Origin of the sequence: Vibrio sp. SCSIO 43137, from assembly GCF_028201475.1 — a bacterium.
Classification (GTDB): domain Bacteria; phylum Pseudomonadota; class Gammaproteobacteria; order Enterobacterales; family Vibrionaceae; genus Vibrio.
Genome location: NZ_CP116383.1, coordinates 1,614,800 through 1,672,470, shown reverse-complemented (window position 1 = coordinate 1,672,470; position 57,671 = coordinate 1,614,800). Strand labels below are relative to the sequence as shown.

General features: G+C 42.7%; 52 protein-coding genes and 1 pseudogene (2 of these 53 running past the window's edge). 26 read left to right on the top strand and 27 right to left on the bottom strand.

All coding sequences use genetic code 11. The annotated features are described in order from the left end of the window. From acnD to PK654_RS07820, 5 genes are all read left to right on the top strand, one after another. Positions 1-1,539, top strand: the 3' portion of a protein-coding gene (gene acnD, locus PK654_RS07840) for a Fe/S-dependent 2-methylisocitrate dehydratase AcnD (RefSeq protein WP_271698718.1). The gene continues 1,053 nt to the left of window position 1, outside the view; only the last 1,539 of its 2,592 coding nucleotides appear in the window; the start codon falls outside the window, past its left edge; the stop codon is at positions 1,537-1,539. A 9-nt stretch (positions 1,540-1,548) separates the two neighbouring features. Further along, a complete protein-coding gene (gene prpF, locus PK654_RS07835) occupies positions 1,549-2,748 on the top strand; it encodes a 2-methylaconitate cis-trans isomerase PrpF (protein WP_271698717.1) in 1,200 nt (399 codons plus the stop codon). Positions 2,749-2,765: 17 nt separating this feature from the next. After that, positions 2,766-4,643, top strand: a complete 1,878-nt coding sequence (locus tag PK654_RS07830; protein WP_271698715.1) for a propionyl-CoA synthetase — start codon at positions 2,766-2,768, stop codon at positions 4,641-4,643. A 149-nt stretch (positions 4,644-4,792) separates the two neighbouring features. Next, complete coding sequence (locus PK654_RS07825; protein ID WP_443088731.1) at positions 4,793-5,275, top strand: GNAT family N-acetyltransferase; 483 nt, start codon at positions 4,793-4,795, stop codon at positions 5,273-5,275. Beyond that, on the top strand, positions 5,272-6,705 hold the full coding sequence (locus tag PK654_RS07820) for an NUDIX domain-containing protein (protein ID WP_271698713.1): 1,434 nt from the start codon (positions 5,272-5,274) through the stop codon (positions 6,703-6,705). Before PK654_RS07825 ends, PK654_RS07820 begins: the two co-directional genes overlap by 4 nt. Here the strand turns inward: PK654_RS07820 and PK654_RS07815 are convergent. Continuing rightward, on the bottom strand, positions 6,680-7,486 hold the full coding sequence (locus tag PK654_RS07815; protein ID WP_271698711.1) for a Cof-type HAD-IIB family hydrolase: 807 nt from the start codon (positions 7,484-7,486) through the stop codon (positions 6,680-6,682). The genes PK654_RS07820 and PK654_RS07815 overlap by 26 nt on opposite strands. Positions 7,487-7,621: 135 nt before the next feature. Here PK654_RS07815 and queC point away from each other — a divergent pair, with 135 nt between their 5' ends. Next, positions 7,622-8,299 (top strand): 7-cyano-7-deazaguanine synthase QueC, encoded by a 678-nt coding sequence (gene queC, locus PK654_RS07810; protein ID WP_271698710.1) that lies wholly within the window; start codon positions 7,622-7,624, stop codon positions 8,297-8,299. Positions 8,300-8,380: 81 nt separating this feature from the next. Here the strand turns inward: queC and PK654_RS07805 are convergent, their stop codons facing one another. Continuing rightward, positions 8,381-8,734 (bottom strand): DUF2750 domain-containing protein, encoded by a 354-nt coding sequence (locus tag PK654_RS07805; RefSeq protein WP_271698709.1) that lies wholly within the window; start codon positions 8,732-8,734, stop codon positions 8,381-8,383. A 286-nt stretch (positions 8,735-9,020) separates the two neighbouring features. Here PK654_RS07805 and PK654_RS07800 point away from each other — a divergent pair, with 286 nt between their 5' ends. Together PK654_RS07800 and PK654_RS07795 are read left to right on the top strand one after the other, a co-directional pair. Continuing rightward, positions 9,021-9,611 (top strand): DUF6036 family nucleotidyltransferase, encoded by a 591-nt coding sequence (locus PK654_RS07800; protein WP_271698708.1) that lies wholly within the window; start codon positions 9,021-9,023, stop codon positions 9,609-9,611. Positions 9,612-9,632: 21 nt separating this feature from the next. Next, positions 9,633-10,010 (top strand): hypothetical protein, encoded by a 378-nt coding sequence (locus PK654_RS07795; protein ID WP_271698706.1) that lies wholly within the window; start codon positions 9,633-9,635, stop codon positions 10,008-10,010. Positions 10,011-10,083: 73 nt separating this feature from the next. Here the strand turns inward: PK654_RS07795 and PK654_RS07790 are convergent, their stop codons facing one another. Beyond that, positions 10,084-10,866, bottom strand: coding sequence for a sterol desaturase family protein (locus tag PK654_RS07790; RefSeq protein ID WP_271698704.1), 783 nt, complete (start codon positions 10,864-10,866; stop codon positions 10,084-10,086). A gap of 88 nt (positions 10,867-10,954) precedes the next feature. Between PK654_RS07790 and PK654_RS07785 the strand changes: the two genes are divergently transcribed. Both PK654_RS07785 and nagK read left to right on the top strand, forming a co-directional pair. After that, the gene (locus PK654_RS07785) at positions 10,955-11,692 is read left to right on the top strand and encodes a tRNA-uridine aminocarboxypropyltransferase (RefSeq protein ID WP_271698703.1); all 738 of its coding nucleotides are present in this window, start codon (positions 10,955-10,957) and stop codon (positions 11,690-11,692) included. Between the two features lie 117 nt (positions 11,693-11,809). Further along, a complete protein-coding gene (gene nagK, locus PK654_RS07780) occupies positions 11,810-12,718 on the top strand; it encodes an N-acetylglucosamine kinase (protein WP_271698702.1) in 909 nt (302 codons plus the stop codon). A gap of 78 nt (positions 12,719-12,796) precedes the next feature. On the opposite strand, the gene PK654_RS07775 is transcribed toward nagK, so the two are convergent. The 3 genes and pseudogenes from PK654_RS07775 to mobA form a co-directional block, all read right to left on the bottom strand. Then, entirely contained in the window at positions 12,797-13,057 is a 261-nt protein-coding gene (locus PK654_RS07775; protein ID WP_271698700.1) for a DUF2960 family protein, read from the bottom strand. A 16-nt stretch (positions 13,058-13,073) separates the two neighbouring features. Continuing rightward, a pseudogene (mobB, locus tag PK654_RS07770) lies at positions 13,074-13,589 on the bottom strand (molybdopterin-guanine dinucleotide biosynthesis protein B); the annotation flags it as partial. After that, on the bottom strand, positions 13,582-14,172 hold the full coding sequence (gene mobA, locus PK654_RS07765) for a molybdenum cofactor guanylyltransferase MobA (protein ID WP_271698698.1): 591 nt from the start codon (positions 14,170-14,172) through the stop codon (positions 13,582-13,584). The pseudogene mobB and the gene mobA, both read right to left, overlap by 8 nt. A gap of 192 nt (positions 14,173-14,364) precedes the next feature. Between mobA and PK654_RS07760 the strand changes: the two genes are divergently transcribed. The 4 genes from PK654_RS07760 (at position 14,365) to cobB (ending at position 20,184) form a co-directional block, all read left to right on the top strand. Then, on the top strand, positions 14,365-15,819 hold the full coding sequence (locus PK654_RS07760) for a sigma-54-dependent transcriptional regulator (RefSeq protein WP_271698697.1): 1,455 nt from the start codon (positions 14,365-14,367) through the stop codon (positions 15,817-15,819). Beyond that, complete coding sequence (locus PK654_RS07755) at positions 15,816-17,837, top strand: cache domain-containing protein (RefSeq protein WP_271698695.1); 2,022 nt, start codon at positions 15,816-15,818, stop codon at positions 17,835-17,837. The genes PK654_RS07760 and PK654_RS07755 overlap by 4 nt, the downstream gene beginning before the upstream one ends. Positions 17,838-18,099: 262 nt before the next feature. Continuing rightward, positions 18,100-19,320, top strand: coding sequence for an ammonium transporter (locus PK654_RS07750; RefSeq protein WP_271698693.1), 1,221 nt, complete (start codon positions 18,100-18,102; stop codon positions 19,318-19,320). Between the two features lie 132 nt (positions 19,321-19,452). After that, on the top strand, positions 19,453-20,184 hold the full coding sequence (gene cobB, locus PK654_RS07745; protein ID WP_271698691.1) for a Sir2 family NAD+-dependent deacetylase: 732 nt from the start codon (positions 19,453-19,455) through the stop codon (positions 20,182-20,184). Positions 20,185-20,253: 69 nt separating this feature from the next. Here cobB and PK654_RS07740 read toward each other — a convergent pair whose 3' ends face one another. The 4 genes from PK654_RS07740 to potA form a co-directional block, all read right to left on the bottom strand. Further along, positions 20,254-21,294, bottom strand: coding sequence for an extracellular solute-binding protein (locus tag PK654_RS07740; protein WP_271698690.1), 1,041 nt, complete (start codon positions 21,292-21,294; stop codon positions 20,254-20,256). 116 nt (positions 21,295-21,410) lie between these two features. Next, positions 21,411-22,181: a spermidine/putrescine ABC transporter permease PotC gene (potC, locus tag PK654_RS07735; RefSeq protein WP_271698689.1), complete on the bottom strand. Its 771-nt coding sequence runs from the start codon at positions 22,179-22,181 to the stop codon at positions 21,411-21,413. Further along, positions 22,178-23,038 carry a spermidine/putrescine ABC transporter permease PotB gene (gene potB, locus PK654_RS07730; protein ID WP_271698688.1) on the bottom strand — a complete coding sequence of 287 codons (861 nt, stop codon included), beginning with the start codon at positions 23,036-23,038 and terminating at the stop codon, positions 22,178-22,180. Before potB ends, potC begins: the two co-directional genes overlap by 4 nt. Further along, positions 23,022-24,137 (bottom strand): spermidine/putrescine ABC transporter ATP-binding protein PotA, encoded by a 1,116-nt coding sequence (gene potA / locus PK654_RS07725; protein WP_271698686.1) that lies wholly within the window; start codon positions 24,135-24,137, stop codon positions 23,022-23,024. The genes potB and potA overlap by 17 nt, the downstream gene beginning before the upstream one ends. A gap of 261 nt (positions 24,138-24,398) precedes the next feature. Between potA and PK654_RS07720 the strand changes: the two genes are divergently transcribed. From PK654_RS07720 to PK654_RS07710, 3 genes are read left to right on the top strand one after another with little or no spacing between them, the layout of a single operon-like run. Continuing rightward, on the top strand, positions 24,399-25,250 hold the full coding sequence (locus PK654_RS07720; RefSeq protein ID WP_271698685.1) for a hypothetical protein: 852 nt from the start codon (positions 24,399-24,401) through the stop codon (positions 25,248-25,250). Beyond that, on the top strand, positions 25,243-26,037 hold the full coding sequence (locus PK654_RS07715; RefSeq protein WP_271698683.1) for a glucosaminidase domain-containing protein: 795 nt from the start codon (positions 25,243-25,245) through the stop codon (positions 26,035-26,037). Before PK654_RS07720 ends, PK654_RS07715 begins: the two co-directional genes overlap by 8 nt. Positions 26,038-26,042: 5 nt before the next feature. Then, positions 26,043-26,705 (top strand): DUF2987 domain-containing protein, encoded by a 663-nt coding sequence (locus PK654_RS07710; RefSeq protein WP_271698682.1) that lies wholly within the window; start codon positions 26,043-26,045, stop codon positions 26,703-26,705. A 48-nt stretch (positions 26,706-26,753) separates the two neighbouring features. On the opposite strand, the gene ttcA is transcribed toward PK654_RS07710, so the two are convergent. The 11 genes from ttcA to ccoN form a co-directional block, all read right to left on the bottom strand. Then, positions 26,754-27,680: a tRNA 2-thiocytidine(32) synthetase TtcA gene (gene ttcA, locus PK654_RS07705; RefSeq protein ID WP_271698681.1), complete on the bottom strand. Its 927-nt coding sequence runs from the start codon at positions 27,678-27,680 to the stop codon at positions 26,754-26,756. Positions 27,681-27,809: 129 nt separating this feature from the next. Next, a complete protein-coding gene (gene uspE / locus PK654_RS07700; protein WP_271698680.1) occupies positions 27,810-28,757 on the bottom strand; it encodes a universal stress protein UspE in 948 nt (315 codons plus the stop codon). A 138-nt stretch (positions 28,758-28,895) separates the two neighbouring features. Then, the gene (locus PK654_RS07695) at positions 28,896-29,645 is read right to left on the bottom strand and encodes an FNR family transcription factor (RefSeq protein ID WP_271698679.1); all 750 of its coding nucleotides are present in this window, start codon (positions 29,643-29,645) and stop codon (positions 28,896-28,898) included. A 100-nt stretch (positions 29,646-29,745) separates the two neighbouring features. Further along, positions 29,746-30,417 (bottom strand): sulfite exporter TauE/SafE family protein, encoded by a 672-nt coding sequence (locus PK654_RS07690; RefSeq protein ID WP_271698678.1) that lies wholly within the window; start codon positions 30,415-30,417, stop codon positions 29,746-29,748. Beyond that, positions 30,407-30,577 carry a cbb3-type cytochrome oxidase assembly protein CcoS gene (gene ccoS, locus PK654_RS07685; protein ID WP_271698677.1) on the bottom strand — a complete coding sequence of 57 codons (171 nt, stop codon included), beginning with the start codon at positions 30,575-30,577 and terminating at the stop codon, positions 30,407-30,409. Before ccoS ends, PK654_RS07690 begins: the two co-directional genes overlap by 11 nt. Beyond that, positions 30,570-32,939, bottom strand: coding sequence for a heavy metal translocating P-type ATPase (locus PK654_RS07680; protein WP_271698676.1), 2,370 nt, complete (start codon positions 32,937-32,939; stop codon positions 30,570-30,572). Before PK654_RS07680 ends, ccoS begins: the two co-directional genes overlap by 8 nt. Before the next feature lie 9 nt (positions 32,940-32,948). After that, positions 32,949-33,428: a FixH family protein gene (locus PK654_RS07675; RefSeq protein WP_271698675.1), complete on the bottom strand. Its 480-nt coding sequence runs from the start codon at positions 33,426-33,428 to the stop codon at positions 32,949-32,951. 81 nt (positions 33,429-33,509) lie between these two features. After that, positions 33,510-34,487, bottom strand: a complete 978-nt coding sequence (ccoP, locus tag PK654_RS07670; RefSeq protein WP_271698673.1) for a cytochrome-c oxidase, cbb3-type subunit III — start codon at positions 34,485-34,487, stop codon at positions 33,510-33,512. Continuing rightward, positions 34,487-34,663: a cbb3-type cytochrome oxidase subunit 3 gene (locus PK654_RS07665; protein WP_271698672.1), complete on the bottom strand. Its 177-nt coding sequence runs from the start codon at positions 34,661-34,663 to the stop codon at positions 34,487-34,489. The genes ccoP and PK654_RS07665 overlap by 1 nt, the downstream gene beginning before the upstream one ends. Before the next feature lie 11 nt (positions 34,664-34,674). Beyond that, entirely contained in the window at positions 34,675-35,295 is a 621-nt protein-coding gene (gene ccoO, locus PK654_RS07660; protein WP_271698669.1) for a cytochrome-c oxidase, cbb3-type subunit II, read from the bottom strand. Positions 35,296-35,306: 11 nt separating this feature from the next. Continuing rightward, complete coding sequence (gene ccoN / locus PK654_RS07655; protein WP_271698668.1) at positions 35,307-36,734, bottom strand: cytochrome-c oxidase, cbb3-type subunit I; 1,428 nt, start codon at positions 36,732-36,734, stop codon at positions 35,307-35,309. Positions 36,735-36,989: 255 nt separating this feature from the next. Here ccoN and PK654_RS07650 point away from each other — a divergent pair, with 255 nt between their 5' ends. The 3 genes from PK654_RS07650 (at position 36,990) to PK654_RS07640 (ending at position 40,099) form a co-directional block, all read left to right on the top strand. After that, positions 36,990-37,358 carry a hypothetical protein gene (locus PK654_RS07650; protein ID WP_271698907.1) on the top strand — a complete coding sequence of 123 codons (369 nt, stop codon included), beginning with the start codon at positions 36,990-36,992 and terminating at the stop codon, positions 37,356-37,358. Between the two features lie 127 nt (positions 37,359-37,485). Next, positions 37,486-39,105 carry a methyl-accepting chemotaxis protein gene (locus tag PK654_RS07645; protein WP_271698665.1) on the top strand — a complete coding sequence of 540 codons (1,620 nt, stop codon included), beginning with the start codon at positions 37,486-37,488 and terminating at the stop codon, positions 39,103-39,105. Positions 39,106-39,199: 94 nt separating this feature from the next. Then, positions 39,200-40,099 (top strand): LysR family transcriptional regulator, encoded by a 900-nt coding sequence (locus PK654_RS07640; protein WP_271698663.1) that lies wholly within the window; start codon positions 39,200-39,202, stop codon positions 40,097-40,099. A gap of 834 nt (positions 40,100-40,933) precedes the next feature. Here the strand turns inward: PK654_RS07640 and PK654_RS07635 are convergent. Beyond that, entirely contained in the window at positions 40,934-41,758 is an 825-nt protein-coding gene (locus PK654_RS07635) for a hypothetical protein (protein ID WP_271698662.1), read from the bottom strand. A 536-nt stretch (positions 41,759-42,294) separates the two neighbouring features. Between PK654_RS07635 and PK654_RS07630 the strand changes: the two genes are divergently transcribed. The 5 genes from PK654_RS07630 (at position 42,295) to PK654_RS07610 (ending at position 50,432) form a co-directional block, all read left to right on the top strand. Next, on the top strand, positions 42,295-46,404 hold the full coding sequence (locus PK654_RS07630) for an esterase/lipase family protein (RefSeq protein WP_271698661.1): 4,110 nt from the start codon (positions 42,295-42,297) through the stop codon (positions 46,402-46,404). Positions 46,405-46,545: 141 nt separating this feature from the next. Then, positions 46,546-47,160 carry a hypothetical protein gene (locus PK654_RS07625; RefSeq protein ID WP_271698659.1) on the top strand — a complete coding sequence of 205 codons (615 nt, stop codon included), beginning with the start codon at positions 46,546-46,548 and terminating at the stop codon, positions 47,158-47,160. A 90-nt stretch (positions 47,161-47,250) separates the two neighbouring features. Continuing rightward, on the top strand, positions 47,251-47,826 hold the full coding sequence (locus PK654_RS07620) for a hypothetical protein (RefSeq protein ID WP_271698658.1): 576 nt from the start codon (positions 47,251-47,253) through the stop codon (positions 47,824-47,826). Between the two features lie 616 nt (positions 47,827-48,442). Then, a complete protein-coding gene (locus tag PK654_RS07615; RefSeq protein WP_271698656.1) occupies positions 48,443-49,009 on the top strand; it encodes a hypothetical protein in 567 nt (188 codons plus the stop codon). Between the two features lie 106 nt (positions 49,010-49,115). Then, entirely contained in the window at positions 49,116-50,432 is a 1,317-nt protein-coding gene (locus tag PK654_RS07610; RefSeq protein WP_271698654.1) for a hypothetical protein, read from the top strand. Positions 50,433-50,571: 139 nt separating this feature from the next. On the opposite strand, the gene PK654_RS07605 is transcribed toward PK654_RS07610, so the two are convergent. From PK654_RS07605 to PK654_RS07590, 4 genes are read right to left on the bottom strand one after another with little or no spacing between them, the layout of a single operon-like run. Then, positions 50,572-51,003 carry a hypothetical protein gene (locus PK654_RS07605; protein WP_271698653.1) on the bottom strand — a complete coding sequence of 144 codons (432 nt, stop codon included), beginning with the start codon at positions 51,001-51,003 and terminating at the stop codon, positions 50,572-50,574. A 34-nt stretch (positions 51,004-51,037) separates the two neighbouring features. Continuing rightward, complete coding sequence (locus PK654_RS07600; RefSeq protein WP_271698652.1) at positions 51,038-53,500, bottom strand: hypothetical protein; 2,463 nt, start codon at positions 53,498-53,500, stop codon at positions 51,038-51,040. Then, positions 53,497-55,038, bottom strand: a complete 1,542-nt coding sequence (locus PK654_RS07595; protein ID WP_271698651.1) for a hypothetical protein — start codon at positions 55,036-55,038, stop codon at positions 53,497-53,499. The genes PK654_RS07600 and PK654_RS07595 overlap by 4 nt, the downstream gene beginning before the upstream one ends. Beyond that, on the bottom strand, positions 55,025-56,380 hold the full coding sequence (locus PK654_RS07590; protein ID WP_271698650.1) for a site-specific integrase: 1,356 nt from the start codon (positions 56,378-56,380) through the stop codon (positions 55,025-55,027). The genes PK654_RS07595 and PK654_RS07590 overlap by 14 nt, the downstream gene beginning before the upstream one ends. A 398-nt stretch (positions 56,381-56,778) precedes the next feature. On the opposite strand from PK654_RS07590, the gene PK654_RS07585 reads away from it, so the two are divergent. Beyond that, positions 56,779-57,231 carry a phage protein gene (locus tag PK654_RS07585; protein ID WP_271698649.1) on the top strand — a complete coding sequence of 151 codons (453 nt, stop codon included), beginning with the start codon at positions 56,779-56,781 and terminating at the stop codon, positions 57,229-57,231. Positions 57,232-57,667: 436 nt separating this feature from the next. On the opposite strand, the gene PK654_RS07580 is transcribed toward PK654_RS07585, so the two are convergent. Continuing rightward, positions 57,668-57,671: the final stretch of a hypothetical protein gene (locus PK654_RS07580; protein ID WP_271698647.1), read on the bottom strand. 188 nt of this gene lie beyond the right edge of the window; 4 of the gene's 192 nt are visible here — the last part of the coding sequence; its start codon lies off the right edge, out of view; its stop codon occupies positions 57,668-57,670.

Sequence of the window (57,671 nt, the reverse complement as noted above, 5' to 3'; positions counted from 1 at the left end):
TATGAAAGAGTACTGGAGTTCGATCTTTCGCTGGTTGGCCGCAATATGGCAGGCCCTTCCAATCCGCACCGACGTCTTCCTACGGATCAACTTTCACAGCGCGGCATTGCGGCAGCATGGCAGCAGGAAGGAAGTGAGCTACCTGATGGCGCAGTAATAATCGCTGCAATCACTTCTTGCACCAACACCAGTAACCCGCGAAATGTAGTTGCAGCTGGCTTGCTGGCCAAGAAAGCCAATGAACTGGGCTTAATCCGCAAGCCATGGGTTAAAAGCTCATTCGCTCCCGGTTCTAAAGTAGCCAAACTCTACCTTGAAGAAGCAGGCTTACTGGAAGAGCTGGAAAAACTTGGCTTCGGTATTGTGGCGTATGCCTGTACTACCTGTAACGGTATGAGCGGAGCGTTAGATCCGAAAATTCAGCAGGAAATTATTGAGCGTGACCTCTATACCACCGCTGTACTGTCAGGAAACAGAAACTTTGACGGACGCATTCATCCATACGCGAAACAGGCATTTCTTGCCTCACCGCCGCTGGTTGTCGCGTATGCTCTGGCCGGAACCATGCGCTTTGATATCGAAAGCGACGCCCTGGGAACGGACTCAAAAGGAAATCCAATCTATCTCAATGATCTCTGGCCGACAGATGAAGAGATTGATCAGGTGGTCAGCAGTTGCGTTAAGCCTGAGCAGTTCAATCAAGTTTATATTCAGATGTTTAAGCTGGATGATGAGAAAACTAACAGTGATCCTCTGTACGACTGGCGGGAAATGAGTACCTATATCCGTCGGCCGCCTTACTGGGAAGGCGCTCTTGCTAAAGAACGTACCTTATCAGGTATGCGTCCTTTAGCTGTGTTACCTGACAATATCACTACGGATCATCTGTCTCCTTCAAACGCCATTCTGGCATCAAGTGCTGCCGGTGAATACCTGGCGAAAATGGGAGTTCCGGAAGAGGATTTTAACTCCTACGCCACCCACAGGGGCGATCACCTGACAGCCCAACGGGCAACCTTCGCCAACCCTAAACTGTTTAACGAGATGGTTAAAGAGAACGGCGAAGTTAAACAGGGTTCTTACGCCAGAGTAGAGCCGGAAGGCAAGGTTATGCGTATGTGGGAAGCCATAGAAACCTATATGGATCGCGGTCAGCCACTAATCATTGTAGCCGGTGCCGATTATGGTCAGGGCTCTTCGCGGGACTGGGCAGCCAAAGGGGTGCGTTTAGCCGGAGTGGAGACCATTGTCGCAGAAGGGTTTGAACGAATTCACAGAACAAACCTTGTAGGAATGGGCGTGCTTCCGCTGCAGTTTAAATCCGGCGATACCCGCCACTCACTCAATATCGATGGTACGGAAGTGTTTGACGTAATTGGTGAGATAAAACCACGCGAAGATTTAACACTGGTCATCAGACGTGCAAGCGGGGAAGAGAGCAGGGTTACGGTCACTTGTCGTCTGGATACTGCCGATGAAGTGGAAGTATACAAAGCCGGTGGCGTGTTGCAGCGTTTTGCTCAGGATTTTCTTGCTTAGGAGTCAATTATGAAAGAGAGCAATGGAAATACTCCGTCGCAAATAAAAATCCCCGCAACCTATATGCGGGGAGGCACCAGCAAAGGGGTTTTCTTTAGCCTGAAAGATCTGCCGGAGCAGGCTCAGGTTGCAGGTGAAGCACGGGATAAACTATTGATGCGTGTTATCGGCAGCCCTGATGCGTACGAAAAACAGATTGATGGTATGGGGGGCGCAACATCCAGTACCAGCAAAACAGTCATAGTGTCAGAGAGCAGCAGTCCGGATCACGATGTTGATTATCTGTTTGGACAAGTATCCATAGATAAGCCTTTTGTCGACTGGAGCGGAAACTGCGGTAATTTGTCTGCTGCTGTCGGTCCTTTTGCTATTCATGCCGGGCTGGTTGCACCGGAGAGGCTGGTTGAGAACGGAATCGTTACGGTCAGGGTATGGCAGGCCAATATTCAGAAAACCATTCTGATACATGTCCCTATGAAAAACGGATATGTTCAGGAAACCGGTGACTTTGAACTGGATGGCGTTACCTTTCCGGCAGCGGAAATTCAGGTCGATTTCGTTGACCCTGCCGATGGCGAGGGCTCTATGTTCCCTACGGGTAATCTGGTTGATGTACTCGAAGTTCCCGGTATCGGTTCCCTCAGGGCAACCCTGATCAACGCCGGTATACCAACCATTTTTGTTGATGCGGAGTCAGTTGGTTATCAGGGCACGGAGTTACAGGGTGACATAAATAGCGATGCCGAGGCACTGGAAAGGTTTGAAAAAATCCGTGCCTATGGCGCGTTAAAGATGGGCTTGATTACTGAGCTTGAACAAGCGGCAGGCAGGCAGCATACGCCTAAAGTGGCATTTGTCTCAGGAGCAAAACGGTATACAACATCAAGTGGAAAAACCGTTACTGAAAATGATGTTGATTTGCTTGTCCGGGCTCTTTCAATGGGCAAACTGCACCACGCAATGATGGGAACCGCAGCAGTGGCCATAGCATCGGCTGCCTGTGTACCTGAAACACTGGTCAATATGGCGGCCGGAGGCGGGGAGAGAAACTCCGTCACTTTTGGTCACCCGTCGGGTAGCTTAAAGGTCGGTGCCAGTGCGGTACAGCTGCAGGGGCAATGGTTGGTTGAAAAAGCCACTATGAGCCGCAGTGCAAGGATAATAATGGAAGGATGGGTACGTGTACCTGTCTCTACAATGGATGAATAAAACACTGGAGTGTGCAAATGTCTGGCTACGAAAAAGAGTACTTATTCGCGAAAGAACAGCCTGAGGAGTTTTGGAAACAGCAGGCAGAGCAGCTGTCATGGCATAAATTTCCCTCTTCCATATTACAGCAGGATTCGAATGGTATAGAGAGATGGTTCGCTGATGGTGAACTGAATACCGCATGGCTGGCTCTGGATTACCATGTAGAGCAGGGACGGGGAGACAAGGTCGCATTGATTTACGATTCACCTGTTACCCTGAGTAAAAAACAGTACACCTATGTTCAGCTAAGGGATCAGGTTGCTAAAGTTGCCGGTATGCTGGCCGCTCAGGGCGTCACTAAGGGCGACAGAGTTGTTATCTATATGCCGATGATTCCTGAAGCGGCAATGGCCATGCTTGCCTGTGCCCGCCTTGGTGCGATTCACTCAGTGGTATTTGGCGGTTTTGCCCCAAATGAATTAGCAGTGCGTATCGAGGATGCAGAACCTAAAGTGATTATGACCGCCTCATGTGGCATTGAGATCAGTAAGGTGATTCCGTATAAGCCATTAGTCGATAAAGCGATTATGGACAGCCGCTGGAAGCCGGAAAAAGTACTGGTTTTGCAGCGTAAGCAGGAGCTGGCAGAGCTGAATAATGAACGGGATCTGGACTGGCAGCAGGAGGTTGAAAAAGCGACGCCTCACGAGTGTGTGCCGGTGAAATCAACCGACCCTCTCTATATTCTCTATACATCAGGTACAACCGGTAAGCCAAAAGGTGTTGTGCGTGATAACGGCGGCCATGCTGTAGCAATGAAATACAGTATGAGCACCATCTACAATATCAGTCAGGATGATGTTTTCTGGGCGGCATCTGACGTGGGCTGGGTAGTAGGGCACTCCTATATTGTCTACGCTCCCCTGATTCATGGCTGCACCTCAATACTATTCGAAGGAAAACCAGTACGGACACCTGATCCCGGTGCCTTCTGGCGCGTTTGTCATGAGTATAAGGTGACTGCCTTGTTCTCAGCACCTACTGCCTTCAGGGCAATCAAGAAAGAAGATCCAGAAGCTACTCAATTAGAGAAGTACGATCTCTCTTCATTGCAAACCATCTTTATGGCCGGTGAACGTCTTGACCCGCCAACCCTTGAATGGGTGCAGGAGAAAACCGGTAAACCGGTTATCGACCACTGGTGGCAAACGGAAACCGGCTGGGCAATTGCCGGTAATCCGACAGGCATTGAAATGATGGAAGTGAAAGCAGGATCGTCAACCAAGCCTATTCCGGGTTATCAGGTCGAAGTACTGGATGAAACCGGAGAGAGTGTTGCGCCAAACCAGCAGGGCTTTGTGGCACTGAAACGGCCATTACCACCAGGTACATTGCCGACCGTATGGCGTAACCATGACAGATTTGAGACAGGTTATCTGAGCCAGTTCCCGGGTTACTACGTTTCCGGAGACGGCGGCTACTTCGACCAAGATGGCTACCTGTTTATTATGGGACGTATCGATGATGTGATTAACGTAGCCGGTCACAGGCTCTCAACCGGTGAAATGGAAGAGATAGTTGGCGGGCACCCCGCGGTAGCAGAATGTGCAGTTGTCGGTATTCACGACGACCTTAAAGGGCAGCTACCGTTAGGATTGGTAGTACTGAAAGACGGTGTCAAAGTGGATGAACTAGCACTGGAAGGCGAGCTGGTAGGTAAGGTGCGTACTGAAATAGGTGCGGTGGCTTGCTTTAAACATGCCCTTGTAGTGGACCGTCTGCCTAAGACCCGTTCAGGTAAAATTTTGCGTCGGGTAATTCGTCAGATTGCCGATGGCGAGTCTTATACTGTGCCGTCAACAATTGATGATCCATCCAGCCTCAACGAGATTGAGAGGGTACTACACAACTAATATCAATCGGAAACGCTTAGCTACAAGCGCCGTTATTTAAAGTGCCTGAGTTTTCCCCGGACACTTGATTTAGCGGCGCTTTTCTTTTTCTCTGTTTCTAATATTCGGTCATTAACCTTATACTTGAATACAAATCAATTAATTAGGTAATGACTTTGTCTTCAGTTCAAATCCGTATGGCCGGCTATGATGATCTTGAATTTCTCAACCGCCTTATGTATCAGCTTCATGAACATCACCATATTGCTCAGCCAGACCATATTAAGACGGCGGCTGAAATAGAAGAAGAAAAAAGCATCACCCGTTATCTGGATAACCCCGACTGCTTTGTCTACGTTGCTGTAGAGCAAGGCGTCATAGTCGGTTTTATTACCGGCCAGTTTTGTGAGTTGATCTCTCAGATAAGTAAGCCTGTTCCCATGGGAACGGTAGATGAACTTTACGTTATTGAAAGCCATAGAAACAACAAAGTAGCTGGCAAATTGATTGAGAAACTGGAACAGATGTTTAGCGACTTAGGCGTGAAGAGAATGTTTGTTGAAGTATGGAATTTCAACCAGCCGGCAATCGCACTGTATAAGAAGCAGGGCTTTTCTCATCATATCCACTGGCTCTGTAAGGAGCTTGGATGAAGCTGTTGGCTACGCTGTTTCTGTTGCTTGTTCTCTCTTTACCAAACGTGCACGCCGGCGATAAACCCGTCAGAGGCGCTTTGTGTCTGATACGTGCTGATCATCAGCTGCTTCTGGTACAAGAAGTGATGACCAATAAGCTCTCTCTTCCCGGTGGAACTATAGAGAAGGGTGAGCCGCCGGAGTTGGCAGCCGAACGGGAAACCTGGGAAGAGACAGGTTTAAAAGTCTCGGCCGACAGGCTACTGGGAATGACAGATAGTGCTTATGTGTTTAACTGTGCGCTGCAAGAGCAACTCACCGCTTATCAATATCAGGATGCATCCCATTACAGAACCGTTCCTTTATGGGCATTTCCTCACTATGGCGTCGAGGTTCGCAGGGTACTTCTGGTCGCGCCGGAGTTTGTTCAGGCCGCACAGTACCGCTATCCGCAGCAGTGGAATGGGATAGTTAAGGATTTCTTTAAGGCAACAGAGCAAACAGCCAGATATATCGAAAACCTGACACATCAGGCTTCAACTATTGAACAAAAGCAGCTCTATTTTTTAGCTCAGTTACAGTCGCTGATTGATAAAAGCTTTACAGATAACCAGATACTTTGGCTGCAAATAGCTGACTCTCTATCCGGCATTGCTGTTTTCAGTCTGATTATAGCCATCACGTTACAGTTTTTTGGCTTTGCTTTTACACTCAGGCTTATGTTGATCTGCTCTGTTTCCGTCGGGTTTGTCGTAGTTAGCCGAAGTTACTTCGCACTCGCAAGACCGTTTGAGTATCTGCCTTCAGTACGCCTTGGTAATAGTTTCGGCTTTTCAGTTCCGGATTTAACCGTTGTTATCGCGGTTGTGATTAGTTTGCTGGTGCTAAAAAGAGTGTCACCAAACAAAGGCTCAGGGCAGGGGATGGTTGCGGCCAGAAGTTGTAAATTTCTGCTGTTTGCTGTTTTTGCTACTTATGGGGTGTTGCAGTTCAGTCTGGGTAATCAGTTTATTAGCGGAATGCTGATTAGCCTGCTGGTTGGCTACCTGATAGTAACCATTTTCAGTTTTGCCGGGCAAAGGTTGCTGAAAGGCAGTGAGTACCAGAGCAATCCTCTGCTATGGGTATTTATAGCCTCGTTCTCTGCGGCCTTCACTTATCACTCTTACAACGTAGAGATGGCTTATATATGCTTGTCTGCATTAACTCTCGCCATCTTACTTTATGCGACAAAATCGCCCCGTGTAGTGCACTTTTCTCTGTCCCGGGCGTTTACTGCTTCAGTTTTGATAATTGCTCTCCATCTGGCAGTAAATAGTGTCACAAAGATGGTTTCATACAGTGGTTTTTATAGCTCATTAGCAGAGTTGAGCTATGCACCTCTGCTAACTTACCTGATTTGGTTAATCCTTGTCAGAAAACCTAGCTCAGAACAAACTTCTCGATGATCTGAGCTACGCCTGAATTATCGTTAGTGTCTGTAATAATATCGGCTCTGCGCTTTGTCTCCTCACAGGCATTACCCATAGCGACACCTAGCCCGGCAAATTCGATCATATGATGATCGTTTTGTGCATCACCCATACAGATAACCTGTTCAGAACTAATACCCATATGCTTAGCAATACTCTCAACGGCCAATCCTTTATTACTCTGCTTGTGCAGAAACTCGACAAAGATAGAGGCACTTCTTACTAGTGTGTATTTTTCACTAAATTCCTGAGGAATTTTAGCTATTACTTTATCCAGTACCTGCTCAGAGTCAGCAAACATAGTTTTAATAATCACTTCATCGTCTTCAAGCTGGGTGAAATCATACTCATTGATTTCCACCCCATTCACCGTCGCTTCATGGCCGGTATAAGGGTTATTTTCCGGGGTGATTAAACCTTTAGTTTTACTGAAGGCGTGGTGGTGAACGTTAAGACGTTTTGCCAGCTGAGAAGTCTTTTTCGCGTCTCTTCCGCGGATAAGATTTTCACGAATTATCTTGTCGTCTGAGGCACGAAAAACCATAGAACCGTTGTAGCAGACAATAAAGTCATTCTCTGAGGTCATATTAAGCTGCTGTGCTATCGGTTTCATTCCTTGTGGCGGACGCCCGGAGGCCAAAACCACGGTTACCCCTTTAGCTTGTGCTGAAGCAATGGCTTCTCTATTTCTCCGGGAAATAGTTTTATCGCTGCTTAACAGCGTGCCGTCCATATCCAGAGCAATTAACTTGTACATTGTTAAACCTAACCCGCTGAATAAATTTAATAAAATGAGGGTATGCCTTTTTTGCGGACTCTGCCAGAGAAACTTGCCGTTGACCTGCAATTAATAACCCTTTACTGTTGCGCCAAATAGTTAAAGGTAAGCGATATGAAAAAAGCAGTTGTTGTATTTAGTGGTGGTCAGGATTCTACAACTTGTCTGGTAAAGGCAATCAAAGAGTATGATGAGGTACACGCTATTACATTCGATTATGGGCAGAGGCATAAGCAGGAGATAGAAGTGGCCAGAGAGCTGGCTGAATCCCTGAAAATTAAAGCACATAAGGTAATGGATGTAGGCTTGCTGAATGAGCTGGCCATTAGCTCGTTAACCCGTGATGATATTGCCGTTTCTCATGAGCTTAATGAAAAAGGGCTGCCGAATTCTTTTGTACCGGGACGAAATATCCTGTTTCTGACGCTGGCGGGGATCTACGCTTATCAGGTCGGGGCTGAAACTCTGATCACTGGTGTATGTGAAACTGACTTTTCTGGTTACCCAGATTGCCGTGATGAGTTTGTAAAGTCGATGAACGACGCCCTTGCGAAGGGGATGGATTACAAACTAAGTATAGAGACGCCGCTAATGTGGCTTAACAAAGCTCAGACATGGGCATTGGCGGATAAGTATCAGGCTCTGGAGTTAGTAAGAGATAACACTCTTACTTGCTACAACGGAATAATTGGTGACGGATGTGGAGATTGTCCTTCGTGCCTGCTGAGAAAGAACGGACTGGATGAGTATCTGGCCGATAAACAAGCCATTATGGAATCCATTTCAGGCTAAGCCAGCGACTTAAGCTATATCGGGGCATTAAAAAAGCAGCCTTAAATGGCTGCTTTTTCATGTCTGTTTAGGAAAGAAACCTTATAGATATAGCTTGGCCAGATCGGTCGGCTCAATTTCTTTTCCTTCAAGCTCGGCATTCCAGTTAGTACCCACCAGTACACCGTCTTCAGACAGGGTAATCAGCCAGTCTTCAACAAAAACATCCAGAGGGATTTCGCATACCTCAAACTCCTGCCACTCTTCAACGTTGTGTATTTCAGCGTCTTCACGGCTGGACCAGAATGGCATAACTTCACTGTTTTCAAACTCAGAAGAGTCACAGGCCAGCCAGTCTTCTTCTTCATTTCTTAGCCCCCAGACAACCTGAGTCTCTTTAGTCTGGCTGATAAATAGTTCCAAATTCTGTTCAATATCGGAAGTTAACTTGCTCATTTTGTTTAGCCTCGTAGTGATGATGCGACAAGGGTACAGATTTTTGCCTGTTTTTAGTAGTTATTTGTTAAATATGAACAATATTGGTGGTTTGTTGTGCTTATCAGTCTAAAGTTAGCACTATAAATTGGTGGAACTAGTTATTGTTACTTAGTCGTAGCAAACTGATAATTTTAGAGTCTAGGGCTAATGGTATAGAGCTGAACCAATTTCAGGCGAATAGTTTTTTTGTTTATTCAATCAGTAACACGAAAACTATTAAAATACTCGTACTCAGGAGTAAGTAATGCAGCCACTTTATACAAAAACGCCACTGGCCGAGGCCATTTTTGAGCTGTTTGCCGATTTAGAACAGCTTATCCGGGAAAAGGATGAGTCATTAACAGCAGGTTCGGTGAAAGCCTATGTCTTTGGTGGTTGTGCTATCCATATCTATACTAATGCCCGCGGAAGTAATGACTTGGATGCAGAGCTGGAAGCTACGAAAAAGCTCGATATTCAAAGCTTGATTATGGATTTAGACCCTATCTATTTTGAAGATCCTGAAACAGGGGAGTCTACACTGGATTGGGATCCAAACTTTAACGTTGGGCTGCCTTCACTTGCACCGGAATATAAAGAGAACAGTATTCCACTGCTCACTGGCGAGAGTATTTTGCATGTGTATCTGGTCAGCGCTGTTGATATTGCGGTTTCAAAGTTATCCCGTCTTGCTAAAGATGATATGAAAGATATCCTATCACTGTATAAGGCTGGGCGTTTCAGCTTAGAAGAGTTTAAGGCTACTGCTCAAGATGCTGTAGACTACAGTGCAACCCCGGAAAGTTTACAAAATCAGGTAGATTTTGCTATAAAGACTTTAGAAGCCGCAGACTAAGGCATAGCTCATTAAGGAATTATGAAAGACGTACAACAAGCATTCAACTCACTGGTCACAAATGACTTCAGCAATGCATCTTTTGATGATGTAAAAGCTGTTGCGCTGGCTATGTGGCATGAAGAGTTTGTTCCAAGTGTTGATGGCCTTTCAGAACAGTCTGCCCGTTCAGCTGGTTATCTGGTGGATAAACTGATGCGGTATAACTGTGTTAATGATGAGGTAAAAGCCCTTTTACGCATACAGGTTATGAAGCTGAAAAGTACCGCGACGGTTGTTCCGACTGAAGATAGAAAATGCGAGAAACTCGCCCGTAGCTGGGGACTGCATCAAGATTTGAAACTTCAGGTACGGCAACTATTGGAGTACCAGACACGGCATTACGTCCATTATCACTAGTATTGTTTACCCCTCTTAATGTAAAAAAGCACCGCTAATGGTGCTTTTTTGCTCCCACTATACCCAAATATAACTACCTGAACGGCTGACTTAGCATCTTATCCAGATACTGTTCCCTCGGTTGGCGGAACTGCTCTATACCAATAGTGCAGCCGTCATGGCCTTTTTCTGGCTGTGCTCGATAGGTGCCAAACATTTGATCCCAGATGGAGAGGAAAAAGCCAAAATTCGAATGGGTCTCACGCAAAATAATAGAGTGATGAACGCGGTGCATATCTGGGGTGACCACAAGCTTACGCAGTAAATTATCCAGACTAAGTGACATCCTGCCGTTGCTGTGATTAAACATGGCGCTGACGTTAAGCACAACTTCAAATATTAATACCGCCATTGCAGGTACACCTAACGCGAAAATCACAGCTATCTTAATCCATAGGGAAAGAATAATTTCTATGGGGTGGAAGCGTGCTGCAGTGGTGACATCAATATCCTGATCAGCATGGTGAACCTTGTGTAACCGCCAAAGTAACGGAAGGCGATGGAACACAAGGTGTTGAAGATAAATGGCAAGATCCAGCAAGATCACGCAAGTAATAACGATTAGTTCGTAAGGAAGATTGATTTGATTAAATAAGCCTAACTGCTGTTCGGTTGCTATTCCAGCCGCCTGAAAGGCAATAATAGGCATTAGCAAAGTAGCACAAACACTATTTAATCCAATTAAGCCTAGATTGTTCACCCACCTTACCATGCGGCTTTGAGTCAGTCGCTTTCTCGGCCAGCGGGTTTCCCAAAAGGCAAACAGGCAAAAACCAGCAATAAAAAAGCTGAAACGAATTAAGGTGGGATCGTCCATCAGGTATCTCGGTCAGTGATTGATATTAGCCTCACTCTAAGTACAATCGGGTAGTTTTTCCAGTAGCAGAGTCATTTATTTAAACCCGATGCGTATACACTCAGTACATAAACTAATTCATCAGCGCTTACAGCAGGCAACCAAACCGTTTAACGCCAGAGGGGCAAAGGTAAAACGCTGCCGTTATTGTCAGGTGGCACAGCAGTACTGCATCTGCCCATACCAGCCACAAATAGACAGTAACCTTGCTGTTATTCTGCTGATGTCAGACGCCGAGATTTTAAAACCGAGCAATACGGGAAGGTTGATAGCTGATGTGGTTGAAGAGACCTATACCTTTCAGTGGAGCAGGACCGAGCCATCGGCTGAGCTACTGGCTCTGCTGTCGGATGAGCAGTATTTCCCGGTGGTTATCTTCCCTGAAGAATATGTTGAAATAAAACAGCGTGTTATTAGCAGCGTATCCCAACAACGTGAAGGTAAAAAGCTGCTGTTGATATTTATTGATGCAAGCTGGCGTGAGGCAAGGAAGATTTTCAGAAAATCCCCTTATCTGGATAGTCTGCCGGTGATGTCCGTTTCGCCTTCCGCGTTATCTGAATATCAAATGAGAAGCTCAGATAATGAAAACCATCTTTCAACGGCAGAGGTGGCTCAACTAGTACTTGAGCAGGCAGGGGAACACGATGCAGCCGGACAACTCAACGACTGGTTTAAAGTATTCAGGGAGAGCTACCTGCTCAGTAAAACACGACTGAAATCGGATCTTAGCCGACCAGAATTGCAGCGTTACGTAAGTCGTTATGCCAAAAAGGAATGTGACTAACTGGCATGATAAAGCAAGCAAACCTGCTTTAGGTCACGGAACATAAGTCAGTCAATATGGATAATGCCAAGGTTTTATTTGTTTCCCGCCGTTGGGAAATGTTTTTAGGAGAGAACTATGTATTATGGATTTGACGTTGGTGGTACCAAGATTGAGTTTGGCGCTTTTAATGACAAGCTTGAAAGGGTCGCTACTGAACGTGTACCAACACCCGGTGATGACTACCAGAAACTGGTCGATACCCTTGCTGGCCTGGTTAAAAAGTACGATGAGCAGCTTAACGCAGAAGGCACTGTCGGACTAGGTCTTCCTGGTATGGAAGATGCCGATACCGGAGCAGTAATGACAGTAAACGTACCGGCTGCAAAAGGTAAGTTATTACGTAAAGATCTTGAAGCCGCTATCGGCCGTGAAGTTCGCATTGAGAACGATGCTAACTGTTTTGCACTTTCCGAAGCGTGGGATGAAGAACTGCAAAATGAGAAATCTGTTGTCGGTCTTATTCTGGGCACAGGGTTTGGTGGTGGTTTCGTATTTGAAGGCAAAATTTTCTCCGGACGCAATAATGTTGCCGGTGAAGTAGGCCATATGCGACTTCCTCTTGATGCATGGTTCCACCTTGGTGACAATGCGCCGGTATTCGATTGTGGCTGTGATAAGAAGGGGTGTTTAGACAACTACTTGTCAGGGCGTGGTTTTGAGCAGCTTTATGAGCACTATTATGGCGAAAAGAAAAAGGCCATCGATATTATTCAGGCCCGTGAAGCGGGCGATGCTAAAGCAACAGAGCATGTAGAAAACTTTATGGAACTGCTGGCCATCTGTTTTGCCAATCTGTTTACTGCTTTCGACCCGCATGTTGTTGTTCTTGGCGGCGGCTTGTCAAACTACGACCTTATTTATGAAGAGATGCCAAAACGCATTCCGAAATATCTGATGTCAGTTGCTAAAGCACCTAAGATCATTAAAGCCAAGCATGGCGACTCAGGTGGTGTACGCGGCGCAGCGTTCCTGAACATCAAATAATAGTACTGTGCTATTTGTTGAGATTAAAAAAGAGAGCAATGTGCTCTCTTTTTTTACAGCTGAGTTTCAGTGGTGGGGTTACTTTTTACCAACGCCTTTATTCTCTTTTTTCGCCAGTGTGATTTTGCCAAATCCCAGTTTTTTGAAATAGTTATCCCGATAGTCGCGAACGGCTTTGGTATCCGAAACGGCTTCAATCTGTTGTTCCATTTTCAGATATTCTGAAATATCAATACCTTCTTCGGCTGCTACCGCTTCGTGAATTGAACGGAATTTCTCATAAGAAAACTGTAAAGTTTTATGCTGCTTTTTGTACTCGTACAGTATGGTTCGTGCCATTAATCTACTCTCTTTCTTCAAAATTATTCGCAAAATTAATTACGAAATCTGCCACCGCCCTGATGTCGTTTATATCCATCTGAGGCAGTTCAGTACTAATCTTTGTATCTGCTGCTATAGCAATAATGTCATCATCTTCACCGTATAGCCACGGCTTGCCGACAGAGTCTCTATGCAGCTCTATTTTAGGGAAAGACAATGTCTTACAGCCTTCAACCAGAATAAGATCCAATTTGCTATGGTCGAACATGTTGAGCAGGTACTCGAAACTCTCTTCCTGCTCAGGGGTCTCAGTAAACAGCACGTGACGGTTTCCTGATGCAACCAGCATTTGATCCGCGCCTGCTTTTCTTAACCGGTAGCTGTCCTTTCCCGGCGTATCCAGATCAAAATCATGATGGGCGTGTTTCAGTACCGCGACACGTATTCCTGCTTGTTTAATTAACGGTAAAAGTGCTTCCAAAAGGGTGGTCTTTCCTGTGCCGCTATAGGCAGCGAAGCCGAGTATAGGCAGGTTAGGCAGTTTAGTCATTATCGGTTCCAAATCTACTTAGTTCTTCCGGGGTATTCAGGTTAATAAAGGTTTCCGGTATATCGGAGAAATCAGCATATACGGTATTACATTCATTAAGCAGCATTTTCATTTTACGGTCACCACGCTTAAGAAACTCAGATAACTTATTATGGGAGTTACGGTTCCACAAACTAAAAACCGGCTGAGGGAATTTACCGTCATAAGCCACTATGATATCTACCTCTTCACTACAGTGTTGAGACAGGCGGCTTATCAGATCTTCAGGAATATTCGGGCTATCACAAGGTGCAAAACCAATCCACTCTTGCTCAATACTCGCAAGACAGGACTCAATACCGGCAAGGGGGCCCTGAAAGTCGGGAATTTTGTCCTGAATTACTGGTGCGTACTTTTCATAACAGGCCAGATTCCGGTTTGCGTTGATATAGATTGATTCAGTCTGATGAGCAAGTGCCTGATAAACGATTTCGATAAGAGGCTTATCATCCAGCAGGATCAGGCCTTTATCATTTCCGCCCATTCTGCTCGCTCTGCCACCAGCCAGAATGACCCAGCTGATGTTATTTGCTTTTAATTTCATTTTTTCTTATACGTCTTTAAGCAATAGCCGGCTATTTTACCACTTATTGTTGAAAGATGATCGACCCCTATGTTAATTCTGCAAATTAGAGTTTTGTCTGGCTTAAACCGTACGCGGTCTCTATAATCAGAGCCCATGTAAATGCGCCTTTCCGGCGTATGGTCTTTGATCTGCACACGCAATAGTTCGATTATGTCTGATTCATTTTCCCTGCACACATTCTCAAACCATGATATCCGCTATCAGGGTATTTCAATATTGGTTGTTGATAACGAACCGGGGATGCGAACCCTGTTAAAAAAGGCACTCGGAAAGTTATTCGGTAATATTGATACGGCAGAAAGCATTGAACAGGCAGAAGTGCTGCGGCTGCAGAAACATTATGATCTGGTCATTCTTGATATCAATCTTCCCGGTCGTTCTGGTATTGAGTGGGAAGAGGTGTTTGAAGAGTCGGAATATCGCCCTGACGTAATATTTATTACCGGTTACGCCGACTTACAGACCACTATTCAGGCGCTGAAGTTAGGCGCATCAGACTTTATTCTTAAGCCCTTTAATCTTGAGCATATGTTTATCTCCGTCAGGAAGTGTATTGATAAACGGCTGGAGAATAGGGTAAACCTTGCCCTGAAAAGAGATGTTCAGCGTTTTGTTAGTGCAAAGATTGTCGGCTCCTCTGATAAAACCAAACACTTAACTCAGCAGATATCTCAGTTCGCGCCATCAAAGGCAACGGTTTTGATTCAGGGAGAGTCGGGTACAGGTAAAGAGTTGGTTGCAAGGGGGCTACATGAGAAAAGTGGTCGTAGCGGACCGTTTGTCCCCATTAACTGTGGATCAATGACAGAGTCGGAACTGGCGCGTGAATTATTCGGCGTCAATAGCACTGCCCCTGAGCTGGCACCTACGGAAGGGCTATTTCAGATAGCGAACGGCGGCACCCTTTATCTTGATGAAGTGATAGAACTACCAGAACAGATACAAACGGCACTGCTTCGTGTTCTTGAAGAGCGTCGGGTACGGCCGATTGGCTCCGATAAAGCGATTCAGATCGACGTGCGGGTTATTGTTTCCACCAATAAGAAAATTAAGCAGTTGGTGGATGAAGGTAAGTTTCGTAAGGATCTTTACTACCGTCTTAATGTACTGGAAATCTTCGTTCCGCCCCTCAGGGAGAGAACCACAGATCTGATTGATCTGATCCCGTTTTTTGCCTTGCAACTGAGCAATGAACAGGGGATAAATAAGCCAGACTGGCTGGCGGAAGACGTTAGTGCCATGCATTACTATGACTGGCCCGGTAATGTCAGGGAACTCAAAAACCTGATAGAGCGCTGTATTCTGTTAGGTAAGTCACCTGCACAGTACTGGCGTGAATCAAATATGGAGAATAAGGTACTGCATAATAATCATGCCGCCGTGACAATGTCACATGAGGGGGTAAGTAGCTCATTCCCGGTTTTCTCTGAAGAGAGCCCTATCGGTTACCCTGATAACTGGACACTGCGTGATGTAGAACGCGCCCATATTCAGCAAGTCGTTAAGTATTGTGATTACAATAAATCATCTGCCGCCAAGCAACTTGGTGTAGCGAGAAAAACCATTGATCGCAAGTACAAGGAGTGGGAAAGTCAGGGCGAATGAAAACCGGCGATACTGAACCGTTAAGCAATCCTCTCACCAAGCTGATTTCTAATATGCGGACTAAGGTTCGCTACCGGCTTATCTGGCTGGTTACCGCCCCTATGATGCTGACACTGGTCTTGCTTATCGGTATCTCATTCTACTGGACAACTCAATATACCTGGCAAAATACTCTGGAAAGTGTCTCTGAAAAACTTAAAGTAGCGGAAAATAGCATAGAGATACTGCAGTCACGCCAGCGGGACTCTCTTCGTTTTTTTGCTAACTCTTATCAGTTCAAAAGCTACGATAAACTAAGTAAAAGTGATGAAGAAGTAAATGCGTGGATTGCGGAACATAATAGTCAGCCAAATTTCGACTATATCCGCTGGACCAGTATCAGAAGCCTTGCCGATAAAATACGTTATGAGCGTCTGGCGAAAAGCCGTAGCTACTTTGATGTTCTCAGCGCGGATAGTCAGAAAAAACTGGATCCTTCACTTCCAGCTTATGCGCGTATCAGTACCGGCGAGAATGAATTCGAAACCCGCGGCATGTTTAGCCGGACTATTTATCCAGTCAGAGATGATAAGCGTGAGATAGTCGGATACCTTGAGAGCTACATATTACTTAACAATAGTAACCGGCTGGTGGACCGTATCCGTGACCTGATATATCCGCACCCTTCAGGCCTTTATGGTAATACAGGTACCGTGACCATTTTTCTTGATGATCTTCGGATCAGTACCAATGTGCCGGTAAATGACAGCGGAGACAGGGCAATTGGAACCCGGGTTTCAGATGCGGTAAAAAGTAAAGTCCTACACAAAGGTGAAAACTACCTTAACTACGCCTACGTATATAACCGCTGGTATATCTCAGCATACCGGCCACTATACAATCAGGATGATCTGGTAGTAGGTATGCTCTATATCGGTCAGGAACTGTGGCCAATGCTGAAGGTTTACCTGATTAATTTAGCTGAAATTGCGGGCGTAGTGATTTTAGTCATGACCTTCACGGTTATTTTTGCTTATCGCAACAGTAAAGATCTTTTCACTCCCATTGAAAAAATCGCCAATGTTGTCGATAAAATCAAGGCAGGTGACGAGCAACAGAGAATAGGTAAGCTGGGAATAAGCGACGAGCATGAGCTTTCACTACTTGCCAGTCAGTTCGATGCCATGTTGGATCTGCTTTCAGAAAAAAACCGCGCCATTCAGAGTGCTGCAAACCTGCTTGAGTTTAAGGTAGAACGGAGAACCGCCAGCCTTAAACAGAAAACAGACGAACTTGAACAGCATATTGAGCTACTGCATCACGCCAGAGACCGCCTTGTAACCAGTGAAAAACTGGCTGCGTTGGGTAAGTTAACTGCTGGTATTGCCCATGAAATCAATAACCCCGTCGCGGTAATACTTGGCAATATTGAACTGATCAAGCTAGAGATGACCGGCAGCAATACTGACCTGAGCGAAGAGGTAGCCACCATTCTTCAGCAGGTAGACAGAATTAACAATATTACTTCCAGCCTGCTTCAGTACAGCCGTAATGGCGGTGTACAGGATATGCTGGCACTGCATGATATAAATGAAATCGTTAAGGAAGGGATAACCTTAGTCCATACAGGCTCGAATGCACGACGTATCCATTTTGTTACTTACTTCGCTGCAACTGGTGCGGTAGAGTGTAATCGCAACCAGATGTTGCAGGTTATTGTAAATATCCTGATGAATGCTATTCAGGCGATGGATTCTGAAGGTAGCCTGACCGTGATGACTGAAAACTGGTTAGAAGAGAGCAAGGATCTCGGCTGCATTGTCCATATACAAGATAAAGGCTGCGGCATTAATCCCGATGCTTTAAATACTATTTTTGATCCTTTCTATACCACCAAATCCGATGGTACCGGCCTTGGCCTTGCTGTATCACAGAGCCTGATTAACCGGCTTGGCGGACAGATTAAGGTTAAATCTGAGCCGGGATCCGGCAGCACTTTCAGTATCTATCTTAAATCCTTTGCCGATAGCCACACTTGATGGCTGCACCTTACTTGTGTTCCATTGTTGTGCACAAGCCCTTAATTAGTGCATTAATTCACTCCTCTTTCGGATATCTTCCCTGCGCCATTTTTATCGATACCTGATTATCCCAAATAAAACAGCAAGTTATTTATTTTAACTCACCTTGTAAGTTCACTGGCAAAACTGGAACACTACTTGCTCATAAAGATAACTTATTGAGTAATTTGTAATTCAGGGACGCACAGACGTTGTGCACCAGCAAGGAGTGGTAATCTAAATGAGCAGTTCTTTAAGTCAGGTGAGCGGGGCGGTACAAACCCTTACGCAAAGTTCAGACACCATGTTTCTGCTACTCGGCGCCATTATGGTCTTCCTTATGCATGCAGGGTTTGCATTTCTGGAAGTTGGCACAGTACGGAAAAAGAATCAGGTTAATGCTTTGGTAAAAATTCTGGCCGATTTCGGCATCTCAGCGTTGGCCTATTTCTTTATCGGCTACTGGCTGGCTTATGGCGCTCATTTCTTTTCCGGAGCGGAACAGCTTGCAGCCGGAAATGGCTATGAGTTAGTGAAGTTCTTTTTCCTGCTGACTTTCGCTGCCGCTATTCCTGCCATCGTATCAGGTGGCATTGCAGAGAGAGCGCGTTTCTATCCGGTATTAATCGCGACCTTCTTTACCGTCGGCCTTATCTATCCACTGTTTGAAGGTATGATCTGGAATGGTAACTATGGAGTACAGAGCTGGTTTGAAGCTAACTTTGGCGCAGGTTTCCATGATTTTGCCGGTTCGGTTGTCGTTCACGGTGTGGGTGGCTGGATTGCCTTAGTTGCCGTTATTTTCCTCGGAATGCGTAAAGGACGAATTCGTGCCGGTAAACATACTAACTTTGCTCCTTCTAACATCCCGTTCCTTGCATTAGGTGCATGGATTCTCTCTGTCGGTTGGTTTGGGTTCAATGTAATGTCAGCTCAGACACTCAACGGCATAAGTGGTTTGGTGGCCATGAACTCTCTCATGGCTATGGTAGGTGGTATCGTCGCCTCTCTTATTGCCGGCAGAAACGACCCAGGTTTTATCCATAACGGCCCGCTGGCAGGGCTGGTCGCGGTTTGCGCTGGCTCGGATGTTATGCATCCCCTTGGTGCACTAGTTACGGGCGCTGTGGCAGGCGGGCTGTTTGTCTGGTTGTTTACCTATATGCAAAACAAAACCCGAATCGATGATGTGCTGGGTGTCTGGCCTTTGCACGGTGTTTGCGGTGCATGGGGCGGTATTGCAGCCGGTATTTTTGGTCAGCAGGCACTAGGCGGGCTTGGCGGAGTCAGCCTGACGGTGCAGACTCTGGGAACCATGATAGGGATAACCATCGCAGTGCTGGGGGCCATAGTTGTTTACGGAACGTTAAATGCCTTAACCGGCCTGAGATTATCCGCTGAGGATGAGTTTAACGGCGCCGATCTAGCTATTCACAAAATCAGCTCAATTAATGAAGATTAATCCAAGCTAAACATAACAGGGGGCAGAAATGTCCCTGTTTCGACTATGGTCTAAAAGGCTAAAGCTATTAGTGAAAAATCCTAAGTGGTAGACTTTACTTATAACAGTGAGGCTAGCAAATAAGGATGTACTATGTCATTTCCATATCAGAATATCGTTATTCTAACGGGTGCCGGCATTTCAGCCGAATCCGGAATCAAGACATTCAGGGCTCAGGATGGCTTATGGGAAGATCACAAAATCGAAGAGGTCGCCACGCCGGAAGGGTTTCACGCTAACCCGGATTTGGTTCAGAACTTCTATAACCAGCGTAGAAGAAAGCTGCAAAGTGAAGAAATAGAGCCAAATGAAGCGCATAAGGCCCTTGGCAGGCTGGAATCCATGCTGGATGGTAAGGTGACCGTAATTACCCAGAATATTGATAATCTGCATGAGAGAGGCGGCACGCAGAATATTATCCATATGCATGGTGAGCTGCTGAAAGCCCGCTGTTCTGAATCGGGGCAGGTTGTTGAGCATAAAGAAGATATAAAAACCGGTGAGCTTTGCCACTGCTGTCAGATCCCTTCGCAGATGCGCCCTCATATTGTCTGGTTTGGTGAAATGCCCCTTAAAATGGGCGAGATTTATGCCGCCCTTGAAGAGGCCGATCTGTTTATCTCCATCGGTACTTCCGGGGTAGTTTATCCGGCGGCCGGTTTTGTCCATGATGCCAGAATGCACGGTGCTCATACTATTGAAATTAATCTGGAGCCAAGTGCGGTAGAGAGTGAGTTTGAAGAGAAGCGCTATGGTAAGGCCAGTGAGTTGGTTCCTAAACTGGTTGATGAGTTACTTAACCACTTAGAAGCCAAACGGGCATAATTTAAAAAAAAAACGTTAAGATAAAGAAAAAGCGGCATTACAGCCGCTTTTTATGCTTTAGAGAATGGATTACTTTTCAACTTTTAGCTTCTGGAAGTACTCTTCATAGATAACGCTGGCTTCACCAACTTCATCCTGCCAGAAACCTGAATCCATGATCTTCTGAGGAGGGAAGATGTTCTTATCTTCAGCGAACTCCTTAGGAAGCAGAGGATATGCACCTTTAACCGGGGTCGGATAACCGATCTCAAGGGCAATCTTAGCTGCATTTTCAGGGCGTAGCAGGAAGTCGATCATCTTATGCGCTGCTTCAACGTTCTTCGCACCGGCAGGAATTGACAGGCTGTCCATCCAGAAAATCGCACCTTTCTCAGGCCAGATAATTTCGATGTTAGCACCTTCCTGACGGGCAGTATAAGCTGAGCCATTCCAAAGCATGCCAAGTGGTGTTTCACCAGCCAAGTATGGGTTAGCAGGGTAGTCTGAGTTAAACACCAGCACGTTTGGCATCAGCTTTTTAAGCTCTTGGTAAGCAGCTTTAATCTCTTCAGGGTTGGTGGTGTTTGTAGAGTAACCCAGACGAACCAGAGCGATATGGAAGAACTCACGCGAGTCATCCATCATCATTAGCTGACCTTCCCACTTAGGATCCCAGAAGTCATTCCAGCTCTTGATATCAGAAGTATCAAGCATATCAGCATTCACACCAATACCCGTGGCACCCCAGATATAAGGGATTGAGTAGCTGTTATCCGGGTCGAAAGATTTATTCAGGTAGTTGCTGTCCAGATCTTTAAAGTGGGTCAGTTTTTCTTTGTCGATCTGCTGAAGCATGCCTTCTTTACGCATCTTAGATACGAAGTAAGTAGAAGGAACAACTAAGTCGTAGCCTTGCTTTTGCGTTTTTAGCTTGGCATACATGGACTCATTTGATTCATAAGTCGAATAGATAACCTTGATGCCCGTTTCTTTTGTAAAGTCTTCCAGTACTGAGCTTGGGATATATTCAGACCAGTTGTAGAAGTAAAGTTCCTTATCAGCAGCCAGAGCAGGAGCGGATAGGGTTGCTGCACATAAGGAGGCAGAAATAAATTTAGACCAGTTTTTCATTATGTTTCCACTGAGTTTGTTAATTTACACCGCAATCTGATTTGCGGGCCTTACAAAGCACATTTTTGATTGCGAAGATTCTAACCAAGAACTTGTACTTTGCAATCAAAGAGGAGTTATTTCACTTTTTCTCTGGCCAGTAGCTGAGAAAGAATGACCAATAGTAACGAGACAACAAGCATTAATGTTGCCAGAGCATTTACCTGAGGAGAGATGCCTACTTTTACCATAGAGTAAATCTTAAGAGGCAGGATCTCGTATCCCGGTCCGGTAACAAAGGAGCTGATAATTACGTCATCAAGGGACAAGGTAAAACTCAACAGCCAACCCGCTGCTACCGCTGGTTTCGCCAATGGCAAAATAATCTGTTTCAGAATTATCCATTCGCTGGCACCAAGATCTTTTGCTGCTTCCAGCATCTTTACATCAAAACCGTTTAAACGGCTGTAAACCGTGACCACCACAAAAGGCAGGCAAAAGGTGATATGAGAAACCAATAGGGTAAAGAAGCCTAGCTGGAAGCCCATAACAAGGAATAGTGCCAGCAAGGAGATGGCCATGACGATATCAGGTGACATCATAACCACAAACAGCAGGCCGTTAACCAAGCCTTTGCCCTTAAAGCGATATCGGAACAGAGCGACAGCAGTAAGGCTACCAATAATGGTCGCAGCAGTTGCTGAAAAGACAGCAATATTCAGGGAGTGCCATGCCGCCTGCATCAGGCTATCGTTATTAAACAGCGCATGGTACCACTTAGTGGTAAAGCCCCCCCATTTCATACCAAACTTACTGGCATTAAATGAGTTAGCAATAAGAACAAGAATGGGGATATATAAAAACGCATAAACCAGCGTCATAAATCCACTATTAATAAAGCGCATCATGATTCCAGCTCCACTTTTCTGTTGAGCAGTTTACCTGCACGGTAGTAGGCGTAAAGCAATACTGCCATAGCGATAGTCAGGGCGATGCTGGTTGCCGCGCCAAACGGCCAGTCGCGCGCATTAAGAACCTGACTTTTAATTACGTTACCCACCAGAAGGTTCTTAGCGCCGCCAAGGAGATCGGACACATAGAACATGCCAAGGGCAGGGAGAAGCACCAACAGGCAGCCGCCAATAATTCCCGGCATGGTCAGGGGAAGTACAATTCTGAAAAATGTCTGTACTTTACTTGCGCCTAAATCTTTGGCCGCTTCAATATAGGTATGATCCAGTTTTTCAAGGGCAGAGTAGAGAGGCAGAATCATAAACGGCAGCAAGATATAAACCAGACCAATCATTACAGCGGATTCCGAATACATCAGCCTGATTGGTTTATCGATAATATCCAGTGCCAGTAGCCCCTTATTAAGCACGCCCTGAGTACCTAATACGATTTTAAGTCCGTAGGTACGGATAAGGGAGTTAGTCCAGAACGGTACGATAACCAGAAATAGCATCACCGGCTGAACTTTTTTCGGCATCCGCGCAATGATATACGCAAAAGGGTAACCAATAATCAGGCATATTAGTGTTGCTACAACAGCCATATAGAAAGAGTGCAGCAGCACTTTTCCATAAAGAGGATCCATCAGGCGTGTATAGTTGCTGAAGGTAAGTGTCAGCTCAATAAGGTCGGCTTCATCCCTTGTCAGGAAACTGGTGCCGATAATCATCAGGTTGGGGATCAGTACAAACAGAGCCAGCCAACCTACGATTAAAGCCACAATGGCTTTTTGCAGATTAAACTTGCTGTTCATCTTTTAGTACCACTTCCCAGCTTTCAACCCAGGTCACTTTAACTTTCTGCCCAAGGGAATGGTCTACATCGGGATCGTCTTCGTTAAAGAACTCACTAACCATTACACGGTTACCTGACTCAAGCTCGACAATAGAGTCCAGCGTCATGCCCTTATAGGTACGGTCAATAACATGGCCGACAATACCGGTACTCTCACTTTCACCGATTTCCTCAAGACGAAGATCTTCCGGTCTGAGAAGTACCTGTAAAGACGGTTCATTCTCGTAAGGTTTATCGCAAAAGATTACCGATTCATTGCCTTCAATAGAGGCGAGAATACGTTTTTCATCAAGACGTTTAACCGGTGTTGCATTAAACAGGTTTATTTCCCCTATAAAACGTGCAACGAACAGGTTTTCCGGCTCCTCATAGATCTCTTTAGGCGTACCATCCTGTTCTATCAAGCCGTCTCTCATCACAATGATGCGATCTGACATAGAAAGGGCTTCTTCCTGATCATGAGTAACAAAAACAAAGGTGATACCAAGTTTTCTCTGCAGTTGCTTCAGTTCAATCTGCATCTGTTTACGAAGTTTATAATCCAGCGCAGAGAGAGATTCATCGAGTAAAAGAACTTTAGGCTTATTGACCACGGCACGGGCAATGGCTATTCGCTGCTGTTGACCACCAGATAGTTGATGCGGTTTACGTTGAGCCATCTCTTCGAGGCGTACCATACGCAAAGCTTCCATCACTCTAGGTTCAATATCCTGACTCGTTACCTTTTGCATTTTCAGCCCGAATGCAACGTTATCAAACACTGTCATTTGGGGGAACAGAGCATAGCTTTGGAATACGGTATTTACATTGCGGTGTTCCGGCGGGAGTTCGGTTACATCTTGTTCACCTAATAAGATCGTACCGCTATCTACCTGCTCAAATCCGGCAATCATACGTAAGACGGTTGTTTTACCACATCCAGAAGGACCCAGAATGGTCAAAAACTCACCGTGGTTAACGTCCAGATTCAGACTGCTGATTATCTCTTTACCGTCAAAACTCTTTGATACAGAAGATAGTTTTACAACTGGTTTTTCTACTGAAGCTACCTGATTCAACTTATGTTCACCTCCCGGTTAACTCTTAAAAAATGAGTGGTTTTAAATCGAGGCGAATAATAGTCCCAGTTTTAAGTAAATTAAAGTCTTTTGCGCATTTTAATTGACTTAATTCTAACTTAATTTATCCGCAACAAACCGGCAGTAGATACCCGCGACAGTTACCTAAGTTACATGGGTTTTAACACCAGCCTTATTTTAATATACTGTAGCGAATTTTTAACAATGAGCCAGCTCAGCTTGTATGGCTCGGAAAAAGATATGAACAAAAAAATTGAGAAGAACTTTGTGCTCGGCGGCTCGATAGAAAAAGCCTTATCAGGCAACTACGAGTTGCGCGTAGGCTCAGTACTTCAGGAAGCATGGAAGTTTACCTTAAAGAATTTTCTTTCATTCTCACCGGCTATCGTTATTTTACTCGCTGTTCAGTTAGCCATCTTCTTTATTGCTATGAAGCTTCAACTGGGAGATCCACTTATCTTCCTGCATATGTTTGAGAACCCTGAGCTGATGGAGCAGGGGATCTTTGACGCCATATTTATCGCTAACTTTAGTTATGAAGTGATTTCTGCACCGATTTATGCCGGCGTATCATTGATGGCAATGAGCCATGCAGCAGGCTTACTAACCAAACCTCAGCATATTCTGAAAGGCCTGCAATTTACCGTTCCTGTTATTGTTGCCACTCTGTTTAGTCTGGTTTTACAGTGGGTTGGCGGGATGCTGATTCCGTTGCTGTCTATGTATTTCTCCGTCGCATTCAGTAACTCAATTCTGTTGATTTGTGAAAAGCGCGTCTCTCCGCTTCAGTCATTATGGCTTTCATTCCGTGCCGTAAACAGAAAGCTTTTCCCGATTGTCGGCCTGAACATTATCATGATGATGCTGCTGTTTATTTCCATAGTGACTTACGGCGTTTTCCTGATTGTGGTCCTTCCTTTCTTCTTCCATGTGAAAGGTATTATCTACAGAAATATGTTTGGTATTACCCTGAAGCTTGTCACGACCAACCAGCAAGATGACGATGACGAAGATAAGGATGACTCAGGCCGTTCTGAAGACTCTTCAGGTACCGATTCACACCAGAAAGGTTCACAGACGTTCGATGCATAATTTATTTAGATTTGCTTTTGCCTGCGCTCTGGTAGTGATGATGAGCCTGCCGTTCTGGCCAAAACAGGAACAGCCGGCAGAGCCGGAAGAAACAGCGATTGTTTTACCGGATAGCAGGCCCGATTTCGCAGCGATCACAGATGTAAAACAGAAAAAGAAGGCATTCTTTGATTACATTCGCCCGGCGGTGCAGATAGAGAACCGCAGAGTCGCTAAAGAGAGAGCAAGACTTATTGCCATTCAGGCTGACTTTAATAAGGGGTCAGTATCCGGCGATGATCAAAAGTTTTGTCAGGCGCTGGCCGATAAATACGATACTGAGTTAAATAATAATCAGCTTTCGGCCGAATGGTTTGAAAGCATGCTGCTAAAGGTCAATATTATTCCTGAAGCCCTTGTGCTTACTCAGGCAGCCAATGAATCTGCGTGGGGAACATCCCGTTTTGCCGTTGAGGCAAATAACTATTTCGGTCAATGGTGTTACCGTAAAGGTTGCGGTTTGATTCCGCTACAACGTATTGAAGGGGCTGCCCATGAAGTGGCTAAGTTCAGTTCGATGTCAGGCTCTGTTCACGCCTATTTTATGAATGTGAACCGCAACAGGGCGTATGCTCAACTACGCCTTATCAGAGCTGAATTAGCAGAAAAAGGAGAAGCGTTAAATACTCCTCAGGCCGCTACTCAGCTATCTAACGGACTACTAAAGTACTCTGAGCGCGGGCAGGAATATGTCAGCGATTTACAAAGTATGATCCGTGTTAACCAACAATTTTGGAATGCCGGTTAGAAACTATGAAAACAATAATATCAAGCCTTCTGATTGCTGCGGGTGTATCAGCTTTTGCCCCAGCGGTGTCTGCTCAGGAATATATGTTCACTTACTCAAAGCTTTACTCTCAGCTTAAAAATAACGTCAAAGAGGGGCATGAAGATGTGAAAGTCGGCGTGTTCTTTATTAATGCAGATGACCGTTCCCGCTGTGAAATAACAAAGGCATGGATGGAGAAGGAAAAGCACTACGAAGAACTTAAAGTGTCGCCAGCAAAAGAGCTGATGCTTCCCGTGGATAGCAACCTAAAAAGTGCTAATCCTCTGGTTTTTGTCAGAACGCCGATGGATCAACGCTGTGACTTTTCTTTGGTAGTGATGACCAAACAACCAATGAAAGGCAAGGTATCTTATGCTGATGTGGAGAAGCTTCTTCCGCAGATGCAGAGCATGCTGGAAGATCTTGGTGGTATGTTTGCAAGTTGGTTCACACCAGAGGTTGAAGGAGTAACGCTAGAGTTCGCTAAAGATGTAAACGGCAATATAGAAACCTCCGATGGTAAGAAGATTCCGGTTCAGAATGGTATCGCCAGAGTTTTACTGTCTGAGATCCCGGCTGATGGCTTTCTAAATGTACCTTACGAAACTAACAGAGTGCTTCCCTGGCTCCCTTCCGCTAAGAAATAACAAGATATAAGATAGAGAAAAGGCTGCATAATGCAGCCTTTTTAAGCTTTATAGGTTAGTCACATCCAACTGAAGTGACGGGTCAAACTCCATTACTTCATCGCTGCTTGGTTGTGGCTCAAGAATCTCTTTATCAAATCCAATATCGCCGCCGTTGATAATGCCTGAGTCACGGTTGATGGATTTAAAATCAAACAACTCATGGTCAGCAAGGTGGCTTGGCACAACATTCTGCATTGCGCGGAACATAGTCTCAATACGTCCCGGATACTGTTTGTCCCAGCCGTTCAGCATCTGCTTAATCGCTTGTCTCTGCAGGTTAGGCTGTGAGCCACACAGGTTACAAGGAATGATAGGGTAATCTTTACCTTCAGAGTACTTAATAATGTCTTTTTCACGGCAGTAGGCCAGCGGTCTGATAACAACGTGCTTGCCATCATCAGAAACCAGTTTAGGAGGCATGCCTTTCATTTTCCCACCATGGAACATGTTCAGGAACAGCGTTTCAAGGATATCGTCTCTGTGGTGACCCAATGCGATTTTGGTTACCTTAAGCTCAGTAGCGGTACGGTACAGAATACCGCGGCGTAAACGTGAGCATAGGGAGCAAGTGGTTTTGCCTTCAGGGATCTTATCCTGAACGATTGAGTAGGTATCTTCTTCTACAATCTTATACTCAACACCCAGACTTTCCAGATACTCAGGCAGAATATGTTCTGGGAATCCCGGTTGCTTTTGATCCAGATTAACTGCAACAAGCTCAAAAGAGATTGGGGCGCTCTTTTGCAAACTCATTAAAATATCCAGCATGGTAAAGCTGTCTTTACCGCCGGACAGACACACCATAATACGGTCACCGTCTTCGATCATATTGTAATCGGCGATTGCCTGCCCGGTATTGCGGCGAAGGCGTTTCTGTAACTTATTGAAGTTATATTGCTGAGCTTTAGTTCGCTCTTGAGTTTGCTCGGTCATAAATCTTAACTGTCTACTATCTGAAAATAGACTGCGTATGATACGGATAATTGCCAAGGATACCAGTGATAAAAAACCCTTAAGCAAATACTTAAGGGTTTCTGTCTGTTTAACCTGTTAACGTAAAGGTTATAAAGCCTGATTTGGATCGAGTGGGCTGATAAACCCGGCCGGTTTCAGGGCAAGGATATCGCAGTTGATCTTATCGATGACATGCTCAGCTGTATTACCGATAAACACCGCTGACATTCCGGTTCTGCCTGTAGTACCTAAAATAACAAGACCGGCTTCCAGCTCATTGGCGATTGAAGGAATAACGTCTTCAGGCAACCCTTGTTCAACACGGGTATTGGACTCGTCAATAGAATGTTTCTGCCGCAGTGCTTTCATCTCCTTCAGATGATGCCCACGCACAGCATCTGTGTAGGTGGTAGGGTCAAACTCAGGTAACTCGATTGTGATGTTGGCTGGCGTCACAGGGTAACAATTAACCAGATAAGGGGTTGCATCAAGCCTTCTGCATAAATTCAGAGTCTGCTCAACAATAGAATCATTCAGCTCCAGATGGGTAGGGTTTTCTGAGCCAACATGGACTGAGGCAACTACGTTACCATTTTCCGGCCACTCATGATTTTTCACTAGCAGCACAGGGCAGGGAGATTTTCTCAACAGATGCCAGTCTGTCGGGGTGAATATAACGGATTCAAGCACATCATGTTTGCGGGTCGCTTTGATAAGTATTTCATGGGCACCGTCAAACACTTCAGCAATAATGGCTTCATAAGGACGGTTGTGCCATACCACTTTAACATCAAACTCAACGCTGTCATCGATATAAGGCTGGGCAACTTCCCTCATCCATGCTTCACGTTGCTGTATAACACCTTTTCTCATCGCATCTCGTTCATTAAGCGACAACATAGAGGTCATCTCATAAGAGAAGTCGTATATGGATAAGAATAGGGTAATGTGACTTTTCGAAACGCTTTTCCGGGCTAGTTGCATTGCACGCGCCAATGCTGGTTGTGACTCATTGTTTACGTCGGCAACAACTAATATTTTATTATAAATGCTCATAAACACTCCCTGTTTTTGGAGTAGAACCAAAGAGTTAATCTCTGATTTAAATGTAGCTTATTTGACTGGAATTTTTTAGAAAAAGGAATTTTGCTTAGGCAGAAATATGAAGTGGCTCAGTAAGAGCCACTTTTTTGATTATTCTTCAGGAGAGATTCCTGCAAGGATTTTGAGTTCTTCGTGGTCAAGGATAGTGATGTACTTACCTTTTACACTCAGAATTTCAGACTTCTGGAAACGACCAAGCAGACGACTGATGGTCTCTACTGTCAGGCCAAGGTAGTTACCAATGTCACCACGTGTCATTGTAAGACGAAACTCTCTCGGGCTGAAACCACGTTGAGAGAAGCGGGTAGACAGATTATAAAGGAAGGCGGCCAATCTCTCTTCTGCATTCTTTTTGGAAAGCAGCAGGATCATATCCTGATCGCCTTTAATTTCACTGCTCATTAAGCGCATGATTTGCTGACGCAGTTTCGGCATTTTACCGGACAGGTCATCAAGAATCTCATAAGGAATTTCACATACCATAGAAGTTTCGAGTGCTTGCGCAAAAGAGGGGTGTGAATTTCCGTTAATGGCATCAAATCCGACCAAGTCACCAGCCAGATGGAAAGCGGTTATCTGCTCATCACCCTGCTCTGTAATGGTGTAGCTTTTGATGGTTCCTGAACGAATAGCATACAGCGATTTCAGTTCATCACCGGCTTTGAACAGCTCCTGACCTTTCTGGATTGGTTTTTTCCGTTCGATAATCTGATCAAGCTGATCAAGTTCAGACTCACTCAGGGTAAACGGAATACAAAGTTGCGAAATACTGCAGTCCTGACAATGGATTGCACATCCGCCAGATTGAATTCGCTTAGTCGCTTGTTTTTCTGAAATCATAACTTCCAAGTCACTATTTGATATACATCAATATTTTAGCATCGCTATAGATTAAAGGGTAGCGAAATAAACAGCGAATAATTCAAAAAGTTACATTTTGTTAAGTCAACAGGGGTAATGTTGAGGCTGCGACATAGACTCCATATGCAAGCAGAAGCATTGCGCCGACCTGACGGAAAATGACTGAGTTTTTTAGGCCTGAAACATAACTTGCACTTACTCCGACTAGTAACATTGAAGGCAAAGTTCCCAGACCGAATGCCAGCATAATTAAGGCACCATTTACAGCACTACCAGATACCGCGGCCCAGGTAATGGTAGAGTAAACCAAACCACACGGTAGCCAACCCCAGAGGAAACCTAAAGGCAGAGCATGTAACGGAGAGCGTAAGGGGAGTAACTTATTTGCCAGTGGCGATATTAGCTTCCACAACCACTGACCGCTTTTTTCGATATAGATTAAGCCTTGCCACCACTTACCTAAATATAACGCCAGCACAATCATAACGACAGCGGAGAGCAGCCTTAACCAGTTAAGGGCTGCATTTTCAGTCATAACGGCAGAAGCGGAAGAGACGGCTCCGCCGACAATCAGTCCAAACAGCGCATAGCTGGTTAAACGGCCGATATTATATAAAGAGACAGTGAGCAACTTTCCAGACGGATTAACTGCCGTCAGGCTCATTGCGGAGGCTATTCCTCCACACATGCCGACACAGTGCGCTGCACCCAGAAACCCAATAAAAAAAGCGCCAAGAAAATCAACGTTCATCTTTGTTTTCAGACTCTCGCTCATCTTCGTCAAACAGTATGCTGTGACCTTGTCGCTCAAGATCTTCAAACTGTTCGCTTTTTACTGCCCAAAGAAATATCGCTACAGCAACACATACCAGAATGATTGCAATAGGGATCAGAATATAAAGACTAGCCATCTTTTTTCAGTAACCTCAAAGAATTTGTTACTACTATAATCGAACTCGCAGACATTCCCACAACCGCGATATACGGAGCGACGTAACCTGCAACGGCGAGTGGCAGGATCAACAAGTTATAGCCTAAAGCCCAACCCAGATTTTGTCTGATAATAGAACGGGTTTTCAATGCCATCTGTCTGGCTAGGCTGATTTTATTTAGCTTGTCACCCAGTAAAACCATATCCGCAGACGCCTTTGCTACATCGGTTCCGCTTCCCATTGCCACTGATAAATGAGCGCCTGAAAGTGTAGGGGCATCGTTAATACCATCACCAATCATTAGAGTAATATCACCGGACTCAAGAGATGTTAGATAATCAAGCTTACTCTGCGGAGACGCATTAGCAACTATATTGGTGATACCGACTTCGTTGGCAACCTTTTCCCCATTGCTACGGTTATCACCGGTCAGCAGGGTCACTTTAATGCCCAGATCTCTTAGTTCACGAATAAACTCCGCACTCTCTTCCCGAACAGGATCACTGTAACTGAATGAAGCGACATGCTCACCGTCAACAGAGAGATATATTGAAGAACTGGCGGAGCTCTGCTCATCAAGGCCAATAAAGCCGGCGTTACCTATTTTGCATACCTGTCCGTTGATATGTCCCTGAATACCAGAGCCAATAACATTGGTTACATCGGTAGCTATTGTATCTTTGCTGTCGTGCTTTTTAAATGCAGCCGCAATAGGGTGATTTGCATGGCTCTCAAGAGCAGCCGCAATTTCAAAGCACTCTTGCTCAGAAAGGGACGAAAAGCACTGCACAGACTGAATTTCAATTTCACCTTTTGTCAGGGTTCCCGTTTTATCAACAACAAGATGATTTACCTTACAGAGGGTTTCAAACACATGAGGCTTTCTCAGTAAGAGACCAAGATCGCCCATACGGGACGTTGCACAGGTGATGGCCGTCGGCGTTGCAAGTGAGAGAGCACAAGGGCAGGTTGCTACCAGAACAGAGAGCATAATCCAGAAAGCATCATCCGGCTTAGTTTGCTGCCAGTACAACCAGGTAAAAAATGCGATTGCCAGAATCACTGCAACGAAATAACGCGCGACGACATCCGCTAGTTCAGCAATTTTCGGCTTGGACATTTGAGCTTCATCCTGCAGCCGGACAATCTTAGCCAACATAGAGTCAGCTTTACTGCTGGTGACCTCAAGCTCAAAAGACTCATCAGTATTGATACTACCTGCATAGACTGAATCGCCCACTGTTTTAACGACAGGAATGGATTCTCCCGTCAGCATGGACTCGTCAACATGAATGCGGCCGGAAATAATAGAGCCATCAGCAGGGATATGTTCACCGGGCAGCACTTTAACCTGATCGCCTTTCTTTAGTACCCTCACTGGCACCTGAGTTCCGCCTAGCTTAGTGGCCATCGCCGGAATAAGCTTAAGCAGATTTGCACTGGCAGCAGCGGCTTTTCTTCTTGCCCGCATTTCCAAAAAACGGCCAAGCAACAAGAAAAAGGTAAACATAGAGACAGATTCGAAAAACACTTCTCCGTTTTCCTGAACCGTGGCAATAACACTGGCGCTATAGGCGAAAATAAGTGCGATGGAAACGGGAACATCCATTCCCAGCGTTTTGCCCCTTATACTTCGCCACGCATTTAAATAAAAAGGCAGGGCGGAGTATACAAGCACCGGAGTGGCGAAAATCAGGCTGACCACCCTGAGATACTGTTTAAACTCTGCATCAAGATCGCCAAAGATTTCAAAGTAGAGTGCAACGGCCAGCATCATAACTTGCATGGTAGCAATACCAGCTATACCGAGGCGGTAGAGGTACTGCTTCATTGATTCATGGTAGGTTGCTTCGTGGGCGTCGGCTTCAAAAGGGGCGGCTTTATAACCCAGTTTATGAATAACAGACAGAAGCTCACTGAGCTTGGTTTTGTCTTCGTTCCAGTTAAGAATCGCGCGATTGGTTGTAGTGTTTACCCTGATGCGGTTAACACCGCTTTGATCATTGACCTGCTTTTCGATTAACCATGCGCAGGCAGCACAAGTTACCCCTTCAAGGGAAAGGGTAACTTCAGAGCTTGACTCATCTTTGCGGACAAACTCTGACTGAACATCTTCATTATCGTAGTTAATTAAAGATTGTAGCTGCTCAGGAACCAACTCTGCTTTTTCTGCAGTTTCGGTTCTGTATTGGTAATAACTGACGAGGCCGCTATCAACAATAGTCTGAGCAACGGCGTGACAACCGGGACAACACATGTCTCTCGGTTGTTCGAATATTTCGACTGTCAGATTCGTGTCTTCTGGTACATCTTCACCACAGTGATAACACGTTTTAGTCATTGAGCTGTCCTAGTTGTCCAGAATGGTTGGCTCATCGGAAGGGAAAGTGACTTTGCCCTGTATTAACCAATCCTTTGAGTGTGGCTGAACTTCAACAAACCAAGGGCCTGTCATCTTTTCATCCATCATAATTCTATAATGACCTTTAGCGTCAGAACTTACTGTTTTACTAAAATCTTTGTCCGCCAGTGTACGGTGACTAAAGGTAATGTTTAGGGCAGGGTAAAACTCTAAATCACCTTTATCAAACTGAACCACGATACTGTTGTTTTCAGAAACAACTGAGGCAGTAAGCGAGAGGCTTTTTGCTGCTTTCATCTTGGAAAGGTCAACGTTAATACCTTTGCCTTTCTTATAATAATCTTCAGCGACCAATGATACAGAGTTTTTCGAAAAAACATATAAAGTTGAAAAACTTGCGATTACAACAGAGGTTGGAAGAAGGATCAGAAACCAAGGCCAGAATTGTTTATACCAGGGCTTAATCATAGGAGTTCTCTACTACTTGAAGGGAGGGTGGTACGAAAAAGCCAGTAACAGCCCCGACAGGGCCATCACTGGCTTTGTTTTTTACTTCTCAGAGTTGCTTAAACCCCAGACATACGCTGAAACAAGCTGAACTTTTTCTTCGCCCAGAATGTCTTTCCACGCAGGCATAACGCCCTGACGACCGTTAACAACTGTCGCTGTTACGTCCGCACGTGTATCACCAAATAGCCACACATTATCCGTCAGATCCGGAGCACCCAGAGCAGGGTTACCTTTACCGTCAGTACCGTGACAGGCAGCACAAACAACGAAGCGTTGTTTACCAGCGGCAGCTTCACGAGCGTTTACGCTACGGCCGGACAGGCTAAGAGTATAAGTAACTACCTCTTTAACACCTTGGTCACCAAGTACTTCCTGCCATGCAGGCATAGCACCGATTCGGCCATTCATAATAGTGGTTACGATAGCTTCCGGCTCACCGCCGTATAGCCAGGCGTTGTCCGTCAGGTTAGGGAAGCCGATCTGTCCGCGGGCATCTGAACCGTGACACTGAGAACAGTTCTGCAGGAACAGACGCTGCCCAACCTTGAATGCTTCAGGATCTGCAGCAATCTCAGGTATAGAGCGAAGTTCAGTTCCGCCATTCTTATACGCTAAACGGTTAAATGCTTCACCAAAATAGGTGTCGGCATCGTCCAGCTCTTTTGCGTATTCATCAAGCAGCTTGTTCTTTTGAGAGTTCTCGATGGAACGACGAGACTCTTCAAGGTTCATTACCTGTTGGTCAGAACTCGTCCAGCCCAAAAAGCCTTTAAAGTTACCTAAACCCGGGAATAGCGCCAGATAAACAGCGGCGAAAATGAAAGTACTGATGAACAGATAACTCCACCATTTAGGTAGTGGATTATTCAGTTCACGGATACCATCATACTCGTGGCCCATGTCTGCGCCGTCTTCTACGCCCATGTTGTCCTTAAGACACCAGACAAGCATTACTCCACAGAAGATCAGAGTAACCAGCGTAATTACAATTATCCATATACTCCAAAACGAGGTCATTAGTTGCTTACTCCTTTGTCTGTCTTGGTCGCAGAAGTCTGCTCATCGGCGAATACCAAATTAGCATCTTCTTCAAAACGAGATTTGCGGCTTTTGCTAAACGCCCACCAAAATATCCCGATAAAGCTAATAAATACGGCAACGGTAAGGATTGAATGCAAAGTTGCTATTGTCATTTTTGCCTTCCTTACTTCATTGCGTGACCAAGAGATTGAAGATACGCAATTAACGCTTCCATCTCAGTTTTGCCTTTAACTTCGCCTTCAGCATTGGCAATCTGTTCATCTGTATATGGAACACCAAACTGATCACGGAACACGGTTAGTTTCTCTTCGATCAGCTCTCCATCAAGAACATTTTCAGCCAGCCAAGGGAACGCAGGCATGTTTGACTCAGGAACCAAGGCACGTGGGTCCATAAGGTGAGCACGATGCCATTCATCTGAATAACGACCGCCTACACGAGCCAGATCTGGACCTGTACGCTTAGAGCCCCACAGGAACGGGTGTTCCCAAACGCTTTCACCAGCTACAGAGTAGTGGCCATAACGTTCTGTCTCTGCACGGAAAGGACGGATCATCTGGCTGTGACATACGTTACAACCTTCACGAATATAAATATCGCGGCCTTCCATCTGCAGGGCAGTATATGGTTTAAGGTTATCTACCGGTTGGTTCGTCTGTTTTTGGAACATCAAAGGGACGATCTCAACCAGAGCACCAAAGCTAATAACGATAACAATTAGAATTGCCAACAAACCTACGTTACGTTCAACCAGTTCGTGGCGATTATTTGAATTAGAACTCATTCATCAATCTCCTATGCCGGTTGCTCGATAGCTTTCAGGCTATCTTTTGGTGCATTAATTGTTTTGTATGCGTTATACGCCATCAGGAACATACCTGACAGGAATATAAAGCCACCGATAAAGCGTACGGTATAGAACGGATATGACGCCTGTACAGACTCTACAAAGCTATAAGTCAGAGTACCGTCAGCATTCACTGCACGCCACATCAGACCTTGCATTACACCAGAGATCCACATAGCAACGATATACAGAACAGTACCTATTGTCGCTAACCAGAAGTGAACATTAATCAGGCTTACTGAATACATTCTTTCCTGACCAAATAGTTTCGGAATCAGATGGTAAACAGAACCGATAGAAACCATCGCAACCCAACCAAGAGCACCAGAGTGCACGTGACCGATTGTCCAGTCAGTGTAGTGGGATAGGGCGTTGACCGTCTTAATCGACATCATCGGACCTTCAAAGGTAGACATGCCGTAGAAAGATAGTGAAACGATCAGGAATCGAAGGATTGGGTCATAACGCAGTTTATGCCATGCACCAGACAGCGTCATAATACCGTTAATCATACCACCCCATGAAGGAGCAAACAGAACCAGCGACATCACCATGCCAAGAGACTGAGTCCAGTCAGGAAGTGCTGTGTAGTGAAGGTGGTGAGGGCCTGCCCAGATATAAAGAGCGATCAGGGCCCAGAAGTGCACGATAGAAAGACGGTAAGAGTAAACCGGACGTTCGGCTTGCTTAGGTACGAAATAGTACATCATACCAAGGAAACCCGCTGTTAGCAGGAAGCCAACCGCATTGTGTCCGTACCACCACTGAACCATTGCATCGACGGCACCGGCATACACTGAGTAAGATTTACCCAGAGAAACAGGAATCGCCAGACTGTTCATAATATGTAGCACAGCAACGGTAATGATAAAGGCACCGAAGAACCAGTTCGCTACATAGATGTGTGAGGTTTTTCGCTTAACTAATGTTCCAAAGAACACTACGGCATAAGCAACCCATACGACAGCAATAGCGATATCGATAGGCCACTCTAGCTCTGCGTACTCTTTACTGGTTGTATACCCAAGAGGAAGGGTAATTGCAGCAGCCAGGATAATTGCCTGCCAACCCCAGAAGGTGAATGGGACCAGAACACCACCGAATAGGCGAGTCTGACATGTACGTTGCACTACATAATAAGATGTTGCAAAAAGGGCGCTTGTTCCAAACGCAAAAATTACGGCGTTTGTATGTAGCGGGCGTAATCTACTATAGGTTAACCACGGCGTATCAAAGTTAAGCTGTGGCCAAACTAACTGAGCAGCGATCAACACACCAACTGCCATACCTACAATTCCCCAAAGTATGGTTACCAGGGTGAATTGACGGACGACTGTATAGTTATAGTTGTGCTCAAGCTGTTGTACTTGGCTCATTTTTTATGCTTCCAATTTTCTGAAATGACTACTTTACTTCTAATTTTCGACTTTACGTCGTAATACATTCCTCAAAGCGACAAAACAATCAGTGAAAAACAGTGAAAGTTCTATCAAAATACTGTTTGGAATGATATTTTCACACGTCATGATAATTGATTTAACATTTTAATGACAACGGCTTAACCTTCAATTTTTGCAATGTTTAGCTATTTATTGTTAAAAGTTTGAAGTTTGTAGCAGGAGAAAGAAATTTTGGCCGCAGAAAAACTGACAAAAGCCCGTTTAGTGCAAATACTCGTCATGATGGCTCTGTTGATTTCAGCATTTACATGGAGAACGATCACACATGTGAAAGAAGACGTTGCTTGCTTTGTTCCAAATCCATGCAACATATCTGTAGGTGGGCAAAAAATAGCGTTCAATCCTGATGAAATTATGCCCGGGAATACATCATATCAAATGGTTTCAAAGGACGGACTAAACCTTCAAATAGAGTCTGGAGAAGGAGTCGTGAAAATGACGGCGGAACGTACAATCATTCATTTCACATCTCAACAGGTTACATTGCAACTCTCGCTATCATCAGAAAAGCGTTATTTGACGATTCTGCACAAAAATTAACCCGTCATAATTAACAAACTTGATCCATTTCAATCTATAACTCTTAACAAATGTGAATTGTCTATTTTATCCGCTACGCTAATGGTTCTATAACTATAAATTTTAGCGTTTCGTTGGGGTAAAAATCATGGATTGGTTAGGTAACTTATCTATAAGGAAAAAACTGCACGTCTTAGTGTTGGTTTCGGTGATCATAATTGTTGCTCTTAGCTTATTTCAGCTACTGGAGCAAAAGAAAAGCTCACTCAGTGAAAGGAAAGGTAAGCTTCAGGCTCAGGTAGAGTCAGCATTAAGTCTGGCGACACATTATTACAATAATTCATCAATTTATGGCGAAGAAGAAGCAAAAAAAAGAGCCATAGATGCCATACAGTCACTCAGATATGACGGTAAAACATACTTCTGGATAACCAGCCCTAGTAATGTTGTGGTTATGCATCCGATTAAACCTCAGCTTAATGGTAAAGACGCCTCAGATTTTAAAGATGGTTCCGGTAAATTCCATTGGCAGGAGATGGCCCAGATAGGTAAAACCAAAGGAGCCGGGTTCCTTGACTATACTTGGAAATCTCCAGACGGCGAGTTATTAGATAAGATCTCCTTTGTTGCTGCTATGCCTGAGTGGAACTGGATTATTGGTACCGGTGTCCTAATCAGTGATATTAATCAGGCCTTTATTTCAGACCTTATTATGGCTGGCATCACAATTGGTATAGCTTTAATTGCACTTGCTATCTCAAGTTTTATCCTTGGCAGAAACATCGTAATGCCAATAGAAAAACTGCTTGGCAAGGTACACCAAATCTCAGACGGTGACTTAACGTTACGCTTAAATACCAGCAGGAAAGATGAAATAGGCGATATATGCCGTGACATGAATGCCATGCTGGAAAAGTTACAGGGTGCATTTACTCTTGCTAATGAGTCTGCAAATCAGTCTACAGATTTGGTTAGTAGTATTGCTTCGTCGAGTGAACAAAGTGCCGTAAGTATTCAGTCACAATATGCACAGTTAGATTTACTTTCTACGGCGATGAACCAGATGACCTCGACCACCGTAGAGGTTTCCCGTAACGCTGAGCAAGCTTCAAACACGACAAATACGGTGGCAGAACAAGCTACAGAAAGCAGCAGCGATATGGAAAAAACCGTTCAGAATATAGAGGATGCGGATAATCAAATGGCATTAACCTCTCAACTGGTTGAACAGCTCAACACTGGGGTTATGAACATCTCTGATGTCGTCACAGTTATCCAGAATATCTCTGAACAAACCAACTTACTGGCGCTAAATGCTGCAATTGAGGCTGCGCGTGCAGGAGAACAGGGAAGGGGTTTTGCCGTTGTTGCAGACGAAGTACGAAACCTTGCTTCCAGTACTAATGAATCTACCGAGCAAATTCAGGCGTCAATTAATGAACTGACTAACAGCGCTCAGGATGCATCTAAAGCCGTCGCCCTTAGCAGGGAAAAAGTTCAGACCTGTGTTAAAAGTTCAGAAGAGACCCGCGACGAGCTGGGAAGAATGGTAGAACTTCTTAACCAGGCTAATGATATGGTGACTCAGATTGCTTCGTCAGCAGAAGAGCAAGGTGTAGTTTCTAATGAGATAAATGAGAACGTCGCCATTATTAATACGTCTGCTAATGAGATGAATAGCGCTGCAACTAATCTGGCACAGCAAAGTCAGGTACTGGTGGAATCATCTAGTGATCTTGCCGAGCACCTGAAGTACTTCAAAGTTTAACCAATAAACTCTGTTATATACGGCCACCAGTTGAATAACCGGTGGCCGTTTTGTTTTATACTGTTTTAGTTAAAGTTTTAAAATCAGACAAATAATGAAAATTGAATATCTTCAGCTCTTTATAAGGGTCGCCTCGACACTCAATATTAGCCAGGCCGGTCAGGAATTAGGTTTATCACCCGCGGTGGCCAGTATGCATATCAATAAACTTGAACAAGAGCTTGGCGCAAGACTTATACATCGTACAACCAGAAAGATATCCCTTACAGAAGAAGGCAGGGCATTTCTGCCACACGCCGAGGAGATTCTGGCCAGTATTGAAGCTGGGCGGGCGTCGGTAGGCAACAGTAACAGTCGGCCACAAGGTGTTATTAAAGTAACCGCGTCTGCCTCATTTGGCAGATTGCACCTAATTCCAAAATTGAAAGGTTTTTTCGAGTTATATCCGGAGCTGTCCGTAAACCTGCATTTTAGTGACACAATGGTCGATCTCGTAGAAGGAGGATATGACGTTGCGATTAGAAATGCAGCACTCAAGGATTCCAGCTTAATCGCTAAAAAAATAGCAGATGACACTAGAATCCTATGCGCATCTAGAGAATATATAGATAAATATGGCGAACCAACGACGCCTGACGAGCTAGAGAACCACCAATGCATCTGCCTGGCCAATCAAGACGTTTGGACTTTCTCTACACAAGAAGGAGAAAAGAACATCAAGGTTTCCGGTTATGTCCGTGTCGATCATGGCGAAGCATTAAGAGATGCCTGTGTACATGGTCTGGGAATTACTAAGTGCGCCAAATGGGTAGCTTACGAGCAAATCAAACAAGGCAAGTTAGTACAGATACTTGAAGACTATCCGCTGCTCGATCAGGCCGCGATCTGGGCGGTATACCCAAGCTCTCGTTTGTTAGCACCAAAAGTAAGGGCATTTATAGACTATTTTTCGCAGTGCTACGGAAACCCGCCGTATTGGGAAACCGAGGTTTAGCTTGTGGTAGAGTGCAGAGAAAGGTGGGATTGATATATCCCACCAGAAACCCTATTTAACAAATCTACGATAAATAAGCTGTACATGCTTGGTTGGTCGAAAATTAATTCATATAGATCATTATGTTAGTGATAAATAATCGTGAATTATGAATATTGCTAGTACATGTACTAGCAATATTCACGGAAAATTAAGCAAAATCCACTTAACGAGTACATGTACATTACAGAACAACCTCTGTATCGGTGAACAGCTAAGATCGAAACTTCAAGTAGTTGTCGGAAAACAATATAGTTAGTAAATCTGTTTATTTTAGGTCAGCTCAGTGCAGGCAGTACAGATGGCCTAAAACACTTCTGCCCCATTCCGTAGCAAGCCCTTAGAGTGAGACTTAACAAAATGTCATTGTTGTATTAGGATGACCTTGTAGTCGCGAGGCACGATTCAAAATTAGCCGCAAGGCAAGTTAAAGAAGGCAGAGTTATCACAACTCTGCCTTTTTCGTATTCGTAGTTTTCAAGCCTAAAGCGCACTTTTGCCCCAAAAAGAGTTGAGCATTCATTTCAGTAACACTCATTTCAGAGTGTTTCACGACACAATAACTAAGCTTAGCTACCGTTCTTATAAGCGAGCAATAAGAGAGCATTGTTTAATGTTTTTGTCGGCGGACAATAAAGTTTGAAACTCTGACAATAAAGTTCGCAACTTTTACATTAAAGATGCGAACTTTTTTGGGGAAGTACTGCTCCTGCTGAAACAGTTTTTTGGACAGAAAGGAGTTAGAGCATAAAGTCCAATCTTCTAAGAAAAAGAACGTGGAACCTTAACCGCTAGTTATATTAATTTTTTGTACTCTTCAACGCTAATTATATTTATATTTGGCAAAATTGATTCAAATATTTTATCGTTACTGACCATAATAGAGTCATGCTCAAACAAATAAACTGTATGCAATATGTCTAATAAGTCATTCTTTGCGGCACTTTCTCTTAAACAGTGTTTCTTCAGTTCGTAAAAATGGCTAGCAAAGAAATACAAGTCGAGGCTGTCATTGTAGTAATCAAGAATTTTTTCATTACTAATATTCTCATCATCAAAAAATGCTCTAAAAACAGCAGGTGCTAACTCTAACTTATGGATCTCCATAGCTACCCTAGAAGGGTGAACGTCTTTCGGTAAGTTTTTTACACCAAGAGGTATATCTGACTTAGGTTCAGCGAACATTGTTTCCCAATCTAGCGTAATATATTCTGGTTCTGGTTTCGGTCGAACATGGCGATGATTTGATTTAGCTTGGAAAGCCAATGTATCAAACTCATAGTTTTCAACTAAAGCTTTGTAATCATCAACATCCGATACTTCATCAGCTATTAAGTTACGTAATTGTTGAATTACCGTATTACTTTGCTCCCCAGTTTCTTCATCAGTAAATGCACTCTTCATCACCTCAAAAGGCATGGCAGGGATTAGACTAAGATCACTACTTACCAAAGTAGATAGTATCTGCTTACGCTTTTGACTATCTGAGCGCTTATCAATGCCTTTTATTAGCTCAAATATAGAAAATAAAGACGTATATGATTGGCTTTTCAACTCTTTATTTTCATCAATTTTCCCCCCCAACGCTCGTAAAGCATTAGTCTCTAGATAATATTTCAAAATATATACCTCTATCAATATAACGCCAATTAGACGACTAAACGTGTTTCTATTTTTTATCTATAAGCGTTGTAGTTTTAGCACATTTATAATTAACAAACAAAGAGTTAGCTCGAAAATCCACTTGATAGGTTGCAAGATTCGCCTTAATAATCTGTAGGCAAGTGGCGTTAGAGGCAATGAGTTCTTTAACGCGTTTTGGGGCAAAAGCTTGCTACAACAAAAGATAGACTAGGACAAAAAGCATCGAAAAGTTTCGAACTTTATTGTTTCTTCTTGCTTTGAGTTGGCCTCTTAAATTTTGATCTTTATTGTCACTTCTTTGCTATAGCGTCACGTAGCAATCAGCCCTGCGAAACAGAAAAGTTTCAATCTTTGTTGTCCACCCACAGTTTTAGCTGATGAGTGGCAACGATTATGCGTGCCAATTACTATTGTTTAGTTTATCCATATGTAACCTGTTGAAATAAAACTATTAGATTATTAACGTTTGGGATAATATTTGAAAGATAATATTGATACTAATAGAGGTTTGCATGGCTGACTTGCGATTGATGTCTGGCGATTTTTTAGCTAGAAAACATGTTGTGTTTATTCATGGATTAGGTGGCAATGCTGAAACCACATGGCAATCAAGTGATTCAGAAAAAGTCTTTTGGCCTAAGTGGTTACATGAGGATATAGAAGATATATGTATATGGTCGATTGGTTACGAGGCTCCTAGATTAACAATGCGAGATTCCGGAATGGGTCTTCTTGATAGAGCGCAAAACGTACTTGAGACACTCTTAGCTGAGCAACAACTAAGTAAGGGTGAGCTAATACTAGTTGGTCATAGCTTAGGCGGACTAATTATTAAACAGTTACTTAGATTAGCAAGCGATCAGAATGGGCGTAAGGGGGCGATTGAACTTATAAATAGAGTTACTGGTGTGGCGTTTTTAGGCTCACCTCATACTGGTGCAGATCTAGCGCAAACAGGTAATTCTCTTTTCGGGCAATTGTTTCTCAAGCTGTTCTTACATCAACCTTCTGCGGCAACTGCCTCACTAGAGCGCAACGATGCCACTCTGCGTGATCTGAATACTTGGTATCGAGGTTGGTGTCACGATAAAGACATTCGGCATTTAGTATTGGTTGAAACCAAGCCATATTTAATATTTGGACGGATTGTTAAGGCTGATAGCTCAGATCCAGGCTTAAAAGAGCGGGTAATTCCAATAGATGCTCATCATATTAATATAAGTAAGCCATCTTCAAAACAAGATGATATATATAAGCATGTTAAGAAGTTTGTGGCTGAAGATACACTATCCAAACAAGCTAGTTGGTTACGAACTAATTTTGGGAGAGATTATAGTGGCTGGGAAGAATATGGTAATTGGGCTAAGTGCCCAAAGGGCACTGAGGAACAATACATATTAGATCAAGCAGTGCGCCTTCACAATTCTTCTTCTAGTGACCCAGAAGGGTTAGCTACAGCTGATGCATTGAATTTACTTCGAAATCGCTTACTCAAAGCTGGCGCGTCTATTCGTTTAGTCGGGCTGTCAGGTGTAGGTAAAACTCGCTTCGTACAAGCATTATTTGATGAGAGAATCGGGGAAAATGCTCTTGATAAAGAGAGCGTGTTCTATTCGGACATTAGTCTATCTCCTTCACCCACTCCACGAGTTTTAGTCGAACGGCTTGTTAGAGACAATATTCAGTCCATTGTAGTAGTGGATAACTGTGCCCCCGACTTGCATCGTGAACTTACCAATTTATGTAAAGATAACAGCAAAGCTAGAATCCTAACTGTTGAATACGATGTTAGAGAAGATCAGCCAGAGGAAACTGAAGTTTATACTCTAGAACCAAGTTCTAGTGAGCTTATCGAAGCAATGATTTCATCAAGATTCCCTCATTTAAGTAAACAAACTACTGAAAAAATCGCTGACTTTTCAGGAGGTAATGCAAGAGTAGCTAATGCACTTGCCTGTACTGTTGAGAAAGATGAAAACATATCCAGATTAAAAGATGAAGAATTGTTTAAAAGGCTATTTCACCAGCGCCATGATTCAGATATTGGCTTGGAAAAGGCCGCAGAGGGGTTATCATTAGCTTATTCGTTTCAGTTGGAATCTGAAGATGATTTTAGTGAAGAATTAAAGTTACTCGGTGGAATAGTGATGCTTCCTCCTCATGAAATGTACAAATTTGCTAAAGAGCTGAAACGACGAAACTTAGCGCAAGTACGTAGCATTTGGATGGCGATATTACCTCACCCTATAGCGAATAGACTAGCCCGTTTAGCGTTGCAGAACGTGCCACATTCAAATGTTGTCAAGTTCATAAACAGCAATACACAACCAAGACTGCTTAAGTCATTTTCACGTCGTATTGGGTACCTTAATGATAGCGAAGAAGCTGTTAAGTTAGCATCATCTTGGCTAGAGGCTGATGGAGTAATAGATCTACTTTTTAAAAAAGGTAATGACGACTTATCGATCTCATTGTTGGTCAATATTGCGCCAGTTATTCCAAGTGAAGTACTCACCTATCTGGAACAAAGAGCAAAATGTGATTCAGCTTTCTTAAATAGGGAGAATCCTCACTACATATCAATTACAAGGCTTCTTCGTTCTCTAGCATATGATGATAGTTTGTTCAGTCAATGCTTTGATCTGCTCTGTCGTTTCGCATTATCTGAAAAAAAGGGAGAAAATAACAACTCAGTTAGAAGCTTACTTTGTAGTTTGTTTCAGCTTTATCTATCAGGTACACACGCTAAAGTGAAACGTCGAGTTAACTGTATTGGTAAACTCATAAACAGCACGAATGAAAACAAAAGAGAACTGGGATATGAGTTACTCAATAGCTCGCTAAAGACTCATCATTTTTCATCAAGTTATGGTTTTGATTTTGGTGCTAAATCAAGAGACTTTGGTTACGAGCCTCAAAGTCGAAAGGATGTGCTTTCTTGGTATCGTGAGTACTTATTGCTTATTCGGAATCTCGCTTCATCAGCTAATGTTATAGATGAGCGTATCAAAGAGGTTTTTGCTAGTCATATTAGGGGGCTATGGAAAATAGCTGAACTACATGATGATCTCGAATCCTTATCCAAAAGCTTCTGTAGCAATGGGGGATGGGCACGAGGCTGGCTGGCTTTAGGGGCAATATTGCGGTTTGATTCAGCATCAATGACCAAAGAGCACAAAAACCGACTTGAAATGTTGAGGGCAAATATGGCGGCTCAAGATCTAGATGGTCAAATGGAGCTATATGTATTTGCTGATAACCATGATTATTTCGGCCTCGATGAGCTAGATGAAGAAGGTGAAACGGTAAAATGGGGCTATGAAAAAGCTCAAGAACTCGCAGAAGAATTAGGCACACATGTTGCTCAAGGACACTATAACTATCTTATAAACAAGTTAGCTAAGATTCTTACAACTATGAGTACTAACAACCACCTATTTAGGTTTGGTTATGGAGTTGCGAGCGGAATAGATGATATTGAAAAGGTATGGGGTGATATAGCCACTTGCCTAGAAAAGCTAGATATCACAAAAGTAAACTCGAACTTTGTCGGAGGGTTTGTTAGATGCGTTTACGACAATGACTCAGATAAAGCACAATGGATTTTAGATTGCTTATTAATCAACGATAAACTAAATCAGATATACCCATTGGTGCAGTTTGATTGCCCTCTAGATGAAGTTGCTGTAGATAGGCTCATAACATCGTTAAAAAACAATTCTTCTCCGAGTTGGATGTACCGAAATATGGCATTTGGTAGACGGCATGAATTAATATCTGACTCTGATTTAATTACTATCTTGGATCTACTCTGGTTGCAACCAAATGGGCACAGCGCAGTTATTAAAATACTAGCTATGCGGTTGCATGGTTTGAAGAAACAAGCCATTTACGCTCCCAGTGTGGATTTGATTAAAAAATGCAGAGAGTTCTTAATCAATCATGATTATAGCCGAGAACCACGCGACCATGGTGGCCGAGATTATTCTTTGACACAGATAGCTAAAGTATGTTTTTTGGAAGATAAGGCCGGAGAAGATGCTAACACTCTGTTCAAAAAATTGTTCGAAGGCATAGCTAGTTATAAAGTTTACGCTTTTGACTATGGGGAGTTTCTATCAACTTTAATCGAACTACAGCCGACCCAAGCCTTAGATGTATTTCTCAAAGATGACAATGTGTCAGGTCAAATCGCAACGAGTCATTTATCTACAAAAACAAGCCCATTCTCTAAGCTCCCTATTGATAAAGCTATAGCTTGGTGCAAGGAATCACCAATATACAGATTTAAAACTCTAGCATCGTCGATTACTCCATATGAGAAGAGTGGTGAGAATCTTAAACTAACCAACTTATCAAAAGCTCTAATTAACAAAAGTCCTGAGCCGTGGTTAGTGATTGAAGCTTTCGAAAGAGCAGCTATCCCAATGTCTTGGAGTGGTTCACGTGCATCCATAATTGAACAGAGAGCTGAAATGTTTGATGAGCTTCTTTCCCATGAAAACCCTGATGTTGTAGAAAGTACCAAAACGATACTTAGCAAGCTAGAAAAGAAAGTAGGACGAGAAAGAGCCGACGAAGAGTTAGAGTCAAGACGATCAGAAGAACGGTTTGAATGGTGAGTTTGGAAGAATACAGCCTTACTTTTGTCCAAAACTGAGCCGGTGAGGAACGAAACCCGAAAACACCGCCAATTAGCTAACTATTTGGATCTATCCAACTCGTGAATCAAAAAAATAATATGTGAATATGGAGATAAATTGATGTACCAATACCCAAAAATAATGCAGCCTTCAGGCTCTAATATGTGCGGGGCATACAGTTTAGTGGGGGCGCTAAGTATTCTTGGATGTTTTGATTCTTTCGAGCCCGTAGTACTAAAGAGGCTAGATCTAAGAAGTCTGACATTTACTGCAAAATCTATTCGAATACAGAAAGAACAAAGTTTAGACACTATTGCTAAACTCGTCTATGAAGTTACAGGTATCATTCCTGAAACTGAACAGCATACTTTCGCGAATGTTAGCAATGGGTTGAACTCTATTGTTGCAATGGCTTATGTTGCCAATGAATTTGGGCTTTTGACTTCTGTAATCGTGAAAGACATGGATACTTACCAAACTCTATCTCAGGTATACCCTCAAGAGCTTGAACTAGCCAAGGCTCAAAACCTTAAAATTGAAGTAGGTTTGAATAATCAGGATTCTTCTACTGTATTACTACCAACTATCGTTCATAGTACAGGTGAAAAACACAGTGTAGCCCTTAGTAAGCAAGGTCTATTTGATCCAGTTGATGGTTCAGTCAATCAAGTAGCCCCTATATCAGTTTGGGCTGACTGGCTAGGAGTAGCTCTGAAAATTAAAAAACTCACATAACAAGCATTCAAGCAGATTTATGAAGCTTGACACTTTTTGTTTGAATTGCTAGCACACTACTTAATTGGGCGTTAATTTCTTGGAGTATATATGGAGCAATGGATAAGATTTTACAAAGAGTATTTTGACTCCGAGCTAGAATTAAATAAGTTTATACTTAAATGTGAAGCAGTACTGAAAGATGAACCTGCTCATCGAGCAAAACTGATGATGCATCAAGGGCAAAGGCTTGTAACACTTGCTAACGGGATGGAGTCAATAGCCGCAAGTCGTGATGCGTTGAAATTGATGTTTCTAATCATTGCTTGCGAGCATATAGCTAAGGTGCACGATCAGTTTGTTGGTGAGGGTCAATCTAAAGCTCATGTCATTAAATTCTTTGAAAACTTTTTATCTACCGAAGAACAACAAACATTAGTTCGTGGTATTGAGCTATGTGGCGGGAAGTATAACCTGCAAGATGTTGTCAAAGAACTGTATACTAGCCGTTGTGATGTGGTTCACGAGGGACATTACTTTAGCTTTGATTTTGCAACACAACAATTTCCAAGCATCCTAAGTGGGCGAGGTAACAAGCAACTGCTTAGAGTTACTCTTACTTATGAAGAATTTAGAAAATTGGTTGTATCAGGCATCATTCGAGCTACAAAACAGGCGTTAGGTTGAGGATGAACTTAACTTAATAAAGAGCTTACGCCTGATTCACAACGCTTGGCACTTTTCATTCCATAGTTGGTTCATGTTTTTACAGTGGTATGGTTAAGTTTCGAGGTAGTCCTGCTCAAATCTTAATGCGGCGTGACTTCATTATATAGTTATGGTGCTATTTTGTATTATGTTAATGCTGTTCATCCGTACTAAATGTTATCTCAAAAATTTCAATAAGTCTTGGACGAGGAAAATAAATAGAGATTACTGAATAATTTAACAATGCTAATAGGCTATATTTATTGATGTGTAAATTTGGTAAGTAAAGTAAAGGGCTAGACAGCACTACATAGATGTGTTTACGCTATTAAGCAAAAGTTAAAGTGCCAAATTAGACAATTTATTTGGCAGAGCGATTATAAACTGTGTTATAGGAAAAAAAACTGTGCATATTTTTTAAAAATATGACGTTAATCATGCTTTAGATCACAAAGCTTCGTGATATCAGTTGCTTTGTTTTCACATAAACATGTTTCTTGTCTCAATAATCGAGTCAACTTTTTCCAGTTTTCTTCCTCTGCGAAAAAAAATATCCTACTAAGTAATATATAAACTAATGGTGTTGATGCTAAAGATGTTCATAAATGAAAAAAAAGATCAGTTTAGAACATTGGTAATAGAGGTATTGGCATCTTCACCTTCTTGGCTAGCTGGCGAATGGAGCGAAAGTGCAATTGGAGCCTTGACTCAAAAACTTGATCATATGGAAAACTTCCCAAACTACTATGGGCTGAATTCATTTCTATGGGAGTCATGTGATTTTCTCAACATGAAGGAAGCTTCTCAGATAAAGAATGAACTATTAAACACGTTAAAATGTATTTATATACGTTTAGGAGGAGAGTTGTCAATTTATAATTGCTTGACGATAGAATCCAAAACAATAGAATTTTTGAGTATGATTGATCTATTGGCAATAAATAACAACTCTAGAATAGCAGTATTTATAAATGAATTTCACTTACTTGCTCAGTGCGAAAATGGAGTTAAATTAGAATGGGAGATTCGTAATGCACTACAGCACTCTGAAAGAGTTTCATTTATATTCAGTGGAAATAACGCAGAGTTATTAAAGTCAAGATTCATTTATCGAGACTGTGCTTTTTTTGGAATGTGCAGGCCAGTTTTTAATAAAAATTAACATCCAAAAAGTGTTAGCTTCTCTTTATTGGGTGTTAATTAAGTACAAACATCCATTTTTTAGAATTTTGACCTGATATTTTTTAATTCATACATAAGGATAGATTATGTCACACTTTGAAAGTGATGATCTAGTAAAACTTGTAAGTCGTTTATCTATATCAAGGACTCCTTCAGATATAGCTTTTTCGTGGTTAGAAATGAAAGGAAAGTATCCTGAACTTAGCGGTGTTATACATTTAGATGATTATGATAAAGATGTTCTTCCTTGTAGTATTAGCAAGTACACTAAAGAACCAAATAATTATTTGACTCCTTATTTTAAGTCGGAAAATTTATATTTTATAGATGATGAAATGCTAAAGTGTATATTCTTAAATGGAACTAATGATTTTCTCATAGATTACACCGTAATGTTTGATACTAATATGGCTTCTTATATAAAAAAACTAGTTCGCGGTGAGTCTGTAGGTGAGGTGCAAAACAAACTTCTTACTTTGATTGATGGATTACTTAGAGACCAATTGAACTTCGACTTTCTATTCTATTTAGTCGAAAATATAAAAGTTATCATGATAACAGCCAACTTTGAAGCGCGTAGTAAACTTGAGTTTTGGTTAAGTTTAGATAAGGCGTTTAGAGAAAACTTGTGTTGCCTTCATCTTTTTGCAAGTATTAACTGCGAAGAGTATAAAAGAACGCTTAATCCTAGATACACTGTCTCTTTTAATAGGGCTGCGCATAATGCCATGGAAAGCGCCTATGATTTTTACGTTAATAAAAAGTCAGAGTTGGAAGCAATCATGTTGATGCAAAGAAATCTACTATTAAATCTGATTGGTATGATACGCATTCAAGAAGAGTCAAATAGAAATGAAAGAAACAAGATGACTTCATATCTAAAATTTATGCATGAGACTATTGGATTATATATGGATAGAGAAGCAATAATCGCTCATAAGTATTTCTCTTCTAGGAGTAATTTGCCTATTCTAAACCAAGTTCATAAGAACTGTAATACGAAAAGACTACTAAAAAAGCTAGACAACATAGCATGGGATATGGCAGTTCCAAGAATAATGGAAAAGCTTATACCTCTAGGTATGGGAAGTGAAGGACACTATTTTGTACCAATGTTTCTCTCTTTTGATAAAAATTTAAGAAAGATGCTTAAAATGCACCCAATTAAAGGGACGGTATACAATAGAGATACTGGTGATATTGTAACTTTGCCAGACACAAATAGCAGTGATTACTTTAGCGCAAATAATCTAGGAAAAGAAATCAACTGGATTTGCAGTAATGAACAAAGAAATGAGCGTAAGCAACGATCACTGCACACTCGAAGTAGCACCCATCAACAAATAATCATTGAATACAGAAAGTTATTAAATGTTCTCAAGAAGCAACCGGCTAAACATTAATTTTCAGATCAACTTTAAGATGAGTTATTCTGAACTCCACCTATCATAAATGAAATAACGCTCTAATTATATTCAATATGTTGCACTATACACCTTTGTCCCGAAGTGAGTCAGAAATGCCTTTGCCAAGACTTAATAATCACAACTTATTATTGTTAAGTTCTCGTATGAGGTGAGGTGACAATAGACGTTCGATATTGCATGCAATAGACTGAGTTTTAATATTTTTTACAATACTCAGCAGTACCGTTGTATTAATTATTAGCTGTTCTTTAGCTTCTTTAGCCTCTTGAGTTAGTATTGCGTTACGTCGAATTAACTCAGCTCGAGTCTGGTTTTTGCCTTTTGCTAGACTTTCCCCAAATGCCCCTTTGACAGTGGCTATTTGTTTTTCTTTATACAACTCGATTATCGGCGTTCGTGTTGTAAGAGTGCCTTTACTTGAAATGACGTTTTTAGCCTTCAATCGTTCAAATAATAGTTTGTGAGTGATCGGTGCAGAATCATAGCCTTCAGTAAGCATAAGAATCAACTCAGCTTCTATTTTCTTATCCATTTCAAGACGACTCATCTGTAACTCTCCTTAACATTTTTAGTTAAACGTGTTAATTAGCGGAATTTGGCTTGAACGATGTTTCTTGGGTAGCCAGTTTCTTCATATTGCGATGCTCAAGAGCAAATAGTGACGACAATGTTTTAGGCTTTTGTAGAGCATCCAGTTCAAGTAAATTAATTTGGATTTTCTCTGATTCAATCTTCGCACTTTCTTCCATCAAGTAGAGGATATTTTTCTTTCGTAGTTCGAGATCAATCAGGACTTCATATGCTTCTTCTAAAGATAATTCACCCATGAGCTCCATCTGGTTTATCATGGTTATCTCTGACTCGATGGAGTTGACTAGTGCCTCAATCTTATTAGATTCGTCAATTCGTCCTGTGAGTGTGAAGTAAGGGCAGGGGGTACCATCTTGGCATTTAGTGTTGTAAGGGCACTGAAAAGTTGTTAACTTTCTCATACAGCTTCCAATAGACACCGGAGCTAAATCAGCATGAGTATGTAGAAGATCTTTCTTTTCTTCAGGTTCAACTAAATCACCAAACATTTCTTTAAACTCAGAAAATAAACCAGAATCCGTAGCATCAAGCACTTCACTAATAAATGACGCCTGATCTTTCCGCGTTGTGAAGGTTTGAGTATTCTGAGCAAATGCGTTACCAAGCGACAAATTTGGATTAATGCCGATCAATGCTTTTTCTTTAATTGTATCTAACGCATTGTTGTGACTATCAACATGTTGACGAGCCTTGGACGATAATACTAGGTTAGTAGACAGTGCCTTTTCTTGTATTGCTAGGTGTTGATAGCTCTTGTTTTGTTCTATATCTACACGCCCCATCATCATAGCTTGCAGATGCTCAGAAACTTCCGCAATAGCTAAGAAGGTATTAATGTTATGACGTGGAATATGTGTCGTTAACTGAGTAACATTACCGGCTTCATCATTTAGGTTGTACTTAGCAAAAGCAGAACTATTTTTCTTTTTACCACCACCAAGAAACTTATTCATATCCGAATATTCAATATATTGTGGTATAGGTTTAGTTACGCCTGTACGAATAAGAGAGGCACTACCTTGTGGTATCAGAAACAATAAGTCCTCATAATTAGCAGTATATTGAAAGTTGTTCTTGGTATCATTTATATTGAGTATTAAATCGTCAGCTATAGCTTTATCTTGTTTCAAAGAGAAATGAAGGAAGTCATTGATATCTTGGATATTATAGTAGACCTGTTTACCGTTACTAACGATGACTTCTCTAACTGGCTCAATCGCTAGTCGTTTCAACCTTTTTCTTGCATAGTCTCTTTTTTGAGACCTAGGACTACGTGATTTTCCTTGTCCTGATTTGGATAGTGACTCATAGATATGTTCGACTATTTCATCTAAGTCAATTAGCCTAGGTACACGTTGCGTAACGCTATCTTCGTTAAAGGGTATTCCGAGCTCTTTGGGTAAGAAAGTTTTGAAGTTTTCTGCTCTAATAAATTCTGTTTGTGCTCGGAGTTTCTCAGTTTTGGTGATCGTATCAACGAAGATCTCCTCAACTAAGGGGATCGCTAACGGTTCGATCCAGTGAGTTCTTTGTCCTGCTCCCTTTTCTCCTTGGTAGTAGATACCGAGATAAAAAGTTGATAACCCACGTTTTATCAACATTCGCTTTATAGCTTCATCTTCAATTTCTACAATTTTAAATGAATTGTATTTTAACGTAGATGCTTCGTGATAACGCATTCCAGTTACCATCAAAAACATAACTAGATTTAAAATGACTTGTTCATACGGAGTTTCTACTAACGAACGTAACGCAACTACATTAAGAAATGCATGAATTTGCAAATTTTTTTCATCGCTGTCATCTCCAAAATCTTCTGCAAAGTGCTTTTCTTTGAAAGCTCTATCCTTTGCTTTTCCAGCGCTTGCTGTTGATTTCCCAGACGATCTTTTTATTTTTTTATTTAGTTCAAGGCTAGACTGAGTAAATGCATAATAATTAATTCTATTGACAATACTGTTCATGAGCGTGTAGTCATCACCAGCATTGTCTTGCCTTTTGCGACTTCTAGCTAATAAATCAACAGCGTCCTGAATAACATCTGAAGTGATATTCACGGGGTGTGGTTCGGTTTTATTAAAAAGCATACGAACATAAATACGTTTCAATAGTAATTGCAAAGGTACTAGCGTAGAGCCGGATGGGCACTTAGAAGACTGCTTAATGACTGATACTAAATAAGCTTTAATAAAATCACGATACTTTTCATTTATCTTTATAGCTCTACCATCAATATATTCAGTCTCGTGGTACGTATTTTTAAGCAAGTTCAGATTGATTTCAGAAAATGTTGCTGACACAGACCCAGAATAGGTCAAAAATCCTTTCGCCTGTTTATTAAACTTCCATGAATCAGTATCCCATGTAATGCCTGCTTCTTTTGCTAGTACCTCATTGAAATAAGACCTATGCATATCAATAAAAAGTGCATAATTTTCAAAGCATTTTTTCATGATAAGCCTCCTGTTAACCGATTTATCACCATTTCAACTTCCTGTTTTGTATCTGTTGCAGTGTCGATTAAAGGGTTGTTAGCATTACCTGATTGAGTTGATACCTCTACCAAATCAATCAGCTCTTTGGTTAACACTTCGAGTACCTTTTGATGTGTTTTAATAGTTCTAAAAGGCCTGAAATAAAAGCATCCATAGCAAGATCGAACTTTAGATAAGTGACATTCTGTCTGTTTGCGTTCACAGCCCCCAACTCTCAGGAATAACTTGCCACCTAACATTCCTGAAACGGTCTTACCTGTCCACGTATGACTATCAACAGCATAACCAGTCATCATTAAACCTATCATATTTTGCCATATTGGATTTTTTCCGAGCGCTTTATGTTTGAGAATTGCTAGTTCAGGGGTAGCCGTGATGTAGTGCGTCGCTGCTACAGTAGTGGAATGACCAAGTACATATGCAATCTCTTCTGCACTCGCGCCACGCATTGCCATTGAGTGACCTATGTTATGTCTGAAATCGGTTACAGCGTAGGTAGGGGGGAGCAGTTTTCCGGAGCGTATAGCTTTTTTAGTCTCATCATTTTGAATAAAAATCAGCGCAGCCTGTAATGCTGTATGCAGTTCACGGGACAGGGCTCCTGAAGTGTCCTTGAACATTTGACTCTCATTACTTATGTAAAACGCATCTTTGTAAGAATCAACAATGCGACCAACCTCATAAGATAGAGCTACGCTCTGCAAAGCACCTGTAACCTTTTGTTGTTTTGCAAGAGGTACATGAATACGGTAACGCTTAAGCTTGGTCTTACGATTTTCAGAATCCTTCTTTATCGATGATCCTTTTAACTTTGAAAATTGTGCAGAGCGCATCCCCGTCGAGTAACATAGACTGAGAATTGTAATGTTCTTAAGTTCACTTTTCGATAAACTAACTAAACCTTCCTCTGTGCTGTATTCAGCTATTTTTTTTACAATCAGGTTTTTCAGATGAGTTGGCATAGTATTCTCAACATCCTGATATTTAAGGAAATGATTTTTTTGATACGGAACCTTTATGTATTCCAACGATTCATAATCATTGATATCAAATTCTGGAAAACCAATACGAAATAAGCTTTTAGCAGCTGATTTTAATTGAAAATAAATATACTCATCCCCAGAAACTGCGAGGTTTTCTAACTCAGTTAGCCACGAGTTAGCGTCTATCCTCATTTCTCCAATGATTCGTCGTAAGACAGTAAACTGAGGGACAGTAAGCGGAGATGAGTGAGAGTCGGTGTATTGTATGACTAGAAACTTCAACAGCTTATTCTTTAATTTGCTTGGCAAATTAAATAGAAAAACATGTCTAGTTCCATTTCTAGAGAACTCCCACCGGAAAGATTTAGTATCTATAGACGCAGTATCGAATTCTGAATTTGAAGGAATGTGCATACAAGAGGGGATTTGTAGCTCTTCAATGAATCTCTTTTGCTCGTCAGTTAGTCGAGTAAGACTGGAACTAGACAGTTTTCGATTTTCAGAATAAATCATTCCAATCTTCCTCTATAGCGTTATAAATAACATTGTTGTTATAGATGTCCAGTAGTGTACTATTCGCATTTTCAGCAATAAATCTCTTTGCATATTTTTGTGGCATCTTGGATTCAAAAGACCAACCACCAAGAGCTCTTAGTTGATCAATTGAATCCTCCATAACACCTTTAATGCTTATGACACCATCAGCTTTGAACTTATTTTTATTGGCTTCATATATTTCAGAAAGTACACCATATGCCCATGTATGCCTCAACCAATGCGGAGAAATATCACCAACGATAGATTCTGCATACTGAGGATCGAAATGTTCGGGAAATCTAGCTTTAAACGCTCTTACACAGGCTTTGAACTCATCCAATGCAGATTGATAAGATAATGGTGCGTAAGGTTTTCTATGAGATGTAACTATAAACTCATGTGGAGTATCCGACGGCCTAAACCTGTTGTAATAACCCATGATAACCTTGTAATGGTGAGAAGAGATCTCAATTTCCCTATTACTCGCAACAGTTTTGATCTCTGGTTTTCTATTCCTCGTGTCGACACTATCCGTACTATTCTTTAGATTGCGAACGAGCATCAAATATTTAGATGGATCTGATATAAAAGGCTTAAAAGATTGCTTTTGCAGAAGCAATATTTCTCCAACCCGTAACCCATAACGACTTAATAACGTCATAACTATGTAATTACGCAGCTGAATATCTGTACTGATGAAAGGGTTAAGTGAATTTGCGTTCTTTAAACTAGGGGCGAAAATTTTTGAAAAATCGGAAAACTGACTCTTCGTTAAACTTCGATAAACCGCCACATCGTCCTGTAACCCTCTGTTATATTTATTAAATTTCTTCTTTTTCTCACTCAACCTCAATAGAATAGATTTTCGGTATTTCTCTATTTCCTTGAAAGAACCATTGCTATATGCCGGAGTTAGGTACGTCGTCGCTAAAAACTCTATAAAGCGTATAACTGAAGCACAACGAGCAGCACTTGTTCTGAGAGGCTTTTTATCTAAGCTAGAAACGATAGGCAATAGATGAATATTCGATAGTTCGCGACCTGACAGAAGGTAGTCCCAAAAAGCATCAATTTCATCGAGCACTTTAATAATATCTTGATAATCACTAAGGTGTAATGAATAGTCTAAGGTGGAACCAAACTTTGTCAGCCAAAACTCATAAAAGGCTTTAACCGCATCTAACTCATACTTCTGATAATTCAATGCTTTTGCATGCAAGATACCTTCACAGTACCTGAGAGACAACAAGGGAGGGAAGGTTGTTTGCATATCGAACAAGCAGTAAAACTCATCATCACATTTCATCACTTGATACATGAACCTAATCCTTAAGCGACATACATAATGAACCATATTAAATACGTAGATTACATACATCAAGTAATCAAAATAAAGACATTAACTATTTGATTTAAATATGACAACTTAAAAAAGATGAACAGGATCACTCCCTGTCGGTATTTAACATAATATACCTAATGCGCACCAGAGCCTGTAAATTTAACATTTGCCGATATTTGGCCTTACTGAGTATTTACTCTATGCAAAACAGCTATTTACACATCGTCTTACATCCTTTTATCCGCTTGGGTTTCCATGCTTTCTATACATGGCATAAGAAACAAAATGTTCTGCGCATGCTATTACTGATATTTGTTAAATAATGTCCGTAAAGTACCCCCTCCATAAATATTATAAATGTGAGGAGTATCACAATGTTACTGCATTCCTTTCGAACGTTATTCTGGCAAGAGTTCAATTCCATCAAATCTGGTGCTGATTTTTTTCACGTACAACCCGTTACCGTTCGGCGTTGGTTGTCTGGTGAAAAGAATATCAATCCCATGGCGGAAAAGCTCTTAATTATCAAAGCCATTGGCTACCTACCTAACGACATCCGTTGGTCTGGGTTTCGGGTGGATGAAAACCGCGCCGTCATGATAACCCCGACTGGCCGCGAGTTTAGCCCTAAAGAGCTGGAAAACTTCGCCTTATGGCGTGATGAGCACATTCAGTTAGTCGAACGTCATGGCCGGATTGAAAGACCCAAAATGCAGCCCGCAAAAGAAAACATCTTACCGTTTCGCGGTGGCCGACGACCCAGCGCCGCCCCTTGGATACCTTCACGCGATAATAATGGCGTCAGCTCATGGCGCTTTAAGAAGTAAATAACAAAAAACCCGCCGTTAAGCGGGTTTTCTTCTGCAAATGTTTGACCAGGTCACGCCATTTTCAGTATTTTTTACTTTTTCTTGGCCTTGATGATTCGGCCATTTTTGCCATAACGAAAGCCTTTTTTCAGTCGGCCATTCGCCTTAAGTGCTTCTTTTTTCGTTGCCATATTAGCCCCTTTTCCTTTTCAAGAATACCAGCGCCGCAACCGACACCGTGAACCCGACAAGCATCATGGTTCGCTCAGAAACATCAATACTCACTTGTACTGGGTCTGGTGTCGTCACGTTAACGCCAAACTGTGTTGGTATAGCCATTAATTCACCTTAGTTTCCACTATGGTTAACCGCTTATCGAACTTATAGGCTACGTACAAAAGCAGCACCATAGACGGCGGTAAACCTATGCTGGTTAGGTACTGCAGAAATTCACTCAT

Coding starts and splice junctions, on each gene's coding strand:
- prpF (WP_271698717.1), top strand. CDS start 1,549: ATGAAAGAGAGCAATGGAAATACTCCGTCGCAAATAAAAATCCCCGCA.
- PK654_RS07830 (WP_271698715.1), top strand. CDS start 2,766: ATGTCTGGCTACGAAAAAGAGTACTTATTCGCGAAAGAACAGCCTGAG.
- PK654_RS07825 (WP_443088731.1), top strand. CDS start 4,793: ATGACTTTGTCTTCAGTTCAAATCCGTATGGCCGGCTATGATGATCTT.
- PK654_RS07820 (WP_271698713.1), top strand. CDS start 5,272: ATGAAGCTGTTGGCTACGCTGTTTCTGTTGCTTGTTCTCTCTTTACCA.
- PK654_RS07815 (WP_271698711.1), bottom strand. CDS start 7,486: ATGTACAAGTTAATTGCTCTGGATATGGACGGCACGCTGTTAAGCAGC.
- queC (WP_271698710.1), top strand. CDS start 7,622: ATGAAAAAAGCAGTTGTTGTATTTAGTGGTGGTCAGGATTCTACAACT.
- PK654_RS07805 (WP_271698709.1), bottom strand. CDS start 8,734: ATGAGCAAGTTAACTTCCGATATTGAACAGAATTTGGAACTATTTATC.
- PK654_RS07800 (WP_271698708.1), top strand. CDS start 9,021: ATGCAGCCACTTTATACAAAAACGCCACTGGCCGAGGCCATTTTTGAG.
- PK654_RS07795 (WP_271698706.1), top strand. CDS start 9,633: ATGAAAGACGTACAACAAGCATTCAACTCACTGGTCACAAATGACTTC.
- PK654_RS07790 (WP_271698704.1), bottom strand. CDS start 10,866: ATGGACGATCCCACCTTAATTCGTTTCAGCTTTTTTATTGCTGGTTTT.
- PK654_RS07785 (WP_271698703.1), top strand. CDS start 10,955: ATGCGTATACACTCAGTACATAAACTAATTCATCAGCGCTTACAGCAG.
- nagK (WP_271698702.1), top strand. CDS start 11,810: ATGTATTATGGATTTGACGTTGGTGGTACCAAGATTGAGTTTGGCGCT.
- PK654_RS07775 (WP_271698700.1), bottom strand. CDS start 13,057: ATGGCACGAACCATACTGTACGAGTACAAAAAGCAGCATAAAACTTTA.
- mobA (WP_271698698.1), bottom strand. CDS start 14,172: ATGAAATTAAAAGCAAATAACATCAGCTGGGTCATTCTGGCTGGTGGC.
- PK654_RS07760 (WP_271698697.1), top strand. CDS start 14,365: ATGTCTGATTCATTTTCCCTGCACACATTCTCAAACCATGATATCCGC.
- PK654_RS07755 (WP_271698695.1), top strand. CDS start 15,816: ATGAAAACCGGCGATACTGAACCGTTAAGCAATCCTCTCACCAAGCTG.
- PK654_RS07750 (WP_271698693.1), top strand. CDS start 18,100: ATGAGCAGTTCTTTAAGTCAGGTGAGCGGGGCGGTACAAACCCTTACG.
- cobB (WP_271698691.1), top strand. CDS start 19,453: ATGTCATTTCCATATCAGAATATCGTTATTCTAACGGGTGCCGGCATT.
- PK654_RS07740 (WP_271698690.1), bottom strand. CDS start 21,294: ATGAAAAACTGGTCTAAATTTATTTCTGCCTCCTTATGTGCAGCAACC.
- potC (WP_271698689.1), bottom strand. CDS start 22,181: ATGATGCGCTTTATTAATAGTGGATTTATGACGCTGGTTTATGCGTTT.
- potB (WP_271698688.1), bottom strand. CDS start 23,038: ATGAACAGCAAGTTTAATCTGCAAAAAGCCATTGTGGCTTTAATCGTA.
- PK654_RS07720 (WP_271698685.1), top strand. CDS start 24,399: ATGAACAAAAAAATTGAGAAGAACTTTGTGCTCGGCGGCTCGATAGAA.
- PK654_RS07715 (WP_271698683.1), top strand. CDS start 25,243: ATGCATAATTTATTTAGATTTGCTTTTGCCTGCGCTCTGGTAGTGATG.
- PK654_RS07710 (WP_271698682.1), top strand. CDS start 26,043: ATGAAAACAATAATATCAAGCCTTCTGATTGCTGCGGGTGTATCAGCT.
- ttcA (WP_271698681.1), bottom strand. CDS start 27,680: ATGACCGAGCAAACTCAAGAGCGAACTAAAGCTCAGCAATATAACTTC.
- uspE (WP_271698680.1), bottom strand. CDS start 28,757: ATGAGCATTTATAATAAAATATTAGTTGTTGCCGACGTAAACAATGAG.
- PK654_RS07695 (WP_271698679.1), bottom strand. CDS start 29,645: ATGATTTCAGAAAAACAAGCGACTAAGCGAATTCAATCTGGCGGATGT.
- PK654_RS07690 (WP_271698678.1), bottom strand. CDS start 30,417: ATGAACGTTGATTTTCTTGGCGCTTTTTTTATTGGGTTTCTGGGTGCA.
- ccoS (WP_271698677.1), bottom strand. CDS start 30,577: ATGGCTAGTCTTTATATTCTGATCCCTATTGCAATCATTCTGGTATGT.
- PK654_RS07680 (WP_271698676.1), bottom strand. CDS start 32,939: ATGACTAAAACGTGTTATCACTGTGGTGAAGATGTACCAGAAGACACG.
- PK654_RS07675 (WP_271698675.1), bottom strand. CDS start 33,428: ATGATTAAGCCCTGGTATAAACAATTCTGGCCTTGGTTTCTGATCCTT.
- ccoP (WP_271698673.1), bottom strand. CDS start 34,487: ATGACCTCGTTTTGGAGTATATGGATAATTGTAATTACGCTGGTTACT.
- PK654_RS07665 (WP_271698672.1), bottom strand. CDS start 34,663: ATGACAATAGCAACTTTGCATTCAATCCTTACCGTTGCCGTATTTATT.
- ccoO (WP_271698669.1), bottom strand. CDS start 35,295: ATGAGTTCTAATTCAAATAATCGCCACGAACTGGTTGAACGTAACGTA.
- ccoN (WP_271698668.1), bottom strand. CDS start 36,734: ATGAGCCAAGTACAACAGCTTGAGCACAACTATAACTATACAGTCGTC.
- PK654_RS07645 (WP_271698665.1), top strand. CDS start 37,486: ATGGATTGGTTAGGTAACTTATCTATAAGGAAAAAACTGCACGTCTTA.
- PK654_RS07640 (WP_271698663.1), top strand. CDS start 39,200: ATGAAAATTGAATATCTTCAGCTCTTTATAAGGGTCGCCTCGACACTC.
- PK654_RS07630 (WP_271698661.1), top strand. CDS start 42,295: ATGGCTGACTTGCGATTGATGTCTGGCGATTTTTTAGCTAGAAAACAT.
- PK654_RS07625 (WP_271698659.1), top strand. CDS start 46,546: ATGTACCAATACCCAAAAATAATGCAGCCTTCAGGCTCTAATATGTGC.
- PK654_RS07620 (WP_271698658.1), top strand. CDS start 47,251: ATGGAGCAATGGATAAGATTTTACAAAGAGTATTTTGACTCCGAGCTA.
- PK654_RS07615 (WP_271698656.1), top strand. CDS start 48,443: ATGTTCATAAATGAAAAAAAAGATCAGTTTAGAACATTGGTAATAGAG.
- PK654_RS07610 (WP_271698654.1), top strand. CDS start 49,116: ATGTCACACTTTGAAAGTGATGATCTAGTAAAACTTGTAAGTCGTTTA.
- PK654_RS07605 (WP_271698653.1), bottom strand. CDS start 51,003: ATGAGTCGTCTTGAAATGGATAAGAAAATAGAAGCTGAGTTGATTCTT.
- PK654_RS07600 (WP_271698652.1), bottom strand. CDS start 53,500: ATGAAAAAATGCTTTGAAAATTATGCACTTTTTATTGATATGCATAGG.
- PK654_RS07595 (WP_271698651.1), bottom strand. CDS start 55,038: ATGATTTATTCTGAAAATCGAAAACTGTCTAGTTCCAGTCTTACTCGA.
- PK654_RS07590 (WP_271698650.1), bottom strand. CDS start 56,380: ATGTATCAAGTGATGAAATGTGATGATGAGTTTTACTGCTTGTTCGAT.
- PK654_RS07585 (WP_271698649.1), top strand. CDS start 56,779: ATGTTACTGCATTCCTTTCGAACGTTATTCTGGCAAGAGTTCAATTCC.